The sequence below is a fragment of the Rathayibacter sp. KR2-224 genome, from assembly GCF_049446075.1.
Taxonomy (GTDB): Bacteria; Actinomycetota; Actinomycetes; order Actinomycetales; family Microbacteriaceae; genus Humibacter.
The window spans coordinates 798,799-854,129 of record NZ_JBMSEB010000001.1; the positions used below are offsets into that span (position 1 = coordinate 798,799).

Below are 55,331 nucleotides of genomic sequence, written 5' to 3' on the forward strand. Positions count from 1 at the left end.
TGACGTATTTGCCCTGTCGGTGGATGATCCTTTGTGTGTTGTCACCGGGCGCGGCGTGGTCGTGAGTGATCGCTGATAAGGACCCGGCCGGGCTGATGCTGAGGGCCATCCGTAACGTGGCTGCCGAGACTTGCGACCGTGAGGCCACTGTCGATGAGGACGGAGCGGTCATGATCGAGAACCACGAATCGGTGGATGTGTTCCTCGGCGTCGATGTCGGCAAGTCCGCACATCACGCGGTCGCGTTGGGGCGCGACGGGAGTGTGTTGCTGGATCGGCCGCTGCCGAACGACGAGGGCGAGCTGCGGGAGATCATCCGGGGTCTGAGACAGGCCGGGACGGTGCTGCTGGTGGTGGATCAGCCGGCCACCATCGGGGCGCTGCCGGTCGCGGTCGCTCAAGCGGAAGAGATCCTGGTCGGCTATCTGCCGGGGCTGGCGATGCGGCGGATTGCGGATCTGCATGCCGGGCATGCGAAAACCGACCCGAGGGATGCGTTCATCATCGCCCAGGCCGCCCGCACCCTCCCGCACGCGCTGCGCTCGATCAGCGTCGAGGCCGAATCGGTCGCGGAGTTGGGGATGCTCTGCGGGTTCGACGAGGACATCGTCAAGCAGATCAACGCCACCGCCAACCGGCTACGCGGGCTGCTCACCCAGATCCATCCCGGCCTGGAGCGCGTCATCGGGCCCCGTCTGGATCATCCGGCGGTGCTTCAGCTGTTGCAGCGTTACCCGTCTCCGGACGCGTTGGCTGCGGCAGGGAAGGCCCGGATCGGGAACCTGCTGGTCAAGCGGGCGCCGAGGATCGGCCGCGATTTGGCTGAGCAGATCATGACCGCCCTGGGCCAGCAGACGGTGACCGTTGCCGGCACCTCCGCGGCCCGGTTGGTGATCCCACGGCTGGCTGAACAACTGCAGACCCTCCGACGACAGCGAGCCGAGATCGCCGCCGAGGTCGAACGTCTCGTGGAGGCCCACCCTCTTCACCGGGTCCTGACCAGCATGCCCGGAGTCGGGGTCGGGACCTGCGCCAGACTCCTCACCGAAGTCTCGGGACGACACTTCGACACCGCCGCACACCTGGCCGCCTATGCTGGCTTGGCACCGATCACCCGCCGCTCCGGCACCTCGATCCGCGGCGAACGCCCCTCCTCACGCGGGAACCGAGCGCTGAAACGGGCACTGTTCCTCTCCGCGTTCGCGGCCCTGCGCGACCCCGTCTCCCGCGCCTACTACGACCGCAAGATCGCCCAAGGCAAACGACACAACCAAGCCCTCATCGCCCTTGCCCGACGCCGCATCGACGTCCTCTACGCCATGCTCCGCGACGGCGCCCTCTACGACCCCCACCACGCCCTCGCCGCTTGACAACGACATAAGGACACACACTTGATTTGGCGGCGACGTCATCCAATCGGCGTGCAACGTCGTCCAGGTCATCGTCGAAGAGGTCGGCGTATGTGTCCAAGGTCATGGCCGCGGACTTGTGCCCGAGCATCTTCTGAAGGGCCTTGATGTTCGCGCCGGAGCTGACCGCGAGGCTCGCCGCCGTGTGGCGCAGGTCGTGGGGTGTCATGTAGTCGAGCCCTGCTGCCGCCACCGCCGTGCTGAACCAGGAGGGCTGGGTTTCGCGTGTGTGCGGGCGGACGAGGAATCCGCCGCGCGGCCGCTCGAAGACCAGCGCGTCGGGGTCCCGTCCAGCAATCTGTTCCGCCAGTGGTTCGCTGATCAGTTTCGGCATCGGAACCGATCGCCGCTCCCAGCTCTTGGGCGTGCCCAGCACGACATATCCATCGATCTGAGTCGCCGATCGTTCCACACGGATTCGTCGCCTTTTGAAGTCCACGTCGCGCGTGCGTAGCGCGATGGCTTCGCCCCACCGCAACCCCGTGTAGGACAGCAGCATGACAAGTAGCGCGAGGTCGTCGTCGGGCACCTTGGCGACGAGCGCCGCCACCTCGTCGTGGGAGAGGTAGCGCCGGGCCTTCCGGGAGTCCTTGCGCGGAAGGTTGTCGACGCCGCGTGCCGGATTCCTCGGCAGACGTCCGTCCCTCACCGCCGCGTCGAGAATGCCGGCGAGTACCCCTACGGCCCGGATGACGACGGTTCCCGACCTCGGTGTTCCTTCCGGGATTCGTCGCCTACTCGCGTTGATGGCGATACCTTGGCCGACTTGGCGGATCCACTCCTCGACGTCGGAGGGCAGGATCTCGCGGATCGCCACGTTTCCCCAGCGCGGCTCGACATAGACCTTCCACGCGGTCTCAAGGGGTGCGTAGGCGGATGGCTTCAGAGCGTGCGCCTTCTTCGCGAGGAATGGCGCCGCGAGCGTCGTGACCGTCACACGGCCGCGCGAGGGATCGATGAAGTCTCCGGTCACCTTCTTGAGCTCCACGGATGCCAGGTAGAGCTCGGCGTCCCGTTTGGTGCGGAACCCGCGCTTGTCGGTTTGCGAGTGGTCGGGCTTGCGATAACGCACCCGATACCGCCGGCCTGCGGCTGTCTCGTAGGCGCTGATGCTTCCCACGGGCTTCTACTCCCCCTCGAGGTCGCTAACGCGTTTGCTGAGCGCCTGACGGCTTAGGCCGGTGCGGGACGCCAAGGAGTTCCAGCTCTCCCCCACCTCGCGAAGGTGCGCGATCAACTGGTCGCGCTCGTCACGTAGGCGGTCCTCCTCAAGGCGGAGTCGACCGAGGGCCCGCCCAACCTGCCCCAGCCTGCCGAGGGCGTCGGCGCGCGTGCCCCATCTGGCTTCCAGATCGTTCATCGCGGCGGCGGCGTGCCGCTCCGCGGCCTGCCGATCGCGTTCCTCCGCGAGTCGAGCTGCGGCCGCATCGTGTTGTTCTCGCTGCCTCGCATACGAGTCAGCACGTCGCTTCGGTGTGCTCAAAATCCCCCGATTTGCCATGCAACCGGGTTTACCCCGAACCCCTGTCATTGCGGATGCAATGACAGGGACCCACTGAAAGTGCCTGCGTGCATTACCAAATCGTCTATTCCTGGATTCCCTCGACTCTCCTCGTCTCGTATCCCTGTCGTGCTTTGCCTTGATCGATCTGCCCGTCGCTTGTTCCTCGTCGATTCGTCGTCTTGGTTTCGAGGAACGCTTCGCCAACCGATCCTCTGAACGACTTCGCGAACGCTTCGTGCGATTGCAGTTCACGCACCCTCGGGACGGTCGTCGGTAGAATCGCGCCATGGCTACACCGCTCACCCTCGACCGCGAGGCGATCGCGGCGGTCTCTCGATCGCACGGCGTCGCACGGTTGCGTGTGTTTGGTTCGGCGCTGACGGATCGGTTCGATCCCGAGCGCAGCGATGTCGACTTCCTCGTGGACTTCCTGCCGAACAATGACAACCTCTTCCACGATTACTTCGACCTCAAGGACGAGCTGGAGCGAATCGTCGGCCGGCCGGTGGATCTCGTTGATGCGAGCGCGGTACGGAACCCATACTTCAAGGCTTCCGCCTTTGCCAGCGCGCAGGACCTCTATGCGGCCTGAGACCGAAGTCGCCGGTCTCCTCTGGGACGCGGTGGAGTTCGCCCAGAACGCCCGGCTTGCGGTCGGCGATACGCCCCTCGACGAGTACCTTGCTGGAGGTCCGGTGGCCTGGGCCACAGAGAGGCAGATGGAGCTGATCGGCGAAGCACTGAGCAAGCTTCGACGGATCGACCCGGCTCTTGCAGAACGTGTCCCGAATGTCCACCAGATCATCGCGATGCGGAATGTCCTGATCCACGGTTACCTGATCGTGAATGGCCGCGTCGTGTGGCTCGCAGCAACCCAGTTGATTCCGGGGTTGATCCCCATCCTGAAAGCGCTCCTGGCCGAAGTGGATCCCGAGAATTCTGGTAGCGCCGACGAGTAGGGCTACCGCCGGGTAGGCACCCCGTTTGCCCACATTTTGCCCGTTACGTTGTTCGTGCTCCTTGGGGCAGGCTCTGAGGGGTAGTGGCCTGTCGCGTCCGGCATGACGTATTTGCCCTGTCGGTGGATGATCCTTTGTGTGTTGTCACCGGGCGCGGCGTGGTCGTGAGTGATCGCTGATAAGGACCCGGCCGGGCTGATGCTGAGGGCCATCCGTAACGTGGCTGCCGAGACTTGCGACCGTGAGGCCACTGTCGATGAGGACGGAGCGGTCATGATCGAGAACCACGAATCGGTGGATGTGTTCCTCGGCGTCGATGTCGGCAAGTCCGCACATCACGCGGTCGCGTTGGGGCGCGACGGGAGTGTGTTGCTGGATCGGCCGCTGCCGAACGACGAGGGCGAGCTGCGGGAGATCATCCGGGGTCTGAGACAGGCCGGGACGGTGCTGCTGGTGGTGGATCAGCCGGCCACCATCGGGGCGCTGCCGGTCGCGGTCGCTCAAGCGGAAGAGATCCTGGTCGGCTATCTGCCGGGGCTGGCGATGCGGCGGATTGCGGATCTGCATGCCGGGCATGCGAAAACCGACCCGAGGGATGCGTTCATCATCGCCCAGGCCGCCCGCACCCTCCCGCACGCGCTGCGCTCGATCAGCGTCGAGGCCGAATCGGTCGCGGAGTTGGGGATGCTCTGCGGGTTCGACGAGGACATCGTCAAGCAGATCAACGCCACCGCCAACCGGCTACGCGGGCTGCTCACCCAGATCCATCCCGGCCTGGAGCGCGTCATCGGGCCCCGTCTGGATCATCCGGCGGTGCTTCAGCTGTTGCAGCGTTACCCGTCTCCGGACGCGTTGGCTGCGGCAGGGAAGGCCCGGATCGGGAACCTGCTGGTCAAGCGGGCGCCGAGGATCGGCCGCGATTTGGCTGAGCAGATCATGACCGCCCTGGGCCAGCAGACGGTGACCGTTGCCGGCACCTCCGCGGCCCGGTTGGTGATCCCACGGCTGGCTGAACAACTGCAGACCCTCCGACGACAGCGAGCCGAGATCGCCGCCGAGGTCGAACGTCTCGTGGAGGCCCACCCTCTTCACCGGGTCCTGACCAGCATGCCCGGAGTCGGGGTCGGGACCTGCGCCAGACTCCTCACCGAAGTCTCGGGACGACACTTCGACACCGCCGCACACCTGGCCGCCTATGCTGGCTTGGCACCGATCACCCGCCGCTCCGGCACCTCGATCCGCGGCGAACGCCCCTCCTCACGCGGGAACCGAGCGCTGAAACGGGCACTGTTCCTCTCCGCGTTCGCGGCCCTGCGCGACCCCGTCTCCCGCGCCTACTACGACCGCAAGATCGCCCAAGGCAAACGACACAACCAAGCCCTCATCGCCCTTGCCCGACGCCGCATCGACGTCCTCTACGCCATGCTCCGCGACGGCGCCCTCTACGACCCCCACCACGCCCTCGCCGCTTGACAACGACATAAGGACACACACTTGAACGAAAACGCCCCGATTCGTGGTCACCGAACGGAACTCAAAATCATTGATTTTCCGCGGTTTTTCGGCCACGCAACCGTGTCTCAGAACCCTTGATCAGACTTCAAGTCCCTGGGGGTGCACCACATCGTTTTCTTCCCGCGCACGCTCGGATCCTTGTCGTCCCGTGTGACGTTGTGCTGTACTTTCCGGCCGCTCCGATGTTCGTGCTGCCACCTCAGCCCGAGTGCGGCTGCCGTTCGAGTAGTTCCTTCAGGGCGCCGAGATTCTCTTGCATACCGTGCTTGAAGAGACGCTCGGCCGCGGGTCCCAGTAGGCGGGCGAGTCCGGGTAGGCCGGCCGCGCTGATCGCGCCCTCCAACTCAAGGCGCGTGCCTGAGGATGTCGGCTCCACGCGATACCGGTAGGTGAACGGGGTAGGGCCCTCGACCGAGGTGAAGGCGACTTCCTTGCCTTGCGTGTAGCCGATCACCTCCACGACATTGACAACCGGACCGCTGGGAAGGCGACGGTAGACGGAGTAGCGGGTTCCCATTTCGCCGTCTCCGTGTACATGCTCAACGCGTTGAACCGCCGAATACCATCTGGGTGTGCTGGCGAAGTCCGCGACGAAGTCGAAGACGTGTGAGGGGCTTGCCGTGATGCCTAGTTCGAGTGTGAATGTCATTTGGCCCTCGCGGAATGTGCGGATGGTGACGTCGGCGACTGTTCTGCGGCGAGCCTGTTTTCGAGCGCGGTTCCGGCGGGCGAACCGTTCGTGAGTGACAGGAGTACTCGCAGCAGAACCCGCGTGTCGGAGTCGTTCATCGCGCCGTCGATGGCGTCGTAGAGCTGATCTTCGATGGCCCGTACCTGCGCCGACTTCTCTGCTCCAAGTTGGGTTACGGCGAGGCGAACCTGCCTGCGATCGTGCTCGCCGGCATCCCGGTGCACGAGGCCGGCGGCGACGAGTCGGTCGACGATGCGGCTCGGGCTCGTGCCGGTGTCGCACACCAGCATGTCGCCGAGTTGTTTGAGAGCCAGCGGACCGTGATCCTCGAGAATGCGCAGCGCCTCCGATTGGGCGGGCGTGAGGCCGAGCTGAGCCAGAGCGGCGGACAGTTGCCGGTTGCCCTCTCGCTGTGCCGCGAGGATGAGGTAGCGAATCTGTTCGGCGCGCCTCATTTCGCCGCTCCCGCTACTCCAGCGAGGGCGGACGCGAGACGAGCGGCTGCGCCGGGATCGTGGGCCGCGAGTACGGGCATCCCTGGATGACTGGACCTCAACTCGTTCACGAGCCTGGTCGTCTCGTGCAGTCCTGCTCTGTTGCCGACGCCGGGCACGCGGTCGACGGCGAGAAGTTCGGCATCGTAGGTGAGGTCGCCGACGAACAGCATTGCCGGCAGGCCGGCACTACGCAGGAGCAGTGACATCGACCCGGGCGTGTGCCCAGGGGTCGGCAACAGCAGCAGCGAGCCGTCGCCCATGACATCGTGCGCGCTGGTGAAGGGAGCGATGGAGACGTCCCGCAGCGGTTGCGGGGTAACAGGAACCCAGTCGATGCTGGGGATCAGTATGTGTTCGCGCATGAGGCCGTTGACCACAGCGAAACGCTTGTGCACGGAGGCCAGTTCCGCGGAGCCCACCAGCACGCGCGCCGTCTTCGGCAGTTCGCGTAGGCCGCCGATGTGGTCTTGATGGAGGTGCGACAGAATGGCGACCCGAACGTCGGCGATGTCGTACCCGTCGGCCTTCAGCTGCTCGGTGAGTGTGCCCTGCTCGGGGATATCGAAGCTGGCGAGGCGGCGGTAGCTGTGGCCGATGAGTCCGCGGGGGAAGTATTCGCCATCGGTGACCGACCGCCGATCCTGACCCGTGTCGAACAGCACCAGCCCACGCTCGTGCTCGATCACGTACACGTTGATGGGGCGAGGGGCCGTCCAAGTGCGAGACGTGTTCAGCCACCACAGCAGGGGTGTTCCGTTCGTCTCGACGTGTTGTGGCCGAATGCGAACGGTTCCCGTACTGATGACCGAGACCCGGGCGATGCGTTTCATCATCCCCACACTATACATGTCGTGACAGCTAATGTCGCAGCATGTAATGAGCGAAAACAGCCCAGCGGCACCGGTCGGTGCCACGGGCCCTCGATTGCCTGAACCCGCTCCGCGCTGTTGACTCGGACCATGTTCACTCGTGCGGGACGTGATGAAATCCGAGCGGCACTTGTACAGAGGGCGAGGGAGGACCCGGCCGTCGTGGGCGCCGCCTTGGTCGGCTCGGCCGCACGCGACGCCGAGGATGAGTGGTCCGACATCGATCTCGCCCTGCAACTGGCCGCAGACGCCAATGAACGTACCCTGGCAGACGCCTGGACCGGTCATCTCAGCAAGCTCTCCGCCGTCGCCGACACCTTCGACATCTTCGCCAGTGGGGTCCGTTACCGTGTCCATCTCCTCGAGTCGTCGCTGCAGGTCGATGTGTCGTTCTGGCCACGTGACCAGTTCCGCGCCACTGGGGCGCCGTTCCGCCTTCTCTTCGGAACGGCGGGCAATCCGGAGAAAGCCCGGCACCCCGACCTGAAGGGGACGGTCGGAATGGGCTGGCTATGCGCGTTGCATGCCCGGTCGGCCATTGCTCGCGGCAAGGTGTGGCAAGCGGCGATGATGCTCGATCGTCTTCGCGACGAGCTCGTGACCCTCATGTGCATCCGGAGCGGATTGCCCTATTGGGAAGGTCGCGGCGCAGACGAGCTTTCCAGTCATGACCGATCGAACCTCGAACTGAGCAGAGCGGTTCGGGTGAGCCACTCCGCTCTCGACGCAAGTCGATGCACGCTGGTCCGGCTGTTCCTCGACGAGGTCAGCAGACTCGACGGCGCACATGCCGCACGGCTACAGCCGGCCTTCGAACAACTCTCAACACCGCTCCCTACCGCGCAGTAGCAGCGGCGCTCGCCGGCCACGCGCCGGGTAAAAGCAACGTGGAGCCGCTGTTGTCGGAAGCGATCCGATCGTCGGGGCGGCGCGCATGCACCCCGATACGCTGCCCCTGTGAGCGAGATGAAGCCGCGGAGGCGCCCGAAGAACGAAGTGGCGCCGAGGCACATTCCGCAACTGGTCGTGCCTGTGCCCTTCGATCAGGCCCCCGAATTCGTACGCCAAGCCCTGAAGGGTACGAGTCTCACGAACCCCGTCCTGCAGGCGGCCTCCGGCTGGGTGTTCTTCCAGCCACACCTGCGTTTTACCGAGGTGGACGCAGCGCATACCCGCATCGAGCTCGACGTCGCCGGGCTATTTCGGGGTGCCGAGACACTGCTGTTCGTACAACGCCGTGGCGAGATCGACCGCTTCTTCGTCGCGATTCAAGACGAATTGGATCGGCGAGAACTCCGGCCCTCCGCGCCCACCGACAGCCCGTCGATCGACCGCGCCGACTGAACAGCAGCACGTCAGACTCGAGCCTGAAAAGCTTCTGCTCAGCGACGATGAGAACCCCAAGCGTATGGTGAGGATTGCTCATGCTCGATTTCCAACGGAAGGACGAGCAGATGCCTCTTTATCTGGATATTCACAACCTCGACGGCGTCACAGCGGATGCCGTGGCCGACGCCCATGCGAAAGACCTCGCTGAGCAGGATCAGCACGACGTGCACTACCTGCGGTACTGGGTCGACGAGGACAAAGGCAAAGTGTTCTGCCTCGTCGACGCACCAACGCCGGAGGCCGCCGCTGACGTGCACCGAACAGCACACGGCCTCGTCGCCGACGAGATCTTCGAGGTCTCAGAAGGAAGCTGACGCCCGCGTCGCGCACGCGCTGAGGTGACCGCCACTCGCTAGGCTTGCGGGCGTGCCCGATCTCGAAGACGACCTCCAGCTCGCCCTTCGTCTCGCTGACGCCGCCGATGCCATCTCAGGCGCGCGCTTCCGCGCAAATGACCTTCATGTGACGACCAAGCCCGATCGCACCCATGTAACGGATGCCGACCAGGCCGTCGAGCGCGCCATTCGAGAGCTGATCGCGGCAGAGCGTCCAGGCGACGCCGTACTCGGCGAGGAGTACGGCAGCGCAGCCGACTCGGACCCGCGCACCGCAGACCGCCTGTGGATCGTCGACCCCATCGACGGCACGCACAGCTACGAGCGCGGGCTGGCCATGTGGGGCACCCTCGTCGCACTCGCCGTCGATGGCGAGCCGGTCGTCGGCGTCGCCAGCTCGCCGGCGATGGGCAAACGCTGGTGGGCATCCGCCGGTCAGGGTGCCTGGACGAGCGAACGCGCGGGCGAGCCGCAACGACTCCAGGTGTCGGGCATCCGCAGGCTCGCGGACGCCGCCATCAGCAACCAGAGCATCCAGCAATGGGATGCTGCCGGCCGCCTCGACCAGCTCGTCACGCTCAGCCGGAGCGTGTGGCGAGACCGGGCGTACGGTGACGTCTGGGCCTACACGCTCCTCGCCGAGGGGATGATCGAGGCCGTCGCCGAGTTCGGGTTGCACCCGTACGACATCGCTGCGCTCATTCCGATCATCCAGGAGGCCGGCGGACGCGTGAGCGGTGCAGGCGGCGGGCCGGCACTCTGGGACGGCAGTGCTGTGGCGTCCAACGGCTCGATCCACGAAGAACTGCTCGCGCTCCTCCGCAGTTGACAGATTCCGCTGCGCAACCCCTTTAGCCATACTGACCAAAAGAGTTAGGCTGGTCTAACTTTCACACGGCGGGTTCGCGAGGCGGGTGACGATGGCGCAGGATGTGTCGACGGTTCCCGCGGGCACCCGCACGACGCCGCCTGCCGAGCGTCGTCTCCTGTGGCTGATCGGCCCCGCGTTCGTCGCATCCATCGCCTACGTCGACCCGGGCAATGTCGCGGCAAACCTCACGGCCGGCGCGCAGTTCCAGTACCTGCTGGTGTGGGTGCTGGTCGCCGCGAACATCATGGCCGTCATCGTGCAATACCTCTCGGCGAAGCTCGGCATCGTCACGGGGAGGAGCCTCCCTGAGCTGCTCGGCAAGCGGATGCCCCGCACCGGACGCCTGCTGTTCTGGGCTCAGGCCGAGATCATCGCCGCTGCCACGGACATGGCCGAGGTCATCGGCGGCGCCATCGCCCTCCAGATCCTCTTCGGATTGCCGCTGCTCTACGGCGGTGTGGTCGTCGGGGTCGTCTCCATGGGCATCCTCGCCCTGCAATCGCGGCGCGGTCAGCGCACGTTCGAGTTCGTCATGATGTCGCTGCTGGCCGTGATCACCATCGGCTTCGTTACATCGCTCGTTGTGAGTCCCGTCGACTGGGGCGCGGCCGCGGCGGGCATCCTGCCTCGATTCGAGGGCTCCAGATCGGTGCTGCTGGCCGCCAGCATGCTCGGGGCGACCGTCATGCCGCACGCCGTCTACCTGCACTCCACGCTCGCTCTGGACAGGCACGGGGCTTCCGACGATCCCGACAGGGTTCGGCACCTACTGCGCGCCAACAGATGGGACGTGATCTTCGCGCTCGCCATCGCCGGCTCCGTGAACATAGCCATGCTGCTCCTTGCGGCTGCGAGCCTCCCCGGGGTGTCTGGAACCGACAGCATCGAGGGGGCGCACAATGCCATCACGAATGCCCTCGGTCCGGCCGTCGGCGTCGTGTTCGGGATCGGCCTGCTCGCCTCCGGACTCGCCTCGACCTCGGTCGGATGCTACGCGGGGGCATCCGTCATGTCCGGGCTGCTTCACGTGCGCGTTCCGCTCCTCCTGCGGCGGCCCATCACTCTCGCTCCCGCGCTCGTCGTGCTCGGCCTCGGGATCGACCCGACCTGGGCGCTCGTCGTCAGTCAGGTCGTGCTGAGCGTCGGCATCCCGTTCGCAGTCATCCCGCTCGTGATGTTCACCTCTCAGAAGGCGACGATGGGGGCCTTCGTCAACCGCGCGGCCCTCCGAGTGGCGGGAATCATCACCGTGGTCGCCATCGTGACGTTGAACGGCGCGCTGATCGCACTTACCGCCACAGGCGCGGTCTAGGACTACGATCAGCGCGTGCCTTCTGAGCAACGAAGCCTGACGGACCCGCAGCGACGCGAATTCCACGCAGCGCTCGATGCTCGACGCCTCGAGGTGCTCGAACGGCAGGGCAGGCTGGATGCCTCGCTCAGCGACGCACGCGAGGCTCGCTCGGGCGGGCAGGCCGATGACGAGCACGACCCGGAAGGCCCGACCATGGCCGCGACTTGGTCGCAGCTGACCGGAATGCACGACGATCTCGAAGTGGAGCTGGCCGAGATCGACCATGCCCTCGCGCGCATCAACGCGGGCACTTACGGAGTCTGCGAGAACTGCGGCAAGCCCATCGGCGTCGCACGGCTGCGTGCGAGGCCGTATGCGCAGCGCTGCATCGACTGTGCAAGGGCGCTCGAGGCGCACTGAGTCGAGCGCGCGATCGCCCGCCCCAAGAACGGCGCCGGCGAGCCGCAATGCCGGGCGAGCCGAACCCGTCAGGTCCCGATCGACAGGTCTGGCTCGCGTGTGATGCCGAACTCCCGCCGTAGCGCAGTGATCGCCGCGTTCCAGCCGCCCATACCGTGCACGCCCGGCCCCGGAACCGTGGAGGCCGAGCACAGATACACCCCAGGCAGTGGCGTTCGCCAGGGCAGCGGGCCGAAGGTGGGTCGTGCGACGAGCTGCCAGAAGCTCACGGCTCCGGCAGCGATGTCGCCGGCAACATCGTTGGGGTTCCGCTCGCCCAGTTGCTGGGCGCTCTGAGCGTTTGCCGCCACGATCGTGTCTCTGAACCCGGGAGCGAACTGCTCGATACGGGCAACGATCGACTCGGTGGGATCCTCGACCGATCCGGCAGGCACGTGCGTGTATGCCCAGAGCACGTGACGACCTGGTGCGCGCTCGGCATCCAGAAGCGTGGGTTGGGCGGTGAGCACAAAGGGGGTGCTCGCGTGGCCGCCGGCGGCCACCGCATCCTCTGCCCGGGCAAGCTGCGATCTCGGCCCGCCCACGTGTACGGTCACGGCGCTCCGCAATTCCTCATTCCGCCAAGGCACTGGATCGGACAGCACGAAGTCCGCCTTCGCGGCGGCGTTCCCGTACCGGAACGTGCGGTACGGGCGCGGGTTGCCCACCCGGTCGCCGGTCAGCTGCAAGAAAGCGCGGGGCGTGACATCCAGCAGCGTCGCGCGGGCGGGCGGCAACTCATCGAGGCTTCGCACCCAGACGCCGGTTTCGATGCGCCCGCCGTGGGCCACGAGGTCTGCGGCGAGGGCGGCCGTTATCGTGCCGCTGCCGCCGCGCGCGATCGGCCATCCACCGCCGTGCGCCAACGCAGCGAGGACCAATCCGGGAGCGGCCGAACCGAGCGACGGCATCCGCTGAATGGTGTGTGCGAACACTCCGGTCAGGAGCGCGGCGGCCGCTTCCGTCTCGAAGGCGCCGTTCCACAACCGGCTGCCGTGCCGGAGCGCGCCGATACCCAACCGCGCGAGGGTGAACGGATGCCGCGGCACCCGCAGAAGGGACCCCCCGATCACCTCGGCGAGGGCGTGCCCGCCATCCCTGACGAACGGCTCGAACATTCGACGCCAGGTGGCGCCGTCCGACGCCAGGCCTTCGGCGGTGCGATCGAGGTCGCGATACGCGATCGCCGCCCGTCCCCCCTCGAGCGGGTGGCCGTACGAGATCTCGGGCACGAGCAAGTCGATACGCCGTTCCAGCTCGAAATGCTTGAAGAACGGGCTGGCGAGTGCCATCGGATGCACGGCAGAACACACATCGTGGAGGACGCCCGGCTCCGTCAGCTCGGCGGTTGCGCTGCCGCCCCCGATGCGGTGATCCCCCTCGTACACGGTCACCTCGAGACCGGCCCTGGCAAGGGTCACGGCAGCGGCGAGCCCATTCGGCCCCGAACCCACGACCACGACGTCTTGCACGGCATGTCCTCCCAGGCGGTCCGGCTGCGGCGCACGGTGGCCGAGACCGGAGCATCTGTTTCCGTTCTAGCCGAACGGGCGGAATCTGTCTGCCGCCGGATCGGCTGGGCGTAAACGCCGCCTAGCCGAGTTCGGGAGGCGCTCCCTCGTACCACTCGTCCGCGAACGATGTGACCCATTCTTCGCGCAGTGCTTTGATGCGTTCGCGCAGCTCCATGGCGGCACCGGCTGAACCGGGAATCCGGCGACCCGAGGTGTTCGGGAGAGCGAGCGACCCCGTAACGGCGCCGCGACCGAGGATGAGATCGCAATACGAGTCGCCCTCATTGACGAAGACGGGCACAACGACCCGCTCCGCTCGGTGGTGCTGGGCGAGCACCAGCTCGTACTCGAGCACGGCATCGGCGACCGCGTCTTCGGCACAGATCCGTGTCGACGCGACGAGCAGCTGCTTCATCGCCCCTCCCTTCATGGCTGCCCGGGCGCCGTCGGGTGCCCACGCTGACCATCGACCCCATTCAATCGGTGCTGGTGCAACGTCATAAGGGCCTGGCGATCATCGCGTTCACGTGGCATGCTTGCCGACTGTTGCCGTCGTGCGCCACCGATGAGGCTCACCGCGCCCAGGGTGCCTCGTCGAGCTCGCGGAACAGGCTCTGCGTGGCAAGAGCACGATCGATGGCTCGTTCCACCTGTGCCACGACCGGATGCGCCGACTCTCCCGTCCCCTGCCATTCCGCGTGCGAATCGTCGATGCGGTAGACGGGAGTGGCCGCCACCTGCTCGATGACGGACACGAATGCGCCGGTGTTCGCCAGCGGTGAAAGAAGGCTCGCGCGACCCACGCGCGCGTCTATGAGGTTCTCCATGAGATCCAGCCGACCGAATCGGCGCGTGCCCGTTCCCGGCGCGGTCAGAACGTCTTCCGTGTAGTGAAGCACGGCCACACCCTCCGAACCCCGAACCTCGATGAAGGGATCGGCCTCCTCCGGTCCGGCAAGGGTGAAAGCACACATGAGTACGCCGTCGAACGTGCGCTTGGCCGCTTCGCTCGGGTGTATCCGCAGGGCGGACGTGTCGTCGACCTCGATCTCGTTGATTCGGTAGAGGTCCGTCTCGATGTTGCGGATGTCTGCTGCATCGTTCCAGCCTGCGATCCGCAGGGCCGTCATGACGGCGTGCGCGAACGGGTTCGAGACCGCACCGTCCGACACCCGTATACCGTCCATCTCGCGACGACCGGCCCATCGGGCGCGTTTCCAGTAGCGCAGATCCCTCGTCCACGACCCCGCAGCACCGATTGCCTGGATGCGGCCGAGTCCACCGTTCGAGATGAGGTTTCGAAGCTCCACCAGGGCGAGGGACCCGAGGCTCTGGAACCCGACCTGCACCAGCCCTCCCGTGGCTTCCTGCACCTCCGTGAGTTCGCTGAGCGACGCCAGGTCGACCACAGGTGGTTTCTCCAGCAGCACGTCGGCTCCCGCTCGCAGCGCGCGGGACGCAAGCTCTGCGTGGGTGTGCAGGGGGGTCGCGATCACGACGATATCCGCGATCGTGTCGTCGAAGATCGCGTCGATGCTCGGAACGATGGGCGGCAGATCGCCTTCCACCACACGGCCGTCTCGCACGATCGGACCGTCGACCGGGTCAACCAATGCGACGAGTTCGGCTTTCCCCTGACGCTGCAGCTCCTGAGCCTTCAGAACGTGTGCTGCACCGTAGCCGTGCACGCCCACGATCGCCACGCGGGGCGGCCGGCCGGCGCGATCCGCGCTCGTGCGAGCATCCTCGGCCGTTGTTTCGGTCATCTGGCGTCCTCGCGATCGGAGCGGATGCGCACGGCGAAGGCGGCAGGCGTGGTACCGCCCACCCTGAGGCGCACGCCGCCGACAGCATCCGTGGCGCCGAGAAAGCCGTAGTCCTGCCCGGGCTGGTAGGTCAGCGGATGCCGAGATGTCGGCGCTCCCTCGACCTCGATGGCGATGCCGGAATCGCCCGTGCGGTAGGTGCCTCGACCGTCCGGGAGCACCCACGACCCGTCGTCGTCACGAACGCCGTCCTCCACCGTGCCGCCATCGCGGAAGCCGAATTCGAGGGCCCAGGCCGTGGCGGGCGCGTCGATCTGGAACTCGAGATCGATTCCGTCAGAAAGCAGTGTTGCTCTGACTTTCGTCGACATGGTCAGCACGTCGTGCGGACGAAGCGGGAACGACATCGACGCGCTGAACCGTCCGTCGTCCGCGAGGTCGTACCGGCCGTCTGCCCTCCGCGAACCGGACGGAAGCGGCTGGTAGTAGGCGGCCTCGACGACCTCCTCGAGCTCGTACCTGTTCTCAGCGACACGACGCATGGCGGACGCCCTGAACGGCCCAAGGTCGAAGAACTCGCGTGACAGCCGGATGGAGTCGAGAACGGCGTCCCCTGCGAAGAAGCGACAGAACGTCGGATTGTTGGCGAGCCCTGAGCGGATGCGGCGCGCGGCCGAGTAGTCCGAGCCCCCGTAGAGCACCGACTCGCAGGAGGGCGATCGTCGGCCTGCGAGCGAGACGTCTGCGAAGAAGTATGAGCCGGCCAGCGAGGCGTCAGACGATTGCGGCAGCGGCTCGAGCAATGCCGGGTGGAGCAGGGTCTCCGCGAGGAGCTCGGGGTCGCGCACACCGGCCGAGGCAGCCAGACGTGCGGCGAGTGCGAAGTCGGCACGGCCGGTTTCGACCGCTGCCGCCCGGAACGCGGCAAGGTACGGCTTGAGGGAAAAGTGCGCGGCCTGATCCTGCCGACGCGACTGGACGGTTTCGACGGTGTCGTCGGGTCGAAGAAGCGAGAGGGTCGCCTCGAGGTTGCGGATCACGACCGCCCGCAGGTCGGGCCGGCCCAGGACCTGCGCCAACACCGTCAGGGATGGATTGGAGACGAAGACGGCATAGTTCGGGCTCCGCTCCGAATACAAGCCGTCCCGGTCGACATCCACGCCCTCTGCCAGCCACTCGTCGACGCGCTGCAGCAGACGAGAATCCGGGAAGGAACGATGAATCCGGGCGAGAGCGGCACTGATCTCCCAGCGGTGGTTCGGCGTGTGCACTCCCCCACGTCGAAGTGCATCGCTTGAATCTCGGATGATGGCGGCGAGGCGCGAGCGAAGACCGGCTATCGATTCGTCGTCCTGGTATGCGCCGAGGAACTCGTACGTGTCGCATGCGTCGTTGATGGTGAAGGCGCTGTCCGGCGGAGACTGCAGGTTGTCGCCTCCCGTGAACAGGCCGGAGTCGGCCTGCAGCGAGCGAAGGATGTCGATGCGCGCCGCCGCGGATTCGAGGGCACGAGCGCGCTCCTGCGCTCCCAACTCGCCCGCTGCCACAGCGGACAGCAGTACCTTGGCGTCACACATCAGCTGTCGGTGCGAGACGTCCTTCGCCTCCGTCGAGCGTGAGTCGGCGACGAGCTCCCGAACGCGTTCGAGTGCTGCATGCACGACGGCGTCATGGAATTGCTGGTCGACCACCTGGGGCCCTTTCAAGAGTGCGGAGTGCCGATGCGGCTGGATGATTCACAGCTTGGTGTCCGGCTGGCCGTGCACGAACTCCTCGATCGTGAACGGAAGAAGGCCGATCGCTGCTGCCACGAGGTGTTGCCCGGCGACCACTTCGGCGGCGACCCGGGCGAAACCGTGGGTGTCGCCTACATCGAAATGCGGTTCCCGGCCGGCGGACCGACTGCCGATCACCACGAATCCGGCTCCGCTCGATTGGAGCGACTCCGGGATTTCGCGCTCGCGACCGTCCCCGATGACGATCACGGTCGTACCGGGCCCGACCGATTCCATTGGGCCGTGCAGATACTGCTTGGTCTCGAACGCGGCCGAAGGGATCCTCAAACACTCTCGGGCGAGAAGCGCGATCTCGGCGGCGGCAGCGAACGATGCACCCGAACCCACGACATCGATCGCCGAGGCATGGGCGATCGAGGTCGCCAGCCCCGCCGCCGGGCTCGCGAACTCGTCGAGGGCCGTGACGACGGCTTCGGTGACACCGCCGCGCTCATCGGCGTTCAGCGCGAGAGCGGCGGCCAATCTGTCGTAAGCCAGCAGCATCGCGGTGAATCCGACTGTATATGCACGCGAGTCCGCGAAGCCGCCAAGCCCCACCACCGCGTCAGCCACCTGTCTCACCGGCGCATTCGGCTCATTGGTGATCACCAGTCGGTGGCCGACCGGGAAGCGCCGTGCCGCCTCGATCGGTTCCGGGCTACGCCCCGACTCCGTCACGACGACCACGTGGTCGCCGAGCGCGGCCGGTTCCGCCCCTTCGATCTCCGATGCCGGCGTGTTCAGCACCCGGAAGCCGGTCTGACGCAGAACCTGCGCCAGAGCATGCGTGGAGTGATGGGCCGCGCCCATCCCGAGCAACGCAACCGTGTCGCCCTTTCGCCACCGCGCAACACCTGCGGGAAACTCGCGCAGTTCTCCGCGCAGTCGGCTCTCCAGGTGCGCCAAGGCGGCCGGCTGCGAGCGCATGGCCTCCTCGAACGCGATGACTCGCATCAGTCCTTGAGTCCCGCGTTGATGTTGACGTTCATGACGTACTTCTGGAACACGAGGTAGATGAGGACCAGCGGGATCATGGAGATCACGGATGCGCCGAGAAGCACCGACCAGTTGATGTTCTGTGCGCCGACGATGCTCTCGATTCCGATCTGCAGGGTGAACTTGCTCGGATCGTTGAGCACGAGCAGGGGCCAGATGTAGTCGTTCCACCTCCATTGGAACGAGAAGATCGCCAAAGTCAGCATGATGGGGCGCGAGAGCGGCACCATGATCCTGAAGAAGATGGAGAGCTCACGGGCTCCATCGATGCGGGCGGCCTCGACGATGTCGTCCGGGACGGTGAGGAAGAAGCCCCTGAACATCAGCACGCCCGTGGCCGTCAAGATCGACGGCACGATGATGCCCGCGAGCGAGTTGTAGAGCCCAAGATCGCGGATGACCAGGAACGACGGCGCGAGCATGACCTCGGTTGGAAGCATGGTCGTCGCCAGGATGCACACGAAGAACACCTTCAGCCAACGGTTCGAGTACTTGGCCAGGGCGTATCCGGTGGCGCAGCTGGCAGCGACCGTGAGAACCGTGGTCACGCACGCAACCACGATCGTGTTGAGAAAGTACTGCGCGAAGTCGAAGCTCTGCCAGGCCGTCCCGAAACCGCTCAGCGTCCATTGCTTCGGAAACAACGTCAGCGGATAGGAGAACAGATCTCCCGAGGGTTTGAACGAACTGAGAATGAACCACAACAGCGGAAAGGCGAATCCGATCGCGAAGACCCACAACAGCGTGGTGCTCGAGAGGTGCCTGCCGAATTCTCCAGGCGCCATCCTCTTGCGCTGGCGAGAGGTGCCGGCCTTGCGCGTGGGAGCCGAAGCCTTTCCGGCGATCTCTGTCGATGTCGTCATCGTGAGGATGCCTTCCTGTTCACGAGAAGCTGGATGACCGCGACCGCCATGAGGATGATCATCAGCACGAAGCTCGCGGCGCTCGCATAGCCGATCTGCCCTCGTTGGAAACCCGTCTGATAGATGTACTGAACGAGCAGGTTGTTGTCGGTGCCCGGTCCGCCGTTGTTCAGCGACACGAAGAGGGCGTACTCCTTCATGGTTCCGATCGTGGTGAGCAGGATCACGATGAACGAGGTCGGCGCGATGTTGGGCAAGGTGATCGAGAAGAACAGTCGTACGGGGCCGGCCCCGTCGAGAGACGCTGCCTCGTAGTACGACGTCGGCACGTTCTTGATCGCCGCGATGAACAGCAGCATCGAGAACGCCATGCCCGCCCATGTCGCGGCGAACACGACGACGAGCAATGAGAGGTTCGCGTTCGACTGCCACGGCACCGCCTTGCCGCCGAGCGATTCGATCACGAAGTTGATCAGACCGAAGTTCTCGCCGAACAGCCACCGCCAGATCACACCCGTGATGATCGGAGAGACGAGCCAAGGCAGGAAGAAGATGACGCGCGCGACGAGCTTGCCCTTTGCGTAGTCGCTCACCATCAGGTTGGCGATGAAGAGCGACACCACGTAACTGAGCGGCACCACGACGACGGTGAACTCGACGGTGCGCAGCAGCGCAGCGTAGAAGCTCGGGTCGCCGATCAGCTGCGCGTAGTTGCTGACACCGACGAACTGCGGATCGCCCACTCCGGTGTAGTTCGTGAACGAGTAGCCGAGCCCGATGATGGCCGGCCACACGAAGAACAGGGCGAAGAGCACCACATTGGCGGCAATGAGAATGAGAGGCGCGGCCGTGTAGCGATTGACCTTCGATCGTCCACGACGGGGCTTCGGGGCGGGAGCGGAATCCCTCCGCCCCGAAGCCGTCGTGGTCGCCGGCGCTCCGGTGACTGTCATCGTGTTATCCGTTGACGCTCGTCGGCTACTTGCCGACCTGCTGGTTGTATCCCGCGACGATGTTCTTCAGAGCCGCGTCGACGGTCTCCTGGCCGTTGATGGCCTTGCCGATCTCCGTGACGCTCGGATCGGTCGTGAGCGACTTGCCGCCGAGCACCCACTGCGTCTGGGCCTGGTTGAAGTAGCCGGAGATGGGTGCGTAGAGCGGGAGCTCGTTGTTGTACAGCTTGAAGGCATCCTGCGCGGCGCTCGAGGTGAACGGGTACTTCGGGTTGAGGCCGCTCTCCACTGGGAGGTAACCGTTGATCTCCGTCAGCTGCTTGTACTGCGCCGGCTGGTACATCCACGTGAGGAATGCCTTAGCCGCTGTCGCTTCACTCGAGTTGTTCTTGAACCCGACGACGAGGCCGCCCGAGTTCACGTCACTGGCCTGAACCGGTTGTGCAGGCGTCGGAACGCTGGCCCAATCGAACTTCGTGATGCTCTCGGCGAACGCCGCAACCTGCCACACACCCGACCAGTAGGCGACCACCTGGCCGCTCTGGAACAGGGCGGACGGGTCGGCACCACTCGTCCATACGGACTTGGGGATGACGGTGTCATTGTTCAGGCCGACGAAGTACTGCACGGCCTTCTGCGTCTTGGCATCGGTCGAGAAGGTGCCGCTGGAGTCGGCGTGTACGTACTTGCCGCCCATCTCGTACACCATCGCGCGGAGACGCGAGGGCGACGGGTCGAACGTCAGGTCGTACTTCGCTCCGGTCGCCTCGCGCACCTTGTCGGCAGCCTTGATGAAGTCCGTCCACGTCCACGTCTTGTCCGGAGAGGTCGGGTAGGAGACACCGGCTTTGTCGAACAGGCTCTTGTTGATGAAGAGCCCAGACGCCGTCACGTCGGAGGGGATTGCGAGAACCTGACCACTCGAGGTCTTCGCGACGAAGTTCTGATTGATGTGATTGGACTGCGTCTTCACGATCGAGGAGAGATCGATGAGCTTGTTCGTCCAGATCGGATCCAGCGAGGGCACGCTGGCGATGTCGGGAAGCGCGTTCGCCTGCGCCGCATCGTGCAGCTTCGTGGCATAGCCGCTGTACGGGATGTTGACGATCTTGACCGCGACGCCGGTCTTCTTCTTGTACGCCGCCACGATCTTGTCGTAGCCCGCCTGTTGCGCGGCGCTCGAGGAGAGCCACAGCGTGAGCTTCTTGGTGCTGCTCGTTGGGCTGGAACCGGAAGCCGAGCATCCGGCGAGCACCAGAGCCGCGGCAGACACGACAGCGACGGACGCCAGCACGCGGCGTAGCCGCGACGTCCCCGCCTGCGAGTTCTTGAGGGTCATCGTTGATTCCTTCAGTGGGGGGCAGAACGTGTCCGCGAAGGACGAGCCGGAAACGACCTGCGGGGTTGGTTTAGCCATTCATATCACTATGATGGGTAACTGGCAATGGGAACGACCATCATCGACCATTGGGTGCTTGATTCCTCAGGGATGGCGGCTCGCCTCGATCTGATGCCAAACCCTCAACGCGGAAGGTGTCGACGGCATGAAGCCGACCGATGTACTGATCATCGAGAGAGCACAGCGCGTGCTCGAGGAACGCATTCGCCCCGCGGTCGCAGCGCACATGGTGCCACTCGAACTGCGCTCCACCACCCTCGAAGGCGAGCCGATCGCTCCCGAAGAGGCACTCAGGCGCGAGTACCAGCCTTACCGCCTCGGTACGCCGTGGGGATCGGCATGGTCGACCGTATGGTTCCGGGCGGAGGGCACGGTTCCCGAAGAGTGGAACGGGTTGCGCGTCGAGGCCGTCCTGGACCTCGGCTTCGACAGCACGCTGCCCGGGTTCCAGTGCGAGGGGCTCGCGTACAGCCCGTCTGGCGCGCCCATCAAGGCCGTCAACCCGCGCAACCAATGGGTCCCGATCCTGGACCAGGCAAGGGGAGGCGAGTCGATCGAGTTCTTCATCGAGGCGGCAGCGAACCCCAACCTGCTGGATCACCTCCCGCTCTTCCCCACGTGGCAGGGCGACCGGTTGACGGCGTCGGATGAACCTCTCTACGCCGTTCGACGCGCAGAACTGACAGCGTTCGACGAGGAGTGCTACGAACTCGCTCTCGATATCGAGGTGCTCCTCGAGCTGCAGGCCGAACTCGAGGACGGGCCGCGGCGGGCATCCCTGCTGCAGACCATCGACCGCGCAATGGATGCCATCGACCTGCACCGCGTAGCCGAGACGGCTCCGGATGCCCGCACCCTGCTCCGGCCTGCCCTGGAGAGCCCGGCCTCGCCGAGCGAGCACAGGATCTCGGCCATAGGTCACGCACACATCGACTCGGCATGGCTCTGGCCGGTGCGCGAGACCGTGCGCAAGGTGGCGAGAACCACCTCGTCGATGACCCAGCTGCTCGCGGACGAGCCGGAGTTCATCTACGGAATGTCGAGCGCCCAGCAGTACGAATGGCTACGAGACCACCGCCCGGAGGTCTACGAGCGGGTGGTCGAGGCGGTGCACGGCGGCCGCTTCATCCCCCTCGGCGGAATGTGGGTCGAGAGCGACGCCGTCATGCCGTCCGGGGAGTCGCTCGTGCGCCAGTTCCTTTATGGTCAGGCGTTCTTCCGCAAAGAGTTCGGCGTCACCTGCAAGGGCGTCTGGCTCCCCGACAGCTTCGGCTACTCGGGCGCCCTCCCCCAACTTCTCCGGCGCGCTGGCTTCGAATGGTTCCTCAGCCAGAAGCTGTCGTGGAATCAGGTGAACACCTTCCCGCACCACACCTTCCAGTGGGAGGGCATCGACGGCTCGCGGGTTCTCAGCCACTTTCCTCCGATCGACACGTACAACGCTCGGCTCACAGTGGGCGAACTGGCCGGCGCCCGTCGTCGATTCGCCGAAGCCGGTCGGGCATCCGGATCGATCGCCGCCGTCGGATGGGGCGACGGCGGAGGAGGTACCACGCGAGAGATGGTCGGCCGCGCTCGGCGCCTCGCATCTCTCGAGGGCAGTCCTCGCGTCGTGTGGGAGCGGCCCGACGACTTCTTCGATCGGGCGCGCAGCGAGCTGCCGGACGCCCCCGTGTGGGTCGGTGAACTCGTTCTCGAAGCCCACAGGGGAACCCTGACGAGCCAGCACCGCACGAAACAGGGCAACAGGCGCGGCGAACAGCTTCTCGTCGAAGCGGAGCTCTGGGCGACGACCGCATGGGCGAGGGCCGGCCTGGAGTACCCGTACGACGAGCTCGACGACCTCTGGAAGACGCTGCTGCTGCATCAGTTCCACGACATCTTGCCTGGCACCTCGATCGCGTGGGTGCACCGCGAAGCCCTCGCCTCGTACGAACGACTCGCGGAACGAGCCGAGGCTCTCATCGCGCGATCGCTCGACGCGCTGGCCGGGCCGGCTGAGACGAACGCAGATGACAGGAACCCGGCCCACGCGAAGCTGGTGGTGAACGGGTCTCCGTTCACGCGTGCCGGCGTGCCGCCCTTCGCCGTGGCGACGCGCGATGACGGCGACGCACAGCCCCCTCTCGTGGATGACTCGGGCGAGGGAGTGATCATCGACAACGGCGTTCTCCGCGTCGCCATATCAGCCGACGGGCTCATCACCTCTGCCATCGACCTGGAAACCGGCAGGGATGCCATTCCCGCCGGGATGCCCGCAGGCATCCTGCAGCTGCACCAAGACTTCCCGAACACGCGCGACGCATGGGATCTCGACGCCCACTACCGCAACCGGGTGGAGAACCTGATCGACGCCGACTCGATCGACGTGCGGTCGGACGACGAAGGCGTTCACGTGACCGTAGAGCGCAGCTTCTCGAAATCGTGGGTGCGCCAGGTGATCACCGTCGCGCCGGCATCCCGTCGCATCCGTGTCGCGCAGACGACCGACTGGCACGAACACGAGCGGATGCTCAAGGTCGCCTTTCCTCTGGCACTGCACGCCGAGCACACCGCGGCCGAGACCCAGTTCGGATATGTGAAACGGGTCACCCACACCAACACCAGCTGGCAGACCGCCCAGTTCGAGCATTCGATGCATCGATTCGTGCACGTCGAGGAGCCTGGCTTCGGAGTCAGCCTTGCCGGGGACTCGACATACGGCTACGACGTGCTCCGCAACGCAGACGACCAGGTCGGTGTGACCACCACCGTGCGGCTTTCGCTGCTCAGGTCGCCCCGTTACCCGGACCCGATGGCCGATCAAGGCATTCACACGCACGAGTACGCCATCGTCGTCGGGTCGGACGTGGCGGAAGCGACCAGGGCAGGGATCGAAGTCAACACGCCGCTGCGCGAACGCGCAGGGTCTGCGGTCGCACCTCTCGTCACAGTCGACGGCGACGGTGTCGTCGTCTCGGCGATCAAACTCGCCGGTGACCGCTCGGGGGACCTCATCGTGCGCCTCTACGAGCCGGGCGGACGGCGCGCCTGCGCGAAGGTGACGGTTGCTTCGGAATACGGTCCAGCACGTGCGGTGTCTTTGCTCGAAGAATCCATCGACGCGCCGGTCGGTGCACCGCCCGAGCCGGACGGGACCGTCCGGCTGGCACCGTTCGAGGTGCTCACCCTGCGCTACGCCGCTCCGAGTTCGGAGCAGCCGTCGCACGATCGGTCCACTCGTGACGGCCTGAAGAAGGGGAACCGGTCGTGACTTCACCGCTGAACAGCGACGAGCGCGATGGCGCGGAGCCTTCGCAGACGACTCAGGACCCACCGCGCTCGGCAGGTCCGAGAAGGGGACAGCGCACCCGTACCGCGACGACACGGGACGTGACCGAGATCAACCGCACCGCCATCCTCGACCTTCTGCGCACGAGCGGCCCGCTCTCACGGCGCGACATCGGGCGCCGGACCGGGCTCAGCTCGGCCACAGTCGAACGGCTGTGCCAAGCGCTTCTCGAAGAGGGAGCCATCGCGAACGGCGGCATGGACCGGTCATCGCCCGGGCGTCCCTCCAGTCTGCTCAAGTACGTGGCAGACATCCGCTCCGTTGCCGCGATCGATGTCACTGAGAACAACGCCCGCGGCCGAATCGTCGACCTCAGCGGAAACGTCTTGTACGAGACGAACGAGCCGTTCGACTTCGAGAGCGGAAACGCATCAGCTGTACGCCTCGACGGCGTGCTGTCCCTCGTCGACCGCATCACGTCGAACGAGACGGGACTCAGCGCGCCATTGACGGGTCTGGGCATCACCCTTCCCGGCATCACACACGACGGGGTCGTCGTCAACGCCATCGAGCTCGAATGGCTCAACGTGCCCGTCGCTCGAATCATCGCCGAACGCACCGGACTCCCCGTGCTTGCAGAGAACGACGCCAACGCGACGGCGTACAGCGAGATGCTGCACGGGGCTGCGCGCGGCACCGAAAGCGCCGTCGCGCTCGTGCTCGGCACCGGAATCGGTGCGGGCATCATCAGCGAGGGCCGGATTCATCGCGGATTCGGATCCGCGGCGGGCGAGGTGGGATACCTCCTGACCTCCTCGGCGTCCTTCGCCAGGTACTTCACCGACCTCGGCGATGTCGAAGGGGCGATCTCCGCAGAGATCCAGCCGTACATGCAGGGTGGGGACGGCCATGTCGACCGTCGCATCGGTCCCGCGTTCCGGGCGATGATGCGGCTCGTCGAGGAGGGCGACAAGGACGCCAGCCGCGCACGCGACGAGTTCTTCGACAACATCGCCCTCGTCTGCGCCGCCATCACTGTCGTGCTCGCCCCCAGCGTGATCGTGCTCGCAGGCGCCTTCGCTCAGTACAGCACCTTGTCGGCCGAGCAGATCGCTCGGAGGCTGGTCGGACGCATCCCCTCGGTTCCGGCGATCGTGCCGAGCAGGCTCGGCTTCGACGCCGCGATCACGGGCATCGGCGATCTCGCTATCGAGCAGGCACGTACAGCGACCTACCTCGCATGAACCACGCCCTGGAAGCCGACCGGCTCGTCGGAGTCGACGTCGGAGGAACGAAGACGCATCTCGCCGCGGTGAACGTGCGCGGCGACCGCCGCGATGTCGTGAGGCCATCGTCCGAATGGAGAACCGGCCACCTGTTCTCCGACGACGCCAATCTCCCCCGCCTCGCTGCGTGGCTTCGTTCGTTCAGCCGTCTCAGCCAGGAGACGACTGTCGTGATCGGCCTGCGAGACTGCGACACGGATGCCGAGATCGAGTCGGCGCGCGTGGCACTGTCCGAGGGACTCGGCGTGCCCGTCCGTGTGGAGAACGACGCCGACCTGCTCGGCCCGGCAGCCGGCTCCGTGCCAGCTATCGCGATGATCGTCGGCACCGGTTCGATCGTGAGCGCGCGCGACGCGGCGGGACGGCGGGTGACCGCAGACGGTCACGGCTGGTTGTTCGGAGACTGGGGCAGCGCACCTGCGCTCATTCGCGACGGCATCGGCAGGGCTCTCAGTGCGCTCGATTCGAACAGGGTGTCCCTCGACGAACCGCTCGTCGTGGAGCTCCTCGAACACTTCCGCGCGAGGGATGCCGCGGAGCTTGCCGCCGCAGCCACGATCGATGCCGACCCCATCGTCTGGGGATCGGCGGCTCATCGGATGTTCGACGCCGCGCATCGAGGATCAGGCTTGGCTTACGAGACGATCGCCTTCGCCGCTCAGCGCCTCGCGGACGGTGTTGCCGCCGTCGTTCGCCGCGGCGGCCTCGGCGAGCGTGTCGTGGCGGCTGGCGGTGTGATCGCGAATCAGCCGCTCCTGCGCCAGGAGGTGAGCGTGCGATTGGCCCAGCTGGATCGACCGCTGGAGCTCACGATGCTCGATTCGGCCCCGGTTGAAGGGGCCCTCCGACTCGCAGAATGGTCGGTACACTCGGGCGCTTGATCGCGCCAGGCGAGGCACTCCGACGGGTCCTCCCGCACGACAACGGCCGCGACAGCGCCCGTCAGAGGGCCTTCTGCCCTGCCTGCGCACGAACGCAGGACGCCCTACGCGGGCGCACGTGAGCGTGCGGCTGATGCCGCATCAGCGGGGCGAATCGGTCGATGCTCTCCGCGTCGTCCAAGAGACACAGAGTGATTGCCCGCGCCCACCTGTCGAGGTCTTGTGCGCTGCTCGGGCGCCCAGTGCTCGCGAACTGCGCCGCGACATCGAGGGCCGACACGAGCGCACGCCGCCGGAGGTTCGAATACTGAGTGGATGACAAATGAGCCATACCTACTACATCCACGTGCCGCGGAATCATGACGCGGCGACGCGAAAATAGTTCTCACTGCCCGAACGGCGGATGTGCGGGGTGAGCAGACTGATCTCCGGCCTCTAGACGCAGAACGAAGTCGGGGCCCCGTCTGTTTCCAGACGAGGCCCCGACTTCCGCGTTATTCCGCGGTTCTCAACAGCGCGCAACAGCAGCCCAGATGGTGGAGATGGGGGGAATTGAACCCCCGTCCATCGCTGTGGTCATACGCCTTCTACGGGCGTAGCCAATGACGGCGCTTTACTCGGTCCCGGAACTTCCCATTGGCAGCTGATCCGACGAACCCAGTCACGGTTTGAGTCCCTCTACGCCCCATGACGATACGTAGAAGCAATCTCTCTAGCTGACGCCAGGATCCGGGTAGAGAGCATTCCCGGACTGACGGTCTCTTAAGTCGCTAAGTAGGACTAGGCCGCGAGAGCGACCTGGGCCTTAGCGGAGACAGTGCTGTTGGAATTGGCACTTATTGTTTGCAGGGATCGTTAACGAGTTAACCCTGCGTCCTCGACCCGCTTCTCGTAATCTCGCAGACGATGTCGAAACCGATCATCCCCATGAGGCGGGCCACTGTTGCGCGCTGTTGTGTTGTGGAAGGAACATCCGCCGAAGTGGCGGCTTCACAGACTACAACATGGGCGGCGCGCGTGTCATTCCGGAATGTGGGAATCTGGACGGGTGGCATCCTCAACCTCCGCGCCCTCCACCGCGGAACGTACAGAAGACGCGGTCGACCTCACGCCGAGGCACACCCTCGACACGCCGTGGCGCACCGTGGTCTGGAACGATCCGGTCAACCTGATGTCGTACGTCGTCTACGTGTTCCGCACCTACTTCGGCTTCAGCCGTGAGAAGGCGACGAGGCTCATGCTGCAGGTGCACCACGATGGCCGCGCCGTCGTTGCGACCGGCACCAGGGAGGCCATGGAGGTGCACGCCCACGCCATGCACGGGTACGGCCTCTCGGCAACGGTCGACAAGGCCGAGAAATGAGCGAGATGCGCCGTGTCGGCGAGGGAAGCATCGCCGTCACCATCTCGGACGCCGAGTTCATCGCGCTCTCCCGTCTCGAGGCCGACCTGCTCGGCGCGCTCGCGGATCGCCTGACCTCGCTCGCCGACGGAGTGGCGGGTTCGCATCGGCTCTTCCCAGACGCGTATCACGACGACGCAGAGGCTGCGGCCGAGTTCCATGCGCTCACCGATGTGGACCTGGTCACCGCCAAGAGCGAAGCCGCGAGGAGCGTGATGGATGCCTTCGCGAACGCTGAGGAGCAGACATCCGGCATGCGTCGCAAACGCAACACCACGCGGGTGGTCACGATGCCGCCCGAGCTCGCTCTGGCCTTCCTGCGCAATCTCACGGACCTGCGGCTCATGGTCGCGGATCGGCTCGGCATCGAGACAGACGGAGACGACGGGCGCAGCGACGACACCGACGACCGCATCGTCTACTGGTGGCTCGGCGAGACCCAAGAGGTACTGGTCGAGTCTCTGGCCGCCGAGGCATTCGGCACGACCGGGGTCTAGCCCCTACTCGCCCAGGTGGTTCCTGCCCGCGATAGCGCGCTCTGCCTCGCGCCTGTCCTGACGCTCACGTAGCGCCTGCCGCTTGTCGTACTCGCGCTTGCCCTTCGCGACACCGATCTCGACCTTCACCCGACCGTCTGCGAAGTACAGCTGCAGCGGGATGATCGTGTAGCCGCCGTCTTTGACCTTGTTCGCGATCTTCACGATCTGCTGCTTGTGCAGCAGCAGCTTGCGCTTGCGGCGGGGCGCATGGTTGTTCCACGTCCCGTCGAGGTACTCGGGGATGTAAACGGCATCAAGCCACGCCTCTCCCCCGTCGATGAATGCGTATCCATCGACGAGCGACGCCCTTCCCTCACGCAGCGACTTCACCTCGGTGCCCGTGAGCACGAGCCCGGCCTCGTACGTGTCCTCGATCAGGTAGTCGTGGCGGGCGCGGCGATTCGTCGCCACCACCTTCTGACCACGTTCCCTGGGCATGGTTCCCCTCCTCGCAGACACGGATGCCCGGCGTTATTCGGGCATGGATGCCGCGCCCCGGAGAGCGCAGCAGCCCACCAGCTTACCGCGCCGGCAGTGCCTTACGGCGTCGCCGGCTCAGACGCGGAGGTATCGGCGGATCGCCACGCTGGATGCCAGTGCCGCGAGCCCGATGCCGACGATGACGAGGATCGGCGCCACTATCCAGGCGCTGTCGAGACCCACGAACGACGTCAGCTGCATCTTCTGCGACAGGTACCCGCGCACGAAGAACTGCACTATTGCGAACACGGCCCCGACCGACAGCAGCGAGCCGATCAGTGCTGCCAGCACGCCCTCCAGTACGAACGGTGTCTGGATGAAGCCATTGGATGCTCCGACCAGCCGCATGATGCCCAGCTCACGTCTTCGCGAGAAGGCGGACAGTCTGATGGTCGTCGCGATGAGCAGTGCCGCCGCGACGAGCATCACGACCGCTATGGCTATCGCGGTGAGGCTTGCGGCATTCAGGATGCGGAAGATCTGATCCAGATAACTTCGCTGGTCGGTCACCCCCTGCACACCCGCCACCCCGCTCAGGCTCTGCGCGATCACGTCGGACTGGCTCTGGTTCTTCAACTTGATCCAGAACGTCTGGTTCAACAGTTCCGGCGTCACGTAGTCGGCTACCGGGTTGCCCTTGAACTGCTTCTTGAAGTCCGCATACGCCTGCTTGTGGTCTTCGAAGTAGAACTTCTCGATGAACGGCGAGAGCGCCGACGAGGAGAGCTTGGCCTTGACCGCTGCGATCTGCTCTGGCGTCGCATCCTGCCCCTGGCAGGTGGTGCTCACGTCGGTCTCCGTGCACATGTACACGGCGACCTGTGCGCGGTCGTACCAGTACGTCTTCATCTGGCCGATCTGCATCTGCATCAGGATGGCCGTGCCCACGAAAGTGAGCGAGATGAAGGTGACCAGTACGACGGAGATCACCATCGAGACGTTGCGTTTGAGGCCGCTTCCGGCCTCCGAAAGCACGAGCGCGAATCTCATGACACCGGCCCCACATCCTGATTGGAGTCGTCTTCGGGATCATGTCTTCCGGGCGCGCGCAGTCCCAGCCGCTCGGCCAGAGTGAGCTCCGCGACATCCGACGAGTCGGCTCTGCGTACCGGAGCCGTCGGCGGGTTCGCGAAATGCCCGTCGAGAACGGAATCGGACCGAGGGGATGCCGCGCGCGGTGCCGACGCGGCCACCGGCTCTCGGTCCGTGCGAGGGCGCAGCGGCTGTGAGGGCGGAGGCGGCGTGGACGGAATCTCAGTCGCCGGTGGCTGCGCGACAGGCGGTTGCTGTTGGCCGGCGGCAGTCTGGGGCTCGTCGGGAACGACCGGGAGGCGGCCCGTGGACACGGGGACGTCGGCGGGCCCGCCCCGGTGCGCTGGCCCGGACCCGGTGGCGGAACCGGCGAACGGCTGTGCCGGCTGCTGAACCGCCGGCTGCTGAACGGCGGAAGGTTGAACAGCAGGCGACTGAACGGGAGCAGCCTGCATCGCTGTCTGGCTGGCGGGCTGCGAAGGCGCCGGCGCGGAGTACGGCGCGCGCAAGACATCCTTGTGTGCTCGTTTCTCCGCTTTGCGCTCTGCCCTGGTCGGCTTGCCCGTCCTGGCGACCTGCACAGGCTGCGCGACGGACGCCGCGGCGGGCTGCTGGGCGGTATCGGCACTGGTCAGGGCTTCGTAACGGGCGGATCCCGCGATCACCTGTTCACGCTCGCCCACGACGGGGATCGCGGCGGTGACGCCGTAACCACCGTGCCGTTCATCGCGCACGAGACGGCCGGAGACGATTTCGATCACGCGCTTCTGCATGCGGTCGACGAGCCCCGCCTCGTGGGTCGCCATCAGCACGGTCGTACCCGAGGCGTTGATGCGCTCGAGAACGGCCGTGATTCCCGCGCTGGTTGCTGGGTCGAGGTTTCCCGTCGGCTCGTCGGCGAGCAGGATCTGCGGCTTGTTCACCACGGCGCGGGCGATCGCGACGCGCTGCTGCTCACCGCCGGAGAGCTCGTGCGGGAAACGCTGGCCCTTGCCCTCGAGGCCCACCATGGCGAGCACGTCGGGAACGGCCTCGTGGATGAAACCTTTCGACTTGCCGATCACCTGAAGGGTGAAGGCGACGTTGTCGAAGACGGTCTTGTTGGTGAGGAGCCGGAAGTCCTGGAAGACCACGCCCACGTTCCGTCGGAAGTACGGCACCTTGCGGTTCGAGATGCTGCTCAGGTCCTGCCCCAGCACATGCAACTTGCCTCGCGTCGCCCGCTCCTCGCGAAGGATCAGGCGGAGGAAGGTGGACTTTCCGGATCCGGAGGCGCCCACCACGAAGACGAACTCGCCGCGCAGGATCTCGGTCGTGATGTCGTCGAGTGCCGGGCGGGGGGTTCCCTTGTAGCTCTTGGTGACGTGGTCGAATCGGATCATGACCCGCTCAGCCTAAGCACTCGGCCCGCGGATGCGACCTAGCGACTCGCCCGCGGAACGAGCCGGTCGGCGAATCGATGGCCGGGCTGGATCAGTCGACCGGACGCTGCTTGCGCCAGCGGATGCCCGCAGCGATGAAACCGTCGAGGTCGCCGTCGAAAACGGCCTGCGGATTGTTCACCTCGTGGTCTGTGCGCAGGTCTTTCACCATCTGATACGGAGCCAGAACATACGAGCGCATCTGGTCGCCCCAGCTCGCAGTGATGGTTCCGGCCAGTTCCTTCTTGGCGGCCGCCTCGGCTTCGTGCTGCAGCAGCAACAGCCGGGACTGCAGCACCCGCATGGCCGCCGCACGGTTCTGGATCTGTGACTTCTCGTTCTGCATCGACACCACGATGCCCGTCGGCAAGTGCGTGATCCGCACGGCGGAGTCTGTCGTGTTCACCGACTGTCCGCCCGGCCCAGACGACCTGAAGACGTCCACGCGGATGTCGCTCTCCGGGATGTCGATCGACTCGGTCTCTTCCATGAGCGGGATGACCTCGACCGCCGCGAACGAGGTCTGCCGCTTGCCCGCCGAGTTGAACGGGCTCATGCGCACGAGGCGGTGCGTCCCGGCCTCGACGGAGAGCGTTCCGAATGCGTATGGGGCATCCACCTCGATTGTGGCGGACTTGATCCCCGCTTCCTCGGCGTAGCTGGTATCCATCACCTTGACCGGATAGCCATGCTGCTCGGCCCACCTGAGGTACATGCGCAGCAGCATCTCCGCGAAGTCCGCCGCGTCCACGCCCCCGGCTCCCGCGCGGATCGTCACGACGGCCGGACGCTCGTCGTACTCGCCGTCCAAAAGGGTCTGCACCTCGAGCTCCCCGATGCTCTTCTGCAGCTCCTGCAACTCGTTGCGCGCCTCGTCGGCCGACTCGTCGTCGCCCTCGGAGTTCGCCAGTTCGACGAGCACTTCGAGGTCGTCGAGCCGCTGCTGGATGCTGTTCAGCCGCGACAGGTCTGACTGCCGATGGCTCAGTGCGCTCGTCACCTGCTGCGCCTTTTCCGGGTCGTCCCAGAGGTCGGGGGTGCCGGCTTCTTCGCTCAGTCGTTCGATGTCGGCTCGCAGACGGTCCACGTCGATGACGGCGCGGATGTCCGCGAAGGTCGCACGTAGTTCGGCGATCTGCGTGCTCAAGTCCAGTTCGATCATGTCCGCCCAAGCTTAGCGACTGCGTCTCGCCAACCGACCGCCGAGACGACGGTCGGCGCGGGCGTCGCGGCGGAGGCCGGAAATGGCCTCCCCTCCAAGCTGCAGCGCGCCACGACCATAGGCTGGGAGGTGACATGAGCACGAGCGACGCGACCTTCAGCATCCGTGACATCGCGCTCGCCGCCTTCCTGCCGACGGCGCTGTTCTCGATCGGCGAGGGCGCTGTCATCCCGATCATCCCGGTGCTCGCGCATAACCTCGGCGCCGGGCTCGCCCTGGCCGGTTTCATCGGCGGCATGATCATGGTCGGTGAGCTCGTTGGCGACATTCCGAGCGGATGGGTCGTCTCGCGCTTCGGTGAACGTCGGTCGATGATCGGCTCTGCCCTGTTGTGCATCGTGGGCCTGGTCGTCTGCCTGTACGCCCCAGGCGACCTCATGCTGACGATCGGCGTCTTCCTCATCGGCCTCGCGACGAGCGTGTTCGCGCTGGCCAGGCACGCGTTCATGACCGGATACGTTCCCCTTCGGTACCGCGCGCGTGCCCTGTCGACGCTCGGCGGGGTCTTCCGCGGCGGCTGGTTCGTCGGGCCCTTCATCAGCGCTGCCGTCATCGCGCTGTTCGGCGACCCGCACGCGGTCTTCTGGGTGCACATCGTCATGTGCCTTGCGGCGACCATCGTGCTCATCGTCGTGCCGGACCCGACAGAGAAGATCGTCGCGGCGTCGGCGCAGCCGAGCCGAGAGCGTGCCCAGGCTGCGACGGCCGCGACGAGCGACGCTCCGGACGCCGGCCGGCTCGAGGCGAAGGAACGCACGGAGGGGCTGTTCCGCACCATCTTCGCGAACCGTTCCGTGCTGCTGCGCATGGGCACGTGCGCTGCACTCATCTCCGCCCTGCGGTCGTCGCGCACGGTCATTCTCCCGTTGGCCGCCGTGGCGATCGGGATGCCCGCGACCAACACCGCGCTCATCATCGGCATCGCGGGCGCGGTCGACTTCGCGCTCTTCTACACGTCAGGTCAGATCATGGACCGCTTCGGGCGCCTGTGGTCCGCGCTTCCCTCGATGCTGGGGCTCAGCTTGACGCACATCGCACTGGCCTTCGTTTCGGACCAGACCTGGTTCACGGTTGTCGCTGTCCTCATGGCGGTCGCGAACGGCACGGGCAGCGGCATCCTGATGACACTGGGTGCGGACCTCGCGCCGAGATCCGACCCCGCGCCGTTCCTCGGCGCGTGGCGATTCACCAACGACGCCGGGCAGGCCGGAGCCCCGCTGTTCGTGTCAGGCGTGACCGCCTTGTTCTCGTTGGGTGCGGCATCCGTGTCGATGGGTGTGCTCGGTATCCTCGGCGCTGGGATGCTCGTGCGCTACGTCCCGAGGTTCGTGCCGCGGCGCACCGCTGTCGGTCGTTGACCCCGCCTTCCACCGCTGAAGAAGGCTGTCGTACGAGCCGATCCTTCAACCGTTCTGTTACCGCGAATCACCATGCTCCGGCGGTTGGTCGGCCGGTGCTGTCGCCGCTTGCCGCCTAGGGGTAGCAAGCGCATGCTGTAGGCGAGTCCTCTGACGGGAGGTCGGTTCCCGATGCGAACGACGACGTTCGCCGGAGCGGTGCTGACCATGGTGCTGTTCGGCGCGCAGGCGGGTGCGGTGCTGGCATCCGTGCCGAACGACGCAGCGGCCGCCCGCCCCGCAACAGTCATAACGGTGACGAGTCACGAGGATGTCAACCGTGCGATCGCCGACGCGCGTGCGGGCGACACCGTGTTCCTCAAGCCTGGCGTCTACCGCGGGCCCGTCACAGTGGACAAGTCGATAACGCTCTCCTCGACTCAGGCCACCGTTCAGGCGCCGCAAGGCGGTGCCGCAATCTCGGTGACTGCTGACAACGTGACGGTCGACTCTGTTGGGACGACGTGCCCGGGAGTCGCACGCACGAGTCAAGGCATCAACGTCACGGGGCAGCATGTGCGAGTCGTCGGGTCGACCGTGCTTCAGTGCCCGACCGGCATCGTGCTGAACGGTGCGACGGATGCCTACCTTCAGGGCGACGCGCTGCTCAGCCAGGATTCGTCCGGCGGAGCGTCGACGGGCGTCGATGCGACCGGCGCGGACGGCCTCACGATGCTGAGCAACACGGTCGAAGGCCTGGCGCTCGGCGTCGCCATGGACAACACGAGCGCTCCCCTGCTCGACGGGAACACGTTCACCGAGGTGGGAACCGCGGTTTCGCTGGACTCGGTCGCCGACGCCGTCATCAACGGGACGCTCGTGATCGGTGCGCGCGGCCCGGCCGTTCTCGTCACAGGTAGCAGGGGCGCCGAGATCGCGCGCCTCAATTCCTCCGGAAACGGCAGCGGGTCCTCGGCGGCGATCCAGCTGTCAGCAGGCTCCGGTCCCTCCTGGGTGGTCACGGTGGAGGACTCGGACTTCGCGCACTTCGCCTCAGGCCTGCAGGTCGATGCCGGTTCGATCAACGCCGGCGTCACGGTCATGGGAACAAGGTTCGACGGCGTGAAGGGAACCGCCATCGTCGTGGCCCCGGGTTCCGGTGGCACCGTCGATGCCACGATCGGCGACTACTTCGGCGGTTGCGGCCCCAACGCGGCGGATCACGGCTACGACGGCGGCGGTGCGCCCGTGAACGACCCCGACAAGGTCGTCTCGTATCGCGAGCACAACTGCAAAGCTCCGGCTGCCAGCTCACTCGCAGCGACGGGTGCCGGGAGCTCTCCCCCTGCCGGCACGGACCAGAACGCGACACCGCCCGACACCAATGCGCACGGGGGAATCGACCTGCCGTCGGTGATCGGCTCGACGCTTGTGACCGTCGGCGTATCGCTTCTACTGGCGACCTGCGCCGTTGGCGTGCTTTACGCCATCCGGCGCAGCCGGCATCCCAGTTGAGCGCCCGCCGGGCCACGTCGCCTGCTACCAGAAGACGCTACGCGCCGTGGAGGTGACGTCGATGCGCAGGCCGGCAGGAACCAAAGCGGATACGAGAGGCGGATGCCACACCGCCGACAGCCGCACGGTCGCGCTTCGCCCGTCCCCGCTCTGCGCCTGCTCCACGGTCAGCGCGTCCAGCCCGTCGGCGACCGATGTCGACAGGTATTCAGAGACCGCTTCTCGTACGGCCGAGCTCTCGAGGACGGCTCGTGGGCGCCCGTCGACCACCGTCACCTCTTCGAGGTCGTAGGCCTCGGCGCCGGCAAGGGCCGCCCCGTCGGCGACGGCGAAGAGGCGCTCCCGCGCGAGGTACAGCGACGTGATAGCGGAGACGAGCAGCACCAGCACAAGGCAGAGGAAGGCGTAGAAGAAGACGAGCGGCAGGATCGAACCCGTCTCGTCGCTCAGCCGTCGAACGGCGCCGTGAGTCCAGCGCTGCCCTGCGGCTCCCGGCCGCTTCACCTCGCACCCCAGAGCCTGGAGACCCGGTTGGTGCTCGCCGCCTCCACCGCCACCGACGCGTCGCGGCGAAGGTCGAGGGCGTCCGGCACGAGCGGGAGCGGTGCCCGCACCCGTACCGTCACGGTGACCGTACCGAGTCGGGTGAGACAGGCATCCGGATTCGGCGAGCAGACGACGTTCACGGTCGCGGCATCGGTCGTAAGGCCGAAGTCGGCGAGCGCGAACGCGACGGCCGCGGATGCCTCCGCCGCCGCATCCGTTTCGCTCTGCGCCTGCACATAGACGCGCGAAGCCTGACGGGCGGCGCCCGCCGCTGCGAGCTGGGCGGCCTGGATGCTCGCGAGCGCCACGACCAGGTAGACGGAAGGGACGAGAAGAATCAGGCCGGCGGTGATGAACTCGAGTGCGGCCGTCCCGTGGTCAGAAGCGAGGGCTGCAGCGAACCGGCGCGTACGCCGTTCAAGGGAGACTCTCGAGCGGAGCATGTCCACTCACCTCCAAGGCGCCGTTCGGGCCGAGCAGGCCGGCCACCGGCAGGGTCGCGCGCACGGTCACCGTGACGGCGGGCATCCCGCGATAGGTGCCGTAAGCCGCCGAAACCCGCCCTGCGTACGCCTCGCCCAACGCTGATCCGATCAGTTCCCTGGTGCGCTGCCGCCCGTCATCCAGAGTGTTGTCGGCGAGCGCCGCGATGTGCGCTCCCTCGGCCGCAGCGTCGATGAGCGTGTTCCGCACGAGCAGCGCGAGGCCGAGCTGCAGCACCGCCAGCGTCAGGACTGTCAGCAGGGCTCCGACCATCACGAACTCCGCGGGCGCGGACCCGCGGTCGTCGCGCCATCGGTTCATCTCAGAACGACGTGACGCGTTCGATGGCCTGCTGGAAGACACCGCTCAGCGCGGGGCCCGCGAGTCCCCAGATGATGATCACGAGCCCTGCCGTCATGAGGGTGATGAGAACCCAGCCGGGCACGTCTCCCCGCTCGTCCCGCGCCAGTGCCACCATGCGCCCCGACCCTTCCGACAGTCCTCTGCGTCGACGTGTGCCGCGCATCCGGCGGTCCTTCCCCTTTGTCACTCGCTCGTCCTCCCGTTCTGTGTTCCGCTGTTCGTCCTCAGCTGTTCGCTCGCGATGCCGTTCACGCGATTCCCGCTCGCAGTCGGACAACTCCGGTCTCAGTCGCCCCGACAAGCGCTCCTGCCACATCAGAAGCCGGTCTCCAAGACGACGATGCCGGGAAAGACAGCGAACAGCACCGTCACGGGCAGGATCAGGAACACAAGCGGCACGAGCATCCCGATCTCCTTCTTCCCCGCCTGTTCGAGCAGACCCCGCTTCGCCCCTTCCCTCGCGTCGATCGCCTGCGCACGCAACACCTCCACGACCGGCGTCCCGCGCTCCAGAGCCGTGACGACGGCATCCACGCACCTCGTGAACTGCGGCAGGCGGATGTCTCTGCTCGCCTGGCTGAGAGCGGCGGCCAACGGCACGCCCATGCCCGTCTCGGCGACGACGCGTCCCAGCTCGCCGGCAAGCTCGCCAGACCCGCTTCTCGAGACTCTGCGCATCGCGTCGAGGATGCCCTCTCCCGCGCTGAGCGACAGCGTCAGCAGTTCGAGGACGGTCGGGAACTCCTCGGTCATCCGCTCCAGCCGCTGTTTGACGCCTCGGGAAAGCAGCCGGTCGGGCAGCAGGAATCCGATCGCGGCGAACACGATCGGCGCGGCGAGGAGCACCGTGGGCGGGAGCGGGCGCAGTGCCGCTACCAGCCCGGACAGCGCAGCGCCGCCGGCGAGCGCGCAGATCGCCCACGAGACCTGACGCAGCCGGAACTCATCAACGGCGAGCGGACTACCGCATTGCCGCAGCCGAGCGGCGATCGCTTCGTTGCCGCCGAGAACATTAGATGTGGCAGTGCGGAGCCACTCCACGACCGGAGCGAGAACCGATCCGATGACGGGAAGGGGTTGTACGGTGCGCCGGGCGGCGTGAGCACGGGCGGACTCCGATACGTCGACGAGATATGGCGCGACCCTATCGGCTAGGCTCGGGCGTCGCATGGTGGGCAGCAACGCGACGAGGGACCACAGCCCGAGACCCAACCCGATTCCGCAGAGCACACCCCAGCCCAGCACGGCGGTCACCTGAACCACCTGCGTTCCTCCGGCAGCCGACCGATCGCGAGCATGACGCGATATGCGATGAGCGACACCACCAGGCCCACGACGATGACGACGGCACCGACGGGCGTGTTGTACGCGACGGATGCCTCGGGCCTCGTTGCGAGCATCGCGAGCACCAGCCACGGAGCGGCGACACCGAGGCGGGCCGCCCCGACGGTCCATGACTGCCTGGATTCGATCTCGGCTCGCACTGCTGCGTCTTCGCGCAACGAGGAGGCGAGCGCCTTGAGCACCCCGACGAGCTCCCCGCCTCCCACTTCCCTCGCCATCTTGAGGGTCTCGATGATGCGATCGGCGACGGGGTCGGCGAGCGCCGCCTTGAGCCGGTCGGCAGCCGGGGCGAAGACACCGGTCGTGCGATAGTCCCGCTCGAACTCCGCGAACGCTGACCGCGTGGATTCGGGCGCGGTGCGGGCAAGAGAAGCGACGCCGTCCGGAAGGGCAAGCCCCGACCGCACAGCCGACACCAGTTGGTCCACCATGTCTGGCCAAAGGGTGCGGTTTGCCCGCACGCGAGTGGCGGCGCGCCAGGAGACAAGGCTCCACGGAAGCCAGCCTCCGACGCCCGCCAGCCCAGCTGAGAGCGCGATGATGCCGAAGAGCGCCTGGGCCACCGCGAAGAACACGAGCGCGAGCAGTGTGCAGACGCCCACGAACGCCGACGGGGCGAGCGCCGGCATGCCAGCCAGCATGAGCTTGCGACGGAGCCCCTCGCCCGACCGGATCGTCTTGGGCCTCGAGTGCCCCGGCCACATGAACGGCGAGAGGACGAGAAGAACGCCCACGCCCAGTGCGCCACCCAACGCGATGCCGGGGATCATCGTGCCAGCACCACCGCGGGGTCGAGCCCGGCCGCCTCGAATTTCGCGCGCTTCGCAGGGTAGCCGCCCGTCGCCGTCAGCTCGCCGGCCCTCAACGCGAAGATCGGGCTCGCCTCGATGATGCCTGTGGTCACGGCTCCGCTCGGCGCGATGATCTCCGTCACCCGACGCCGCCCGTCGCGTTCAAGCGAACAGAACACGACGATGTCGACGCAGGTGGCGACCGTGGGTACGACGAATCCGGAGTCGATATTGCGCCCGGCCAGAAGCGGCAGGGTGCACAGTTTCGAGAGCGCCTCCCTGGCACTGTTCGCGTGGATGGAGCACGCCCCGGGCAATCCAGAGTTGAGGGCGAGCAGGAGGTCCAGGCTCTCCGCCTCGCGCACCTCCCCCACCACGAGCCGGTCCGGTCGCATGCGCAACGCTTCCTTGATGAGCCGCCGCAGGGTGATCTCTCCCGTGCCTTCGAGGCTCGGCTGCCTGCACTGCATCGAGACGACGTCTGCCGCGGCGAGGTCGAGTTCGAAGGTCTCCTCGACGGTAACGATGCGCTCGCCCGGACGTGCCGCTGCCAGCAGGGCGCCGAGCAGAGTGGTCTTGCCGCTCTGGGTCGCACCGGCGATGAGGATGTTCTGGTCGGCGAGCACGCACATGCGCAAGAACTCGGCGGCCTGCCTCGTGATCGATCCGAGCGCGACCAGCCGGCCGAGGTCGCGGATGCGACTCGAGAACTTGCGCACGTTGACCGCCCAGTGCCGGCGGGTGACGTCAGGGATGACGACGTGCAGCCGTGACCCGTCCGGCAGCGAGGCGTCGACGAACGGCGAAGAGAGGTCGACGCGTCGCCCGGATGCCTGCAGCATGCGCTCTACGAGGTCGCGCACCTGGGACTCGCTGAGAGCAAGGTCGACGGGCTCCGAACGACCGCCGCGGGCGATGAAGACGCGGTCGGGAGCGTTGATCCAGATCTCTTCGACGCCCGGGTCATCGAGGTATGGCTGCAGAGGACCGAATCCTGTGAGCGACGCGAGCACCTCGCGTTCGGTGCGCACCTCGTCTGCAACAAGCGGCAGCGACCCGCCGAGCGCGTGCTCCGTGTAGCGGCGCACCTCGTCTCTGGCATAGGCAGCCGCTCGCGGTGCATCCGCGGCCAGATCGACGCCGTCTCGCCGCACGCGGTCGCGCACGCGGTCTGCGATGAGGCGCACGGGATCCGTCATGCCGTCATGATGCCCAGAGCTCGGCGCGCCTCGCCGAAGTTATCCCCAGGCAGCTGAGCCGACAGCGTCGAGCGGTCCACCATGGAAGACATCGGGACGCTCGGAGTGCGTGCGGGCGAGACAGACCCTAAGATGATGGGCGCCTCGCGGGAGTGGTGAAACTGGCAGACACGCAGGATTTAGGTTCCTGTGCTTTCGAGCGTGGGGGTTCAAGTCCCCCCTCCCGCACCAACCGAAGCCTCCTTTGCCCCTTCTTACATCCCGCGCGCCACACTGCATACGTGGGGCCGGCACCCATCGATCGTGGGGTCAACACCCGGGTTGAGCCGACCGCTCGTCGGTAGACTCACTGCCAACGCCTGTTCGACGCATTGCTGGGCGTTACACCGTTCAGCTATCGCCGCCGACGACCGGTTGCCGCTCACCACGGGCGCCGACGACAGGAGACTCGTGTTCCACACCGCATTGATCCCGTGGCTCGACCCGAACGTCATCATCCATTCGGTCGGGCCCTGGTCGCTGCTCGTCGTCTGCGGCATCATCTTCGCCGAGACCGGTCTGCTCATCGGGTTCGTGCTGCCAGGCGACACGCTCCTGCTGATCAGTGGCATCCTCACCTTCACGAACATGGTGTTCGGGCTGCAGATCTGGTGGGTGTGCCTTTTGATCGCATTCGCCGCCTTCCTCGGCGGCGAGGTGGGCTATCTGATCGGGCACAAGGCAGGGCCGGCCATCTTCGAACGCAAGGAGACCGGCCTCTTCAGCATCGAGAACGTCAAGCGCACGAACAAGTTCTTCGAGCGGTTCGGACCCGTCGCCGTCATCCTGGCGCGGTTCGTTCCCGTGGTGCGCACCTTCGCCCCGGTGGCCGCGGGCGTCGGGCACATGAGCTATCGCCGCTACAGCCTCTACAACGCGATCGGCGCGTTCCTCTGGGGCGCCGGGCTGACGCTCTTCGGATGGCTGCTCGGCTTCATCCCGCCGGTCGCCTCGTTCGTTGAGAAGTACATCGACGTCATCCTCATCCTCGCTGTCCTGGTGACGGTCGTCCCCGCGCTCATCCACTACCTGATGGGTCTGCGCAAGTCGCGTCGTCTCTCCAAGGCTGAGGCTGCAGACGCGAAGCAGGAGCGAAGCGAACACGGCCAGTCGGACGACTCTCGTACAGACCGATCAGCGACCTCCGAGGTGCTGGGCCGTCCGAAGCACAGCGCTGAGTAGCACCACTCCGAGTAGCACCACTCCGAGTAGCACCACTCCGAGTAGCACCGCTCCGGGCAACACCGCTCCGAGCAGCACCGCTCCGGGCACAAGGGACCCGGCGCGGCATCGATCGTCAGCGATGCGTGTCGCCCTCGTGGGCAGCATGTTCGGCCGGCTCGAGCTGAAATGTCGAGTGTGCGACATCGAAATGCGAGCTCAGGCATCCGCCGAGTTCATCGAGCAGCGCACCCGCGCCCCCTCGGGCGAACACGGTCGGCGATACGACGACGTGGGCCGAGAACACGGGGGCACCTGACGTGATAGCCCACACGTGCACGTCGTGCACGTCAACGACGCCGTCTGTGCCGAGGATGTGCTTGCGGATCTCCGCCACATCCGTCGACGCCGGAGCCGACTCGCTCAGCACCCTGACCACCTCTCGCAGCAGTGAGAACGCGCGAGGGACGATGAGCAAGGCGATGACGAGTGAGGCGATGGAGTCGGCCCATCCGATGCCCGTGGTGAGGATGACGACTGCCGCAACGATCGTGGCAAGCGATCCCAGCGTGTCGCCCAGCACCTCCAGATAGGCGCCGCGCATGTTGATGGATGCTTTTGCGCCGCCGCGCAACACGAGGAGACCGGCGAGATTGCCTGTGAGCCCGATGACGGCGACGGCGAGCATCCATCCGCCCTGTACCTCGGGATGCTCCGTGAGGCGGAACGCCGCACCGACCGCAACCGAGACCGCCACCCCGATCAGGATGAGGGAGTTCAGCAAGGCTCCGAAGACCTCCACCCGGCGAAACCCGAACGTCTGCCTGTCGGTGGCGGGTCGCGCGGCCACGGTCGCTGCGACCAACGCGACGACGAGGCCGATCAGGTCGCTGACGAGATGGCCCGCATCCGCCAGCAATGCCAGCGAACCGCTGACAGCCGCTCCCGCCACTTCCAGCGCGAAAACGGCGAGCACGATCGCGATCACGACGAGCAGGCGCCGCCTGCTCGAGCCGTGTGCACCGTGGTCGTGCCCGGCGCCGTGACCGTGGGATTGGGACATGATGCTTCAACGGTAGGGCCGGGCGCCCGAGATGCGCCATCCGCCGCCCGGACCGGCGTACCTCAGTCGGCGAGCAGCTGCTCCAAAACAGGGACCATTGCGCGGAACGCCTTCGCACGATGACTGCCGGCGTTCTTCACGGTGCGGTCCATCTCGGCTGCGGTGAGCGCCGAGCCATTCGGCACGAACGCCGGGTCATAGCCGAACCCATTGGTTCCGCGTGGTGCGCGGGCCAGTGTTCCCTTCCATTCCGCCTCGACCACGCGCTCCTGGCCGTGCCGCCCGTCCCGTGGCCGCACGAGAGCGATGGAACACGTGTAGTGCGCGCCCCTGTGTCGATCGGGCACGTCGGCGAGCTGCGCGAGCAGCAGCGACAGGTTGGCCGCGTCGTCGCCGTGCCTCCCGCTCCACCTCGCCGAGAAGACACCTGGCGCACCGCCGAGAACGTCGACGCAGATGCCCGAGTCGTCGGCGAGCGCAAGCAGCCCAGTGTGTTCTGCTGCCGCGCGGGCCTTGATCAGGGCGTTCTCCGCGAAGGTGACGCCGTCCTCGACGGGCTCCGGCCCGTCGTACTCGACGAGTTCCACCTGGGGCATGCGCTGCGCGATGATCGCGGCGAATTCCTCGAGCTTGTGCTTGTTGTGCGTGGCGAGCACCACCTGTACCCGCGCACCGTTGCCCGGCGCCTGCGCCGGGTCAGCGTCGCTCATGACGCGGCGACGTCCGCGGATTCCACGCCGAGCGCGCGTGCCTGAAACGAGGCGAGCTCGCGGCATCCGGCCTCGGCGAGGTCGAGCAGCGATCCTAGTTCGCGGCGGTCGAAGGGTGCGCCCTCGGCCGTGCCCTGAACCTCGACGAACAGCCCCCGGCCTGTCACCACGACGTTCATGTCGGTCTCCGCCCGAACGTCTTCGACATACGCCAGGTCGAGCATGGGCTCGCCGTCGATGATGCCCACGGAGACCGCCGAGACCGTGTCGATCAACGGCGTCGCACGCTGCGCGATGAACTTGTGCTCCTTGCCCCATTCGAGGGCGTCGGCAAGTGCGACGTACGCCCCCGTGATGGCGGCGGTTCGCGTGCCGCCGTCGGCCTGCAGCACATCGCAGTCGAGCACGATGGTGTTCTCGCCGAGCGCCTTCATGTCCACAACGGCTCGCAGGCTGCGGCCGATCAGCCGGCTGATCTCGTGAGTGCGGCCCCCTATGCGACCCTTCACTGACTCGCGGTCGGTGCGTTGGTTGGTCGAGCGCGGAAGCATCGAGTATTCGGCAGTCACCCAGCCCTTACCCTTGCCCGTCAGCCACCGCGGCACGCCCCCGGTGAAGGATGCCGTGCACAGCACCTTGGTGCTGCCGAAGGAGATGAGGGCGCTGCCCTCGGCCTGCGCACTCCAACCACGCTCGATGGTGATGGGGCGCAGCTGGTCGGGTGTTCTGCCGTCGGCTCGGATGATGTCGCTCACCGCTCCACCCTACCGAGCGCTCATGCAGCACCCGCGCCGAGCGCGTGGTCAGCTCCCGCGCAACTCGCGCAGGTCGATCGCCCCCGTGCGCACGACATCGACCGAACCGACGTCGGCGCCGAGCATCCGGTGCGCGAGACGCACGAAGGAGTCCGTGTCGTCCCCCGTCGCCTCGTATCGGATGCTCGGCTCATCCGTGGCCCGCCGCTCCAGTCCTCGAGACACCAGCACCCGGTACACGTCGTTGGCGGTCTCGACGTCGCTGGAGACCAGCGATACGTCCTCCCCCGTCACGTACGAGATGGCGCCTTTGAGGAATGGGTAGTGGGTGCAGCCGAGCACGAGTGTGTCGATCCGCGCCTCCTTGAGCGGGCGGAGGTAAGCCGACGCCACATCAAGGAGTTCGGGACCGCTGGTGACGCCCGCCTCCACGAACTCCACGAAACGCGGGCATGCTTGGGTGTAGAGGCTCAGGGCGGGCGCGGCCGCGAAGGCGTCCTCGTAGGCACGCGAGTTGATGGTGCCCACGGTTCCGATGACGCCGACCCTTCCCGTGCGGGTGGCTGCCACGGCGCGCCGCACCGCGGGTTGGATGACTTCGACGACCGGAACGTCGTACCGCTCCCTCGCATCGCGCAGCATCGCCGACGATGCGGTGTTGCAGGCGATCACGAGCATCTTGACCCCCTGCTCCACCAGGAAATCGAGCACCTCGAGGGCAAGAGCGCGCACCTGCGCTATCGGCTTGGGTCCGTATGGCGAGTTGGCGGTGTCGCCGACGTAGAGGATGGACTCGTTCGGCAGCTGGTCGCGCACGGCCCTGGCGACGGTGAGTCCTCCGACACCGGAATCGAAGATGCCGATCGGAGCGTCTGTCACGGTCATCCAGCTTACGACCGCCGGAAGGCAGGCATGGCGGAGGCTCGATCGGGAGACTAGAGCCTCGAATAGGCTCGTACTCGTGACGCCACCAGCCGAGCGCCGCTCCACCGCGCTTCTCACGGACCGCTACGAGCTCACGATGCTCGACGCCGCGATGCTCTCGGGCACGCATGAACGCGAATGCGTCTTCGAGGTGTTCGCACGCTCGCTTCCCGGTGGCCGCCGGTACGGGGTCGTGGCCGGCACCGGCCGGCTGCTCGAGCTCATCGAGCGGTTCAGGTTCGAAGACGCCGAACTGCAGTGGCTGCGCGACAACCGTGTGGTGCGCGACGAGACGCTCGACTGGCTGGCGGACTTTCGATTCAACGGCACCATCCGCGGGTACAGCGAGGGCGAACTGTACTTTCCCGGTTCACCGATCCTGGTGGTGGATGCCCCGTTCGGGGAGGGCGTGCTGCTGGAGACCCTGGTGCTGAGCGTTCTCAACCACGACTCAGCGATCGCGAGCGCAGCTGCACGCATGGTCTCTGCGGCCGGCGGAAGACCGCTGGCAGAGATGGGATCGCGCAGGGCCCACGAAGAAGCGGCGATCGCGGCGGCTCGATCTGCCTATATCGCCGGATTCAGCGCCACCTCCAATCTCGAGGCGGGTCGCACGTGGGGCATCCCGACAATGGGCACCGCGGCGCACGCGTTCACACTGCTGCACGACAGCGAAGAGGATGCCTTCCGCGCCCAGGTGCGCTCGCTCGGCTCTGGCACCACACTGCTCGTCGACACCTACGACGTGCACAAGGCAATCGAGACGGCGGTGCGCATTGCGGGACCCGAACTGGGAGCGGTACGCCTCGACTCGGGCGACCTGCCCGTGCTCGTGGCCTCGGTGCGGGCGCAGCTGGATTCCCTGGGCGCACGCAGTACCCGCATCACGGTCACCAACGACCTGGACGAGTTCGCGATCGCCGCTCTGCGCGCATCGCCCGTCGACTCGTACGGCGTCGGCACCTCGCTGGTGACAGGCTCGGGAGCACCGACGGCTGGCATGGTGTACAAGCTGGTGGCCAGAAAGGATGCCGCGGGCGTCTGGATCCCGGTGGCAAAGGCATCCACCGGCAAAGCGTCGATCGGCGGTACGAAGGTGCCGGTACGCGCCATGGACAAGGTCGGCATCGCCGTCGCCGAAGAGATCCACATCGTGCAGAGCCCGGGCCATGCGCCCGCGGGACGGCACCTGCACGTTCCGCTGATGCGCGACGGAGTCGCCGTCACCGGGCACCTCGGTGCGCGAGGCGTCGAAGCCGCGAGGCGGCATCACGCGATTGCACGCGAGGAACTGCCGGAGTCCGCGTTCCGCCTTGGGCGCGGAGAACCAGCCATACCCACGGAGTACGTCTAACCATCCAACCGTTGCCGGCCGGCCTCAGCGGCCTTGCTCAGTCGTCGCTGAGACCCTCGTAGATCTCTTTGCACTCGGGACAGATCGGGAACTTCTCCGGGTCGCGACCCGGAGTCCACTTCTTTCCGCAGAGTGCGATCACGGGCTTTCCCGTCACCGCGGACTCGAGGATCTGCTCCTTGCGTACGTAATGGGAGAAGCGCTCGTGGTCTCCCGGCTCCATCTGCTCGTTCTGCAGCAGCTCCTCGAGCTCGCGGTCGAGAGTCGCGAGGCCGCCGCCGTCGGGTGCTGCGCCGGGGCCACCGGGTTCTGCGATGCTGTTGTCAGCCATCCGCCCAGTCTAAATCGCGTGGCGCGGCCCTAGCCGAGCGAACGAGACGTGCGAGACCGCGTCACGCGTTCTGCAGCGCGAAGGCCATGATCTCGGGGCCGCGGCGGTTGTAGGCGGCGGCGCCCATCCAGAGGCCCACGAGGAACACGGCGACCCCGATGCCGAGACCGCTCCACAGTGCGCCGAGGAACCACGCGGGATCCTGGAAGACGCCGAGCAGCATCATCGCGACCGGCGCGCCGGCGAACACCACTGTGAGCAGCAGGCTGGCGAACTGCGCGAAGGTTGCGCTTCCCCCCGTGTGCTGAGGATGCGCGAACGCACTGTCGCCAGGGCGGGGCGCTGGATACGGCGCAACGGCAGAGGACACACTGGAGAGCCCGAGCCCGGTGAGCACCAGGCACACGCTGACCCCGGTGATGGCGGGCAGCACATCCCAGCTGCCGTATGCGAAAACGGTGAGGATGCTCCCCAGCGCGATCACGGGGACGGCGACCAGCACGACCGGTGCAAGCCTTCCCAGCCGGTCGGAGATGCCTCTCGTGGCTGAAGCGATGTGCAGCCAGACCGCAGTGCCGTCGTAAGCGACGTCGTTGTGCGCGACCCAGCCGACGAAGAGGCAGATGACCGGCAGCGGGATCAGGGCGACGTCGTGGGGCCGCACGGCGCCCGAGACGAGCAGCGCCCCGACCATGATCAGGGGGAAGAACGGAACGAGTACGAGCTGAACCCAATACCTCGAGTCCCGGCCCCAGTACGTGAGGCTGCGCGCTGCGATGGCGCCGGCCGGGCGCGCGGGCATCCTTCCGAACCAGCCGAGCCCTACATGCGTCTTCGCCTGCACCTGCCTGTCGGGCGTCACCATCATGTGCGCGACGAGTGCCCACCAGGCGAACGCGATGACGGCGAGCGTTGCGACGGCGATCAGAAGCTTCACGAGCGCGGCGCCCCACTGCCCCGCTGCCGCGTCTCCCCCGACGGCCCATACGGCGCCGATGGGGGTCCAACTCACCCAGTCGGCGGCCGAATGCACGACTCGCAATCCGTCGCGGCTCCAGTCCAGCGTGCTCAGGAAGAACACGATCGGCGAGAGCATCACGAGAATCAGCACGCCGATCGTCGCGGCGAACTCTCGTGCACGACGTGATGCCAACGCGAACGCGGCAACTGACGACGCCAGCCTCGCACCCAGCGCCCACGTGGGCACGCAGATCACGGCGGCCACAACAGCGAGCGCTGCAGCGCCCGGATGGCCCGACCACGTCACGACTGTGAAGACCGCGCAGACCGCGAGCACGATGGCAGGTGCAGACAACAGCGAAGCGACACCGACGCCCACCGCGACGTCCTTCGCCTCGAGGCCGAGGATTCCGTAGGAGCGCGGATCGAACGTGCCGTCCTGCCTGGTGAACAGTGGAACGAGGAGGAAGCACAACGCGACCACGGCGCCGGCGATCACGAGGATGTCGCGCACGAGCTGCCCGTCGCTGGCGGTACGGGTCGACGCCAGCACCCAGCAGACGATGATCGTCGCGGCCACCGTGTAGAGCAGCCCGAGCGCAAGACCGAACGCGTGCCAGCCCCCACGTCTGAAGCCGCTGCCGAATGACGCGAGCCTCAGTCGGAGAAACTGTGCAACCATTCCAGTCCCTCCACAGCCTTGCGGCCACCCGCCAGCTCGATGAAATGGTCTTCGAGCGTCTTGTCGCCGCGCACCTCGTCGACGGGTCCCGCATCGAGCACGACGCCACCGACGATGATGGCGACGCTGTCGCAGATGCGCTGCACGAGATCCATGCCGTGACTGGAGAGCAGCACGGTGCCCCCCGCATCCACGTACCGCTGCAGGATGCCCGTCACCGTCGCAGCAGAGACAGGGTCGACGCCCTCGAACGGCTCATCCAGCACGAGGAGACGCGGCGAATGGATCATGGCTGCGGCGAGCGAGACCTTCTTCGTCATGCCCGCCGAGTAGTCGGCGACCAGGCGACCCATGGCATCCTCGATGCCGAACGCGGCCGCCAGGTCCGCGGATCGCTGCCGGGTGGTCGCGGCATCCAAGCCACGCAGCGTGCCCGCGTAGTACAGGAGCTCGGCGCCGGTCAGCCGGTCGAACGTGCGCAGGTGGTCGGGCAGAACGCCGATGGTCCGTTTGACCTCGCGCGGATGCTTACGCGCGTCCACCCCGTTCACGTACACCGCGCCGGAGTCGGCGCGCAGCAAACCGGTAATGATCGACAGGGTCGTCGTCTTGCCTGCCCCGTTCGGGCCGACGATGCCATAGAGGGATCCGGCTCTCACGGTGAGGTTGACCCCGTCCACAGCGACGACATCCCCATAGCGCTTGTGCAGACCGTTCACGGAGAGCACAACGGGTGCGGTGGTCGCCGGCGCTGGGCGAGCGGGCGGGAAGACGCGCGTCTCTGCAGCCCTGCGAGCGCGCGGGTGTTGCGCGGCTCCGCGCTCGTGGAGTTCGGCAGCCGAGGTCGCGTCATCTTCCGTCTCCACGGACCCGACCGTGGATGTCGCACCCGTCGTGGCCGCTTCGGATGAACCGGGCCGCGTGAGCGTTGCCCGGTCGACCGTCTCCTCCGCGTACTCCAGGACGGGAGCGCCGGCCAGCGCCTCGTCACGGGCATCGGACTCGTAAACCTGCTCGACGATCAGATCGAGGTCGGCCTCGCCGGCGTCGGGCCTCTCGGATGCCCTGCCGCGTGGCGCTGTGTCGGCCACCTCGGTCTCGCGTACGAGTTCTGCGAGAAGGTCAGACGCGTCTTCGTCGGTTCGCTGCGTCTCGGCGGCTGCTGCGGCTGCGGCCGCCGCTGCTCGACGGCGTCGCCCGAACAGAGTGATCCGTTGTCGCGATCCCGTGTTCTCATCCACCGGAGACGAATGCGCCGGCAACGGCCCTGTGTCGACTCCGCCCTCCGACTTCGCGCGCTCCGGCTCCGCCTGCTCGGGCTCCGCGTGCTCGGTGTTCGCCCGCTCCGGCGCCTCTGTCGTGGTGCCCGCTGGACCTTGCGCCGAGGATGCTTCGCCGGCCCGATCCTGGACCTCCTGCGTCTCGGCTTCCTGCGCGACCCGAGCCGCCTCCACGGGCGGTCTTCCCGCATCCGCTGCCGGGGCGCCTGCTGCGCTGGTCGGCCTCACGGTAGTCGACCGGGTGCCTGTCGAACGCGTGCGCGTGGTGCCGCGAGAGCCTCGAGCCCCTGGTGCGGCGACGACCACGGCGGTCTCGCCCGCTCCGCCTTCTGCGACGACCGAGGTGTTCGCTGCAGGTCCCGTGGCACGGGGACGCCCGGTCTGCCTGCCCTCCGACTGCTTGGACCCGCGCGCCCTGGCCACGGGGCCGACGGGCGAATCGGAACCGCGTGCATCCGTTCCGGCGGATGCCTCTGCGCCCCCCGCGATGGTCGTCTGCGGGTCATCTTGCACGCGCCATACCCCCGTCACATGGTCCCCTCGAGGCACCGATCGCATTGTTCGCGGCCTCAGCGCTCACCTGCGGCGCCCGGTGGGCTCGGCGTCCGTGCCGACGTTCGCCGACCCGAGCATCGTCCCCTTCGGAGCCATCGAATTCCTTACGCTAACCTACCAAGCGCTTGGGGCACACCCCTCGCGCGAACGAAGTGGTCGCGCTCTCATAGAGATGTAATGCAAGGAGCTGTTCGACCAGCGATCACGGAGATTTGCCGGGATTTGCCACGTATGCGCCTGATCGGCCGGTATCCGCTTTCTAAGAGCACTCCCATAAAACGATCACGAAACGGCAACGTCCCGCATTCGGGGCTCAAGCACCCGGTAAATTCGAATAACGGCACAACGCGGTGTCTTTGCACATACGCATCGGTGACACTTCGGTGAACGCAAGCGGTCGGCACAGGCGAAGGATCTCTGTTCGCCGCTGATCGACTGTCATCCGCACGTCACACAGTTCAACTCATTGGGGGGTCGACTATGCGCACGAATGACAGGAGACGAAACGTGACCACGACACCGCAGGTTGTCATTCTCGCGGCAGGCATGGGCAGCCGCCTCGGGCGCTCGCTACCCAAGCCGCTCACCGAGCTGAGCGACGGCCGCACCATCATGCAGCAGCAGTTCGACAACATCCACGCTGCCTTCGGCCCGAAGGTGAAGGTGACGATCGTCGTCGGCTACAAGCTCGAGCACATCGTCGAGGCGTTCCCCGACGCGTCGTTCGTCTACAACGAGCAGTACGACCAGACGAACACGTCGAAGAGCCTCATGCGTGCCCTCAAAGCGAGCGGCAACGGCGGCGTGCTCTGGATGAACGGCGACGTGGTGTTCGATCCGGGAGTGCTCGTGCGCGCCGCGCAGACCATCGTCCGCGACCAGTCCTTCGTGACCGTGAACACCGCGAAGGTGTCCGACGAAGAGGTCAAGTACACGACGGGCGCCGAGGGCTTCATCGAGAAGCTCTCGAAGACGGTCAAGGGCGGTCTCGGCGAGGCCGTCGGCATCAACTACGTGTCCAGCCGCGACAAGGCGGCCCTGCTGCACCACTTGCAGCGAGTGGACGACCAGGACTACTTCGAGCGCGGCATCGAGCTGGCCATCCAGCACGACGGCATGCTCGTCGAACCGATCGACATCTCCGACCTGTACGCGGTCGAGGTCGACTTCGCCGAAGACCTGGAGCGCGCGAACCTCTTCGTGTGACACGTCTCCTACTCGAGACGGATGCCGTCGGCCGATCGGCCGGCGGCATCCGTCTTTTGAGTTACGGCTGGTCTTGTGCCTCCCCGTCGCGCCCGCCATGCGCACAGTAGGGCGTCGCTACGATCGTGGGGTGACGATCTCTGCCGCCGCGCGACCCGCCGAGCGATCTCAACGCTCGCTCTTCGGTCGCTACCGGCACTCGCTGTGGCTGCTCACGAAGCGCGATCTGCACGTGCGCTACGCGACCAACGCCCTCGGCTACGTGTGGTCCATCCTCGACCCGCTGTTGATGGCGGGCATCTACTACCTCGTCTTCACCGTCATCTTCAAGCGGGGCGGCGTCACCGAAGACCCGTACATCGTCTTCCTGCTATCGGGCATGCTCCCGTGGACGTGGTTCAACGGCGCGGTGTCGGACTTCACGCGCGCATACAGCAGGGACTCCAAGCTGATCCGCTCCGTTGCCATCCCGCGCACCATCTGGATCAATCGCATCGTGCTCGGCAAGGGCATCGAGTACCTGTTCTCGTTGCCAGTGCTCGCGTTCTTCGTCATCGTGAGCGGTGCGCACGTGTACTGGCAGCTCGCCCTCGTACCGTTGGCGCTTCTCATCCAGGCCGTGATGCTCGTGGGCCTCGGGCTCCTCATCGCACCCCTCGTGATGTTCTTCCGTGACCTCGAGCGAGTCGTGCGGTTGCTGCTGCGTCTGCTCTTCTACGTGTCCGCCGTTCTCTATCCGGCGAACGCGGTTCCGCCCCACACCGTCTTCAGGCTGCTGTCCGACCTGAACCCCCTGGTCGGGCTGTTCGGCATCTACCACTCGGCGTTCTTCCCCCACGACCTGCACTGGGATCTCGTGCTGATCTCGGCGATCGGCAGCCTGATCTTCCTGGTCGTCGGCTGGCTCGTGTATGCACGCACGATCCGCAGCGTGCTGAAGGAGATGTGATGCCGAACACCACGGCCACCACCACGATGATCGAAGCGACGGATGTGGGCATCCGTTTCAAGCGGAACCGGCAGTCACGCCGCAGCTTCAAAGACCTGTTCTCGTCGCGACAGCGGCGCGCGAAGCCGGACGAGTTCTGGGCATTGCGCCACGTGTCCTTCGCCGTCCCGGCCGGCGAGGCCGTCGGCGTGGTGGGACGCAACGGGCAGGGCAAGTCCACGCTGCTCAAGCTGGTGGCCGGCGTCATCCTGCCCGACGAGGGCACCGTGGAGGTGAAGGCGGGCACTGCGCCGCTCATCGAGATCACGGGTGGCTTCGTCGACGACCTGAGCGTGCGCGACAACGTGTACCTGACCGCAGGGCTGCACGGGATGTCGAGAACGGAGATCGACGAGAGGTTCGACGACATCACGGGGTTCGCCGACATCGGCAACTTCCTCGACACGCCGTACAAGCACCTCTCCAGCGGCATGAAGGTGCGCATCGCGTTCGCGGTGATCACCCAACTCGACGAGCCGATCCTCATCGTCGACGAGGTGCTCGCGGTGGGTGACCGGATGTTCCGCGAGAAGTGCTACAGGCGCATCGAGGAGATGCTCGCAGAAGGACGGACGATGTTCTTCGTATCCCACAATGAGAAGGAGATCCGTCGCTTCTGCACTCGGGGTCTCTATCTGAACGACCACGAGCTCGCGCTCGACTCCGATATCGGCTCCGTGCTCGCCCGTTACAACAGCGACTACGGCGGCTGACGCTCGCGGGAACGCCCCAATCGTTCGGGAGCAGGTCCTCCGGGCGAGCGCGACGTCTCGTCGTCCACAGAACCGCCGCTGAGGAGGCAGTCCACAGCGGATGCCTCGCCGTCGGATGCCCCGCCTAACCTCCCCGCATGACCACGACTCGACCCGACGAGACCAACGGCAATCCGGGCATGGCGTATCCCGTTCCGTTCGTCTTTGACCGCAGCACTCCCCCGCGCTACCGCCTACGCAATGCGAGCCTCGAGACGCTCACGGGAGTGCGCTTCTCGCTGCTCGGTGCCGGCAGCATGCCCGTCCAGGCCCCCATCACGCTCGGCCCCGGAGAGGTGGCCGAGATCCCGATCCATGGCAGCGACCTGGCGCGAGCGACGGTCCTCGTCGTGCGCTGGCATCGCGCGAACGGCGACGAATACCTGTGGCGCGCCAGCTTCTGAGCCGGCTCAGCGCATGCGCTCACGCTCGCGGATGAAGTCCTTGGCCGTGTACTGACGATGCCGGCCCGGCAGGTCGTGCAGCGTGAGGCCGGTGATCAGCTCGCCGGCATCCGTGTCGAGGGCCGTGGCGATGCGGATCACCGTGCTCAGGCTCGGATTCGCCCTGCCGCGCTCGATCTTGCCGTAGTTCGTGGGGTGGATGTCGGCCAGGTAGGCGACCTCTTCCTGGCTCAGACCGAGCTCGGTGCGGATGCCGCGCAGCCGCTCTCCGACCACGCCCGCGGCGCGAGAGAACGGCTCGACCATGGGTTCTTGTTTATGAGCGCCGCAGCGTTTGGGTCCAGAGCGTTTGTGCCCTGTGCTGTCGGCGCAACGGCGGTTCGAGACGATCCCGCGCCGTATTCGTGAGTCGTCAAGGCCTCACGCGGACGCCGCTCGGCCAGAGCAGCAGGCTCGAGAATGAGGGTCGAGAAGTAGCGAGAGAACCAGGCGAGGGAATGCGTTCGAAGTCGGTAGGACGTTGAGCTCTCGCCCTACTCGGCGTCGCGGAACTCGTCCCCGTAACGCTGGATGATGATGGCGGCAGCGTCGTCGAGGGTGTCGCGTGGCATCCCCAGCTCGCTGCGCACCCGAGCGCGGCCCAGCAGCATCGATTCGTACTGCGACTCGGACCCGGGAACATTGCCGCTGTCCATCGCGCGGATGCCCATGGAGTACCAGCGCTGCGCCTGCTTGAGCTCGTCGACGAGCTCGAAGAATCCGCCGAGCACGAGAAATGTGTTGACGAGCTGCGGAGAATCCTTGCGGAGGGCGTCCGCGAGCTCAAGGGCGGCATCCGTTCGCCCGCCCTGGTAGAGCGCCTGGACCATCAGCGCACGCGGATCGACATAGCTGGGGCCCCCGTCTTCACGCGCCGCTTCGTAAAGTCGCAACGCCTCGGCGTGATTGCCTGCGTATCCGAAGTTCTCGCCGGCTTCGACCAGCAGGGCGGCGCGGGACACGTCGTCGGCCAGCGTGAAGTGCTCCTCGTCCGTCGCCCAGTCGCGCAAAGTCTCGGCGATGGCGATGTTCTCGCCGCGGTGTGCGCGGTCGCGCGCTTTGTCGAAGTCGGACTGAGTGATCAGGCGGGGCACGGGGCAAGCATAGGAGACGCGCCGTTGCCGTCGGGCGAGCGGATCGGGTACCGCCGACGGCATGGCGGCCTCCCTAGACTCGAATGCATGGCGCGCTCGAAGAAGATCAAGCCGTTCGTCGGGGTGACAGGCACGAGCACGACCCGCGGCGCGGCCATTCCGTCACTCGTGAATCGCGGCATCGACCGCTTCTTCGCCGTGCAGCGACCGGTCGTGCTGGCGCACCTGCGCAGCATCAGGCGCAGGCATCCCGATGCCAGCCCTGAGCAGGTCGCATACCTGGTGGGTCGTCGGTACCTGCTCGCTGTCACGACGAGCGGCACGGCGGTGGGGGCGACCGCCGTGATCCCCGCGTTCGGCACCGCTGCAACCTTGGCGCTCTCAGCGGCGGAGACGGCAGCGTTTCTCGAAGCGACCGCCTTGTTCGCTCAATCCATCGCCGAGCTGCACGGATTGCCCGTCGACGACCCGGAGCGCGCTCGCGCACTTGTGCTGGCGCTCATCCTCGGCAAGGAGGGTTCGAACCTCGTGCGTCAGTGGGGGCTCGAACTGACCGAAACCGAGGTCAGCAGGCAGTTGTACTGGCGGCAGGTGATCTCCAACAGCGTCCCGCGCGCGCTCGTCGGGCCGCTCGTGCAAAGGTTGCAGGCGGCGATGACGCGCCGGCTGGCGACGACGGGAACCGCGAGCATCCTCGGCAAGGCGCTGCCGTTCGGAGTCGGCGCCGTGGTCGGTGGCGCCGGCAACCGCATCACGGGGTCGCGGGTGCTGCACTCGGCCCACGGGGCCTTCGGGCCCGTTCCGGATGCTTTTCCTGCGTCGCTCGCGTCTCCCGCCGCCGTCGCCGATGACGAAAATCCCGAC

The 55,331-nt window shown here is 66.5% G+C and carries 57 protein-coding genes, 1 tRNA gene and 1 other RNA gene (1 of these 59 running past the window's edge); 25 read left to right on the top strand and 34 right to left on the bottom strand.

Features of this window, described 5'->3' with window-relative positions:
* Positions 1-170 precede the first annotated feature (170 nt).
* Complete coding sequence (locus tag ACO2Q7_RS03750) at positions 171-1,370, top strand: IS110 family transposase (RefSeq protein ID WP_423354288.1); 1,200 nt, start codon at positions 171-173, stop codon at positions 1,368-1,370.
* On the opposite strand, the gene ACO2Q7_RS03755 is transcribed toward ACO2Q7_RS03750, so the two are convergent.
* Positions 1,279-2,529, bottom strand: a complete 1,251-nt coding sequence (locus tag ACO2Q7_RS03755) for a tyrosine-type recombinase/integrase (RefSeq protein WP_423354289.1) — start codon at positions 2,527-2,529, stop codon at positions 1,279-1,281. The genes ACO2Q7_RS03750 and ACO2Q7_RS03755 overlap by 92 nt on opposite strands.
* A gap of 6 nt (positions 2,530-2,535) precedes the next feature.
* On the bottom strand, positions 2,536-2,769 hold the full coding sequence (locus ACO2Q7_RS03760; protein ID WP_423354290.1) for a hypothetical protein: 234 nt from the start codon (positions 2,767-2,769) through the stop codon (positions 2,536-2,538).
* 430 nt (positions 2,770-3,199) lie between these two features.
* Here ACO2Q7_RS03760 and ACO2Q7_RS03765 point away from each other — a divergent pair, with 430 nt between their 5' ends.
* The 3 genes from ACO2Q7_RS03765 (at position 3,200) to ACO2Q7_RS03775 (ending at position 5,345) form a co-directional block, all read left to right on the top strand.
* On the top strand, positions 3,200-3,505 hold the full coding sequence (locus ACO2Q7_RS03765; protein ID WP_423354291.1) for a nucleotidyltransferase family protein: 306 nt from the start codon (positions 3,200-3,202) through the stop codon (positions 3,503-3,505).
* Complete coding sequence (locus ACO2Q7_RS03770) at positions 3,495-3,872, top strand: DUF86 domain-containing protein (protein WP_423354292.1); 378 nt, start codon at positions 3,495-3,497, stop codon at positions 3,870-3,872. The genes ACO2Q7_RS03765 and ACO2Q7_RS03770 overlap by 11 nt, the downstream gene beginning before the upstream one ends.
* 273 nt (positions 3,873-4,145) lie before the next feature.
* A complete protein-coding gene (locus ACO2Q7_RS03775; protein WP_423354288.1) occupies positions 4,146-5,345 on the top strand; it encodes an IS110 family transposase in 1,200 nt (399 codons plus the stop codon).
* Positions 5,346-5,586: 241 nt separating this feature from the next.
* Here ACO2Q7_RS03775 and ACO2Q7_RS03780 read toward each other — a convergent pair whose 3' ends face one another.
* The 3 genes from ACO2Q7_RS03780 to ACO2Q7_RS03790 are packed head-to-tail and all read right to left on the bottom strand — an operon-like array spanning position 5,587 to position 7,408.
* Positions 5,587-6,036: an SRPBCC family protein gene (locus ACO2Q7_RS03780; protein ID WP_423354293.1), complete on the bottom strand. Its 450-nt coding sequence runs from the start codon at positions 6,034-6,036 to the stop codon at positions 5,587-5,589.
* Positions 6,033-6,533, bottom strand: coding sequence for a MarR family winged helix-turn-helix transcriptional regulator (locus tag ACO2Q7_RS03785; RefSeq protein WP_423354294.1), 501 nt, complete (start codon positions 6,531-6,533; stop codon positions 6,033-6,035). Before ACO2Q7_RS03785 ends, ACO2Q7_RS03780 begins: the two co-directional genes overlap by 4 nt.
* Positions 6,530-7,408 (bottom strand): MBL fold metallo-hydrolase, encoded by an 879-nt coding sequence (locus ACO2Q7_RS03790; protein ID WP_423354295.1) that lies wholly within the window; start codon positions 7,406-7,408, stop codon positions 6,530-6,532. The genes ACO2Q7_RS03785 and ACO2Q7_RS03790 overlap by 4 nt, the downstream gene beginning before the upstream one ends.
* Positions 7,409-7,534: 126 nt before the next feature.
* Between ACO2Q7_RS03790 and ACO2Q7_RS03795 the strand changes: the two genes are divergently transcribed.
* The 6 genes from ACO2Q7_RS03795 (at position 7,535) to ACO2Q7_RS03820 (ending at position 11,753) form a co-directional block, all read left to right on the top strand.
* The gene (locus ACO2Q7_RS03795) at positions 7,535-8,293 is read left to right on the top strand and encodes a nucleotidyltransferase domain-containing protein (protein WP_423354296.1); all 759 of its coding nucleotides are present in this window, start codon (positions 7,535-7,537) and stop codon (positions 8,291-8,293) included.
* A 117-nt stretch (positions 8,294-8,410) separates the two neighbouring features.
* Positions 8,411-8,788, top strand: coding sequence for a hypothetical protein (locus ACO2Q7_RS03800; protein ID WP_423355953.1), 378 nt, complete (start codon positions 8,411-8,413; stop codon positions 8,786-8,788).
* An 80-nt stretch (positions 8,789-8,868) separates the two neighbouring features.
* Complete coding sequence (locus ACO2Q7_RS03805; RefSeq protein ID WP_423354297.1) at positions 8,869-9,147, top strand: DUF4242 domain-containing protein; 279 nt, start codon at positions 8,869-8,871, stop codon at positions 9,145-9,147.
* 52 nt (positions 9,148-9,199) lie between these two features.
* The gene (locus tag ACO2Q7_RS03810; RefSeq protein ID WP_423354298.1) at positions 9,200-9,997 is read left to right on the top strand and encodes an inositol monophosphatase family protein; all 798 of its coding nucleotides are present in this window, start codon (positions 9,200-9,202) and stop codon (positions 9,995-9,997) included.
* Positions 9,998-10,088: 91 nt separating this feature from the next.
* Positions 10,089-11,351 (top strand): Nramp family divalent metal transporter, encoded by a 1,263-nt coding sequence (locus ACO2Q7_RS03815; RefSeq protein WP_423354299.1) that lies wholly within the window; start codon positions 10,089-10,091, stop codon positions 11,349-11,351.
* Positions 11,352-11,366: 15 nt separating this feature from the next.
* Positions 11,367-11,753: a TraR/DksA family transcriptional regulator gene (locus ACO2Q7_RS03820; protein ID WP_423354300.1), complete on the top strand. Its 387-nt coding sequence runs from the start codon at positions 11,367-11,369 to the stop codon at positions 11,751-11,753.
* 68 nt (positions 11,754-11,821) lie between these two features.
* Here the strand turns inward: ACO2Q7_RS03820 and ACO2Q7_RS03825 are convergent, their stop codons facing one another.
* The 8 genes from ACO2Q7_RS03825 to ACO2Q7_RS03860 all read right to left on the bottom strand — a co-directional run bounded on the left by ACO2Q7_RS03825 (position 11,822) and on the right by ACO2Q7_RS03860 (position 20,998).
* Complete coding sequence (locus ACO2Q7_RS03825; RefSeq protein WP_423354301.1) at positions 11,822-13,264, bottom strand: phytoene desaturase family protein; 1,443 nt, start codon at positions 13,262-13,264, stop codon at positions 11,822-11,824.
* A 121-nt stretch (positions 13,265-13,385) separates the two neighbouring features.
* On the bottom strand, positions 13,386-13,721 hold the full coding sequence (locus ACO2Q7_RS03830) for a hypothetical protein (RefSeq protein WP_423354302.1): 336 nt from the start codon (positions 13,719-13,721) through the stop codon (positions 13,386-13,388).
* A gap of 157 nt (positions 13,722-13,878) precedes the next feature.
* Positions 13,879-15,072 (bottom strand): Gfo/Idh/MocA family protein, encoded by a 1,194-nt coding sequence (locus ACO2Q7_RS03835; protein ID WP_423354303.1) that lies wholly within the window; start codon positions 15,070-15,072, stop codon positions 13,879-13,881.
* Positions 15,069-16,763, bottom strand: a complete 1,695-nt coding sequence (locus ACO2Q7_RS03840) for a hypothetical protein (protein ID WP_423354304.1) — start codon at positions 16,761-16,763, stop codon at positions 15,069-15,071. Before ACO2Q7_RS03840 ends, ACO2Q7_RS03835 begins: the two co-directional genes overlap by 4 nt.
* A gap of 45 nt (positions 16,764-16,808) precedes the next feature.
* Positions 16,809-17,801: an SIS domain-containing protein gene (locus ACO2Q7_RS03845; RefSeq protein ID WP_423354305.1), complete on the bottom strand. Its 993-nt coding sequence runs from the start codon at positions 17,799-17,801 to the stop codon at positions 16,809-16,811.
* On the bottom strand, positions 17,801-18,706 hold the full coding sequence (locus ACO2Q7_RS03850) for a carbohydrate ABC transporter permease (RefSeq protein ID WP_423354306.1): 906 nt from the start codon (positions 18,704-18,706) through the stop codon (positions 17,801-17,803). Before ACO2Q7_RS03850 ends, ACO2Q7_RS03845 begins: the two co-directional genes overlap by 1 nt.
* Positions 18,703-19,659: a carbohydrate ABC transporter permease gene (locus ACO2Q7_RS03855; RefSeq protein WP_423354307.1), complete on the bottom strand. Its 957-nt coding sequence runs from the start codon at positions 19,657-19,659 to the stop codon at positions 18,703-18,705. The genes ACO2Q7_RS03850 and ACO2Q7_RS03855 overlap by 4 nt, the downstream gene beginning before the upstream one ends.
* Positions 19,660-19,684: 25 nt before the next feature.
* A complete protein-coding gene (locus ACO2Q7_RS03860) occupies positions 19,685-20,998 on the bottom strand; it encodes an extracellular solute-binding protein (protein ID WP_423354308.1) in 1,314 nt (437 codons plus the stop codon).
* Positions 20,999-21,203: 205 nt separating this feature from the next.
* On the opposite strand from ACO2Q7_RS03860, the gene ACO2Q7_RS03865 reads away from it, so the two are divergent.
* From ACO2Q7_RS03865 to ACO2Q7_RS03875, 3 genes are read left to right on the top strand one after another with little or no spacing between them, the layout of a single operon-like run.
* Entirely contained in the window at positions 21,204-24,311 is a 3,108-nt protein-coding gene (locus ACO2Q7_RS03865; protein WP_423354309.1) for an alpha-mannosidase, read from the top strand.
* Positions 24,308-25,573 carry an ROK family protein gene (locus tag ACO2Q7_RS03870; RefSeq protein WP_423354310.1) on the top strand — a complete coding sequence of 422 codons (1,266 nt, stop codon included), beginning with the start codon at positions 24,308-24,310 and terminating at the stop codon, positions 25,571-25,573. Before ACO2Q7_RS03865 ends, ACO2Q7_RS03870 begins: the two co-directional genes overlap by 4 nt.
* A complete protein-coding gene (locus ACO2Q7_RS03875; protein ID WP_423354311.1) occupies positions 25,570-26,496 on the top strand; it encodes a BadF/BadG/BcrA/BcrD ATPase family protein in 927 nt (308 codons plus the stop codon). The genes ACO2Q7_RS03870 and ACO2Q7_RS03875 overlap by 4 nt, the downstream gene beginning before the upstream one ends.
* A 534-nt stretch (positions 26,497-27,030) precedes the next feature.
* On the opposite strand, the gene ssrA is transcribed toward ACO2Q7_RS03875, so the two are convergent.
* Positions 27,031-27,423: a transfer-messenger RNA gene (gene ssrA, locus ACO2Q7_RS03880) on the bottom strand.
* A 103-nt stretch (positions 27,424-27,526) separates the two neighbouring features.
* On the opposite strand from ssrA, the gene clpS reads away from it, so the two are divergent.
* Entirely contained in the window at positions 27,527-27,859 is a 333-nt protein-coding gene (gene clpS / locus ACO2Q7_RS03885; RefSeq protein ID WP_423354312.1) for an ATP-dependent Clp protease adapter ClpS, read from the top strand.
* Positions 27,856-28,395 (top strand): DUF2017 family protein, encoded by a 540-nt coding sequence (locus tag ACO2Q7_RS03890; RefSeq protein WP_423354313.1) that lies wholly within the window; start codon positions 27,856-27,858, stop codon positions 28,393-28,395. Before clpS ends, ACO2Q7_RS03890 begins: the two co-directional genes overlap by 4 nt.
* A 3-nt stretch (positions 28,396-28,398) precedes the next feature.
* Here ACO2Q7_RS03890 and smpB read toward each other — a convergent pair whose 3' ends face one another.
* The 4 genes from smpB to prfB all read right to left on the bottom strand — a co-directional run bounded on the left by smpB (position 28,399) and on the right by prfB (position 32,532).
* Entirely contained in the window at positions 28,399-28,875 is a 477-nt protein-coding gene (smpB, locus tag ACO2Q7_RS03895) for an SsrA-binding protein SmpB (RefSeq protein ID WP_423354314.1), read from the bottom strand.
* A gap of 117 nt (positions 28,876-28,992) precedes the next feature.
* Positions 28,993-29,907 (bottom strand): permease-like cell division protein FtsX, encoded by a 915-nt coding sequence (gene ftsX, locus ACO2Q7_RS03900; protein ID WP_423354315.1) that lies wholly within the window; start codon positions 29,905-29,907, stop codon positions 28,993-28,995.
* Positions 29,904-31,331, bottom strand: coding sequence for a cell division ATP-binding protein FtsE (gene ftsE, locus ACO2Q7_RS03905; protein ID WP_423354316.1), 1,428 nt, complete (start codon positions 31,329-31,331; stop codon positions 29,904-29,906). Before ftsE ends, ftsX begins: the two co-directional genes overlap by 4 nt.
* Positions 31,332-31,422: 91 nt before the next feature.
* Positions 31,423-32,532 carry a peptide chain release factor 2 gene (gene prfB / locus ACO2Q7_RS03910; RefSeq protein WP_423354317.1) on the bottom strand — a complete coding sequence of 370 codons (1,110 nt, stop codon included), beginning with the start codon at positions 32,530-32,532 and terminating at the stop codon, positions 31,423-31,425.
* A gap of 134 nt (positions 32,533-32,666) precedes the next feature.
* On the opposite strand from prfB, the gene ACO2Q7_RS03915 reads away from it, so the two are divergent.
* Both ACO2Q7_RS03915 and ACO2Q7_RS03920 read left to right on the top strand, forming a co-directional pair.
* Positions 32,667-33,950 carry an MFS transporter gene (locus ACO2Q7_RS03915; protein ID WP_423354318.1) on the top strand — a complete coding sequence of 428 codons (1,284 nt, stop codon included), beginning with the start codon at positions 32,667-32,669 and terminating at the stop codon, positions 33,948-33,950.
* A 171-nt stretch (positions 33,951-34,121) separates the two neighbouring features.
* Complete coding sequence (locus ACO2Q7_RS03920) at positions 34,122-35,444, top strand: right-handed parallel beta-helix repeat-containing protein (RefSeq protein WP_423354319.1); 1,323 nt, start codon at positions 34,122-34,124, stop codon at positions 35,442-35,444.
* 24 nt (positions 35,445-35,468) lie between these two features.
* On the opposite strand, the gene ACO2Q7_RS03925 is transcribed toward ACO2Q7_RS03920, so the two are convergent.
* The 7 genes from ACO2Q7_RS03925 to ACO2Q7_RS03955 form a co-directional block, all read right to left on the bottom strand.
* Positions 35,469-35,948, bottom strand: coding sequence for a pilus assembly protein TadG-related protein (locus ACO2Q7_RS03925; protein WP_423354320.1), 480 nt, complete (start codon positions 35,946-35,948; stop codon positions 35,469-35,471).
* Positions 35,945-36,433, bottom strand: a complete 489-nt coding sequence (locus tag ACO2Q7_RS03930) for a hypothetical protein (RefSeq protein ID WP_423354321.1) — start codon at positions 36,431-36,433, stop codon at positions 35,945-35,947. Before ACO2Q7_RS03930 ends, ACO2Q7_RS03925 begins: the two co-directional genes overlap by 4 nt.
* Positions 36,408-36,794: a TadE/TadG family type IV pilus assembly protein gene (locus ACO2Q7_RS03935; protein WP_423354322.1), complete on the bottom strand. Its 387-nt coding sequence runs from the start codon at positions 36,792-36,794 to the stop codon at positions 36,408-36,410. The genes ACO2Q7_RS03930 and ACO2Q7_RS03935 overlap by 26 nt, the downstream gene beginning before the upstream one ends.
* 1 nt (position 36,795) lies before the next feature.
* On the bottom strand, positions 36,796-36,999 hold the full coding sequence (locus ACO2Q7_RS03940; protein WP_423356024.1) for a hypothetical protein: 204 nt from the start codon (positions 36,997-36,999) through the stop codon (positions 36,796-36,798).
* A 152-nt stretch (positions 37,000-37,151) separates the two neighbouring features.
* On the bottom strand, positions 37,152-38,099 hold the full coding sequence (locus ACO2Q7_RS03945) for a type II secretion system F family protein (protein ID WP_423354323.1): 948 nt from the start codon (positions 38,097-38,099) through the stop codon (positions 37,152-37,154).
* Positions 38,087-38,950 (bottom strand): type II secretion system F family protein, encoded by an 864-nt coding sequence (locus ACO2Q7_RS03950; RefSeq protein ID WP_423354324.1) that lies wholly within the window; start codon positions 38,948-38,950, stop codon positions 38,087-38,089. The genes ACO2Q7_RS03945 and ACO2Q7_RS03950 overlap by 13 nt, the downstream gene beginning before the upstream one ends.
* A complete protein-coding gene (locus tag ACO2Q7_RS03955; RefSeq protein ID WP_423354325.1) occupies positions 38,947-40,170 on the bottom strand; it encodes a CpaF family protein in 1,224 nt (407 codons plus the stop codon). Before ACO2Q7_RS03955 ends, ACO2Q7_RS03950 begins: the two co-directional genes overlap by 4 nt.
* A gap of 146 nt (positions 40,171-40,316) precedes the next feature.
* On the opposite strand from ACO2Q7_RS03955, the gene ACO2Q7_RS03960 reads away from it, so the two are divergent.
* Positions 40,317-40,401: transfer RNA gene (locus ACO2Q7_RS03960), tRNA-Leu, on the top strand.
* A gap of 219 nt (positions 40,402-40,620) precedes the next feature.
* A complete protein-coding gene (locus ACO2Q7_RS03965; protein WP_423354326.1) occupies positions 40,621-41,391 on the top strand; it encodes a DedA family protein in 771 nt (256 codons plus the stop codon).
* Between the two features lie 115 nt (positions 41,392-41,506).
* On the opposite strand, the gene ACO2Q7_RS03970 is transcribed toward ACO2Q7_RS03965, so the two are convergent.
* The 4 genes from ACO2Q7_RS03970 to murI form a co-directional block, all read right to left on the bottom strand.
* Positions 41,507-42,433 (bottom strand): cation diffusion facilitator family transporter, encoded by a 927-nt coding sequence (locus ACO2Q7_RS03970; protein WP_423354327.1) that lies wholly within the window; start codon positions 42,431-42,433, stop codon positions 41,507-41,509.
* 62 nt (positions 42,434-42,495) lie between these two features.
* Positions 42,496-43,143: an RdgB/HAM1 family non-canonical purine NTP pyrophosphatase gene (gene rdgB, locus ACO2Q7_RS03975; RefSeq protein ID WP_423354328.1), complete on the bottom strand. Its 648-nt coding sequence runs from the start codon at positions 43,141-43,143 to the stop codon at positions 42,496-42,498.
* The gene (rph, locus tag ACO2Q7_RS03980; RefSeq protein ID WP_423354329.1) at positions 43,140-43,898 is read right to left on the bottom strand and encodes a ribonuclease PH; all 759 of its coding nucleotides are present in this window, start codon (positions 43,896-43,898) and stop codon (positions 43,140-43,142) included. The genes rdgB and rph overlap by 4 nt, the downstream gene beginning before the upstream one ends.
* A gap of 48 nt (positions 43,899-43,946) precedes the next feature.
* Positions 43,947-44,777: a glutamate racemase gene (gene murI / locus ACO2Q7_RS03985; RefSeq protein WP_423354330.1), complete on the bottom strand. Its 831-nt coding sequence runs from the start codon at positions 44,775-44,777 to the stop codon at positions 43,947-43,949.
* A 142-nt stretch (positions 44,778-44,919) separates the two neighbouring features.
* Here murI and ACO2Q7_RS03990 point away from each other — a divergent pair, with 142 nt between their 5' ends.
* The gene (locus ACO2Q7_RS03990) at positions 44,920-46,176 is read left to right on the top strand and encodes a nicotinate phosphoribosyltransferase (RefSeq protein ID WP_423355954.1); all 1,257 of its coding nucleotides are present in this window, start codon (positions 44,920-44,922) and stop codon (positions 46,174-46,176) included.
* A 37-nt stretch (positions 46,177-46,213) separates the two neighbouring features.
* On the opposite strand, the gene ACO2Q7_RS03995 is transcribed toward ACO2Q7_RS03990, so the two are convergent.
* The 3 genes from ACO2Q7_RS03995 to ACO2Q7_RS04005 all read right to left on the bottom strand — a co-directional run bounded on the left by ACO2Q7_RS03995 (position 46,214) and on the right by ACO2Q7_RS04005 (position 49,978).
* Positions 46,214-46,507 carry a DUF3039 domain-containing protein gene (locus tag ACO2Q7_RS03995; protein ID WP_423354331.1) on the bottom strand — a complete coding sequence of 98 codons (294 nt, stop codon included), beginning with the start codon at positions 46,505-46,507 and terminating at the stop codon, positions 46,214-46,216.
* Between the two features lie 61 nt (positions 46,508-46,568).
* The gene (locus ACO2Q7_RS04000) at positions 46,569-48,149 is read right to left on the bottom strand and encodes a hypothetical protein (protein ID WP_423354332.1); all 1,581 of its coding nucleotides are present in this window, start codon (positions 48,147-48,149) and stop codon (positions 46,569-46,571) included.
* Positions 48,125-49,978, bottom strand: a complete 1,854-nt coding sequence (locus tag ACO2Q7_RS04005) for an ATP-binding cassette domain-containing protein (RefSeq protein WP_423354333.1) — start codon at positions 49,976-49,978, stop codon at positions 48,125-48,127. Before ACO2Q7_RS04005 ends, ACO2Q7_RS04000 begins: the two co-directional genes overlap by 25 nt.
* Positions 49,979-50,491: 513 nt before the next feature.
* Between ACO2Q7_RS04005 and ACO2Q7_RS04010 the strand changes: the two genes are divergently transcribed.
* The 4 genes from ACO2Q7_RS04010 (at position 50,492) to ACO2Q7_RS04025 (ending at position 53,334) form a co-directional block, all read left to right on the top strand.
* Positions 50,492-51,190 (top strand): NTP transferase domain-containing protein, encoded by a 699-nt coding sequence (locus tag ACO2Q7_RS04010; RefSeq protein ID WP_423354334.1) that lies wholly within the window; start codon positions 50,492-50,494, stop codon positions 51,188-51,190.
* 136 nt (positions 51,191-51,326) lie between these two features.
* Positions 51,327-52,139: an ABC transporter permease gene (locus ACO2Q7_RS04015; RefSeq protein ID WP_423355955.1), complete on the top strand. Its 813-nt coding sequence runs from the start codon at positions 51,327-51,329 to the stop codon at positions 52,137-52,139.
* Positions 52,139-52,891 carry an ABC transporter ATP-binding protein gene (locus ACO2Q7_RS04020; RefSeq protein WP_423354335.1) on the top strand — a complete coding sequence of 251 codons (753 nt, stop codon included), beginning with the start codon at positions 52,139-52,141 and terminating at the stop codon, positions 52,889-52,891. Before ACO2Q7_RS04015 ends, ACO2Q7_RS04020 begins: the two co-directional genes overlap by 1 nt.
* Before the next feature lie 137 nt (positions 52,892-53,028).
* On the top strand, positions 53,029-53,334 hold the full coding sequence (locus ACO2Q7_RS04025; protein WP_423354336.1) for a hypothetical protein: 306 nt from the start codon (positions 53,029-53,031) through the stop codon (positions 53,332-53,334).
* Positions 53,335-53,340: 6 nt separating this feature from the next.
* Here ACO2Q7_RS04025 and ACO2Q7_RS04030 read toward each other — a convergent pair whose 3' ends face one another.
* The gene (locus tag ACO2Q7_RS04030; protein ID WP_423354337.1) at positions 53,341-53,640 is read right to left on the bottom strand and encodes a helix-turn-helix domain-containing protein; all 300 of its coding nucleotides are present in this window, start codon (positions 53,638-53,640) and stop codon (positions 53,341-53,343) included.
* Positions 53,641-53,867: 227 nt separating this feature from the next.
* The gene (locus tag ACO2Q7_RS04035; protein ID WP_423354338.1) at positions 53,868-54,467 is read right to left on the bottom strand and encodes a tetratricopeptide repeat protein; all 600 of its coding nucleotides are present in this window, start codon (positions 54,465-54,467) and stop codon (positions 53,868-53,870) included.
* Positions 54,468-54,554: 87 nt separating this feature from the next.
* Here ACO2Q7_RS04035 and ACO2Q7_RS04040 point away from each other — a divergent pair, with 87 nt between their 5' ends.
* Positions 54,555-55,331, top strand: partial view of a hypothetical protein gene (locus ACO2Q7_RS04040; RefSeq protein ID WP_423354339.1) — the 5' portion only. The gene runs 57 nt beyond the window's last position; only the first 777 of its 834 coding nucleotides appear in the window; the start codon lies at positions 54,555-54,557; its stop codon lies beyond the right edge, outside the window.

Coding starts and splice junctions, on each gene's coding strand:
- ftsE (WP_423354316.1), bottom strand. CDS start 31,331: ATGATCCGATTCGACCACGTCACCAAGAGCTACAAGGGAACCCCCCGC.
- ACO2Q7_RS03750 (WP_423354288.1), top strand. CDS start 171: ATGATCGAGAACCACGAATCGGTGGATGTGTTCCTCGGCGTCGATGTC.
- ACO2Q7_RS03830 (WP_423354302.1), bottom strand. CDS start 13,721: ATGAAGCAGCTGCTCGTCGCGTCGACACGGATCTGTGCCGAAGACGCG.
- ACO2Q7_RS03785 (WP_423354294.1), bottom strand. CDS start 6,533: ATGAGGCGCGCCGAACAGATTCGCTACCTCATCCTCGCGGCACAGCGA.
- ACO2Q7_RS03770 (WP_423354292.1), top strand. CDS start 3,495: ATGCGGCCTGAGACCGAAGTCGCCGGTCTCCTCTGGGACGCGGTGGAG.
- ACO2Q7_RS03775 (WP_423354288.1), top strand. CDS start 4,146: ATGATCGAGAACCACGAATCGGTGGATGTGTTCCTCGGCGTCGATGTC.
- ACO2Q7_RS04030 (WP_423354337.1), bottom strand. CDS start 53,640: ATGGTCGAGCCGTTCTCTCGCGCCGCGGGCGTGGTCGGAGAGCGGCTG.
- ACO2Q7_RS04025 (WP_423354336.1), top strand. CDS start 53,029: ATGACCACGACTCGACCCGACGAGACCAACGGCAATCCGGGCATGGCG.
- ACO2Q7_RS03920 (WP_423354319.1), top strand. CDS start 34,122: ATGCGAACGACGACGTTCGCCGGAGCGGTGCTGACCATGGTGCTGTTC.
- ACO2Q7_RS04020 (WP_423354335.1), top strand. CDS start 52,139: ATGCCGAACACCACGGCCACCACCACGATGATCGAAGCGACGGATGTG.
- ACO2Q7_RS03845 (WP_423354305.1), bottom strand. CDS start 17,801: ATGCGAGTCATCGCGTTCGAGGAGGCCATGCGCTCGCAGCCGGCCGCC.
- prfB (WP_423354317.1), bottom strand. CDS start 32,532: ATGATCGAACTGGACTTGAGCACGCAGATCGCCGAACTACGTGCGACC.
- ACO2Q7_RS03915 (WP_423354318.1), top strand. CDS start 32,667: ATGAGCACGAGCGACGCGACCTTCAGCATCCGTGACATCGCGCTCGCC.
- clpS (WP_423354312.1), top strand. CDS start 27,527: ATGTGGGAATCTGGACGGGTGGCATCCTCAACCTCCGCGCCCTCCACC.
- ACO2Q7_RS03865 (WP_423354309.1), top strand. CDS start 21,204: ATGAAGCCGACCGATGTACTGATCATCGAGAGAGCACAGCGCGTGCTC.
- ACO2Q7_RS03875 (WP_423354311.1), top strand. CDS start 25,570: ATGAACCACGCCCTGGAAGCCGACCGGCTCGTCGGAGTCGACGTCGGA.
- ACO2Q7_RS03935 (WP_423354322.1), bottom strand. CDS start 36,794: ATGAACCGATGGCGCGACGACCGCGGGTCCGCGCCCGCGGAGTTCGTG.
- ACO2Q7_RS03955 (WP_423354325.1), bottom strand. CDS start 40,170: ATGACGGATCCCGTGCGCCTCATCGCAGACCGCGTGCGCGACCGCGTG.
- ACO2Q7_RS03995 (WP_423354331.1), bottom strand. CDS start 46,507: ATGGCTGACAACAGCATCGCAGAACCCGGTGGCCCCGGCGCAGCACCC.
- ACO2Q7_RS03800 (WP_423355953.1), top strand. CDS start 8,411: ATGAAGCCGCGGAGGCGCCCGAAGAACGAAGTGGCGCCGAGGCACATT.
- ACO2Q7_RS03860 (WP_423354308.1), bottom strand. CDS start 20,998: ATGACCCTCAAGAACTCGCAGGCGGGGACGTCGCGGCTACGCCGCGTG.
- ACO2Q7_RS03990 (WP_423355954.1), top strand. CDS start 44,920: ATGCTCGACGCCGCGATGCTCTCGGGCACGCATGAACGCGAATGCGTC.
- ACO2Q7_RS03835 (WP_423354303.1), bottom strand. CDS start 15,072: ATGACCGAAACAACGGCCGAGGATGCTCGCACGAGCGCGGATCGCGCC.
- rdgB (WP_423354328.1), bottom strand. CDS start 43,143: ATGAGCGACGCTGACCCGGCGCAGGCGCCGGGCAACGGTGCGCGGGTA.
- ACO2Q7_RS03790 (WP_423354295.1), bottom strand. CDS start 7,408: ATGATGAAACGCATCGCCCGGGTCTCGGTCATCAGTACGGGAACCGTT.
- ACO2Q7_RS03970 (WP_423354327.1), bottom strand. CDS start 42,433: ATGTCCCAATCCCACGGTCACGGCGCCGGGCACGACCACGGTGCACAC.
- ACO2Q7_RS03950 (WP_423354324.1), bottom strand. CDS start 38,950: ATGATCCCCGGCATCGCGTTGGGTGGCGCACTGGGCGTGGGCGTTCTT.
- ACO2Q7_RS03805 (WP_423354297.1), top strand. CDS start 8,869: ATGCTCGATTTCCAACGGAAGGACGAGCAGATGCCTCTTTATCTGGAT.
- ACO2Q7_RS04000 (WP_423354332.1), bottom strand. CDS start 48,149: ATGGTTGCACAGTTTCTCCGACTGAGGCTCGCGTCATTCGGCAGCGGC.
- ACO2Q7_RS03760 (WP_423354290.1), bottom strand. CDS start 2,769: ATGAACGATCTGGAAGCCAGATGGGGCACGCGCGCCGACGCCCTCGGC.
- ACO2Q7_RS03890 (WP_423354313.1), top strand. CDS start 27,856: ATGAGCGAGATGCGCCGTGTCGGCGAGGGAAGCATCGCCGTCACCATC.
- ACO2Q7_RS03940 (WP_423356024.1), bottom strand. CDS start 36,999: ATGCGCGGCACACGTCGACGCAGAGGACTGTCGGAAGGGTCGGGGCGC.
- ACO2Q7_RS03930 (WP_423354321.1), bottom strand. CDS start 36,433: ATGCTCCGCTCGAGAGTCTCCCTTGAACGGCGTACGCGCCGGTTCGCT.
- ACO2Q7_RS03765 (WP_423354291.1), top strand. CDS start 3,200: ATGGCTACACCGCTCACCCTCGACCGCGAGGCGATCGCGGCGGTCTCT.
- ACO2Q7_RS03850 (WP_423354306.1), bottom strand. CDS start 18,706: ATGACGACATCGACAGAGATCGCCGGAAAGGCTTCGGCTCCCACGCGC.
- ftsX (WP_423354315.1), bottom strand. CDS start 29,907: ATGAGATTCGCGCTCGTGCTTTCGGAGGCCGGAAGCGGCCTCAAACGC.
- ACO2Q7_RS03780 (WP_423354293.1), bottom strand. CDS start 6,036: ATGACATTCACACTCGAACTAGGCATCACGGCAAGCCCCTCACACGTC.
- smpB (WP_423354314.1), bottom strand. CDS start 28,875: ATGCCCAGGGAACGTGGTCAGAAGGTGGTGGCGACGAATCGCCGCGCC.
- ACO2Q7_RS03795 (WP_423354296.1), top strand. CDS start 7,535: ATGTTCACTCGTGCGGGACGTGATGAAATCCGAGCGGCACTTGTACAG.
- ACO2Q7_RS03815 (WP_423354299.1), top strand. CDS start 10,089: ATGGCGCAGGATGTGTCGACGGTTCCCGCGGGCACCCGCACGACGCCG.
- ACO2Q7_RS03855 (WP_423354307.1), bottom strand. CDS start 19,659: ATGACAGTCACCGGAGCGCCGGCGACCACGACGGCTTCGGGGCGGAGG.